Source organism: Pantoea sp. 1.19, assembly GCF_001922585.1.
GTDB lineage: Bacteria > Pseudomonadota > Gammaproteobacteria > Enterobacterales > Enterobacteriaceae > 1-19.
On the sequence record NZ_MRBS01000009.1, the window covers coordinates 113,195 to 155,952 of the forward strand.

The 42,758-nt window shown below is 58.6% G+C and carries 39 protein-coding genes; 10 read left to right on the forward strand and 29 right to left on the reverse strand.

Annotation, left to right across the window (positions count from 1 at the left end; genetic code table 11):
* The first annotated feature begins 163 nt into the window (after nt 1-163).
* Together BS626_RS15780 and BS626_RS15785 are read left to right on the forward strand one after the other, a co-directional pair.
* A complete protein-coding gene (locus BS626_RS15780; protein ID WP_075183341.1) occupies nt 164-754 on the forward strand; it encodes a malonic semialdehyde reductase in 591 nt (196 codons plus the stop codon).
* A gap of 145 nt (nt 755-899) precedes the next feature.
* Complete coding sequence (locus BS626_RS15785) at nt 900-1,637, forward strand: 4'-phosphopantetheinyl transferase superfamily protein (RefSeq protein ID WP_075183342.1); 738 nt, start codon at nt 900-902, stop codon at nt 1,635-1,637.
* A gap of 43 nt (nt 1,638-1,680) precedes the next feature.
* Here BS626_RS15785 and BS626_RS15790 read toward each other — a convergent pair whose 3' ends face one another.
* The 26 genes from BS626_RS15790 to ravA form a co-directional block, all read right to left on the reverse strand.
* Nucleotides 1,681-1,929, reverse strand: a complete 249-nt coding sequence (locus BS626_RS15790) for a DUF1471 domain-containing protein (RefSeq protein ID WP_075183343.1) — start codon at nt 1,927-1,929, stop codon at nt 1,681-1,683.
* A gap of 142 nt (nt 1,930-2,071) precedes the next feature.
* Nucleotides 2,072-3,385, reverse strand: coding sequence for an NCS2 family permease (locus BS626_RS15795; RefSeq protein ID WP_075183344.1), 1,314 nt, complete (start codon nt 3,383-3,385; stop codon nt 2,072-2,074).
* Nucleotides 3,386-3,582: 197 nt separating this feature from the next.
* Nucleotides 3,583-4,818, reverse strand: coding sequence for an MFS transporter (locus BS626_RS15800; protein WP_075183345.1), 1,236 nt, complete (start codon nt 4,816-4,818; stop codon nt 3,583-3,585).
* A gap of 118 nt (nt 4,819-4,936) precedes the next feature.
* Nucleotides 4,937-5,671, reverse strand: coding sequence for a phosphate signaling complex protein PhoU (gene phoU / locus BS626_RS15805; RefSeq protein ID WP_075183346.1), 735 nt, complete (start codon nt 5,669-5,671; stop codon nt 4,937-4,939).
* Nucleotides 5,672-5,687: 16 nt separating this feature from the next.
* The gene (gene pstB, locus BS626_RS15810) at nt 5,688-6,455 is read right to left on the reverse strand and encodes a phosphate ABC transporter ATP-binding protein PstB (protein WP_075183347.1); all 768 of its coding nucleotides are present in this window, start codon (nt 6,453-6,455) and stop codon (nt 5,688-5,690) included.
* 51 nt (nt 6,456-6,506) lie between these two features.
* Nucleotides 6,507-7,394 (reverse strand): phosphate ABC transporter permease PstA, encoded by an 888-nt coding sequence (gene pstA, locus BS626_RS15815; RefSeq protein ID WP_075183348.1) that lies wholly within the window; start codon nt 7,392-7,394, stop codon nt 6,507-6,509.
* Nucleotides 7,391-8,353 (reverse strand): phosphate ABC transporter permease PstC, encoded by a 963-nt coding sequence (pstC, locus tag BS626_RS15820; RefSeq protein ID WP_075183349.1) that lies wholly within the window; start codon nt 8,351-8,353, stop codon nt 7,391-7,393. The genes pstA and pstC overlap by 4 nt, the downstream gene beginning before the upstream one ends.
* A gap of 73 nt (nt 8,354-8,426) precedes the next feature.
* The gene (pstS, locus tag BS626_RS15825; protein WP_075183350.1) at nt 8,427-9,464 is read right to left on the reverse strand and encodes a phosphate ABC transporter substrate-binding protein PstS; all 1,038 of its coding nucleotides are present in this window, start codon (nt 9,462-9,464) and stop codon (nt 8,427-8,429) included.
* 204 nt (nt 9,465-9,668) lie between these two features.
* Nucleotides 9,669-11,501: a glutamine--fructose-6-phosphate transaminase (isomerizing) gene (gene glmS, locus BS626_RS15830; protein ID WP_075183351.1), complete on the reverse strand. Its 1,833-nt coding sequence runs from the start codon at nt 11,499-11,501 to the stop codon at nt 9,669-9,671.
* Between the two features lie 141 nt (nt 11,502-11,642).
* Nucleotides 11,643-13,013 carry a bifunctional UDP-N-acetylglucosamine diphosphorylase/glucosamine-1-phosphate N-acetyltransferase GlmU gene (gene glmU, locus BS626_RS15835; RefSeq protein WP_075183352.1) on the reverse strand — a complete coding sequence of 457 codons (1,371 nt, stop codon included), beginning with the start codon at nt 13,011-13,013 and terminating at the stop codon, nt 11,643-11,645.
* A 175-nt stretch (nt 13,014-13,188) separates the two neighbouring features.
* Entirely contained in the window at nt 13,189-13,608 is a 420-nt protein-coding gene (locus BS626_RS15840; RefSeq protein WP_075183353.1) for a F0F1 ATP synthase subunit epsilon, read from the reverse strand.
* Nucleotides 13,609-13,686: 78 nt separating this feature from the next.
* Nucleotides 13,687-15,084: a F0F1 ATP synthase subunit beta gene (gene atpD, locus BS626_RS15845; RefSeq protein WP_075183354.1), complete on the reverse strand. Its 1,398-nt coding sequence runs from the start codon at nt 15,082-15,084 to the stop codon at nt 13,687-13,689.
* 72 nt (nt 15,085-15,156) lie between these two features.
* On the reverse strand, nt 15,157-16,023 hold the full coding sequence (atpG, locus tag BS626_RS15850; RefSeq protein ID WP_075183355.1) for a F0F1 ATP synthase subunit gamma: 867 nt from the start codon (nt 16,021-16,023) through the stop codon (nt 15,157-15,159).
* A gap of 54 nt (nt 16,024-16,077) precedes the next feature.
* Entirely contained in the window at nt 16,078-17,619 is a 1,542-nt protein-coding gene (atpA, locus tag BS626_RS15855; protein WP_075183356.1) for a F0F1 ATP synthase subunit alpha, read from the reverse strand.
* Nucleotides 17,620-17,633: 14 nt separating this feature from the next.
* Nucleotides 17,634-18,167, reverse strand: a complete 534-nt coding sequence (atpH, locus tag BS626_RS15860; RefSeq protein WP_075183357.1) for a F0F1 ATP synthase subunit delta — start codon at nt 18,165-18,167, stop codon at nt 17,634-17,636.
* A 14-nt stretch (nt 18,168-18,181) separates the two neighbouring features.
* A complete protein-coding gene (gene atpF, locus BS626_RS15865; RefSeq protein WP_075183358.1) occupies nt 18,182-18,652 on the reverse strand; it encodes a F0F1 ATP synthase subunit B in 471 nt (156 codons plus the stop codon).
* A 104-nt stretch (nt 18,653-18,756) separates the two neighbouring features.
* Nucleotides 18,757-18,996 (reverse strand): F0F1 ATP synthase subunit C, encoded by a 240-nt coding sequence (atpE, locus tag BS626_RS15870; protein ID WP_003849523.1) that lies wholly within the window; start codon nt 18,994-18,996, stop codon nt 18,757-18,759.
* Between the two features lie 49 nt (nt 18,997-19,045).
* Nucleotides 19,046-19,864, reverse strand: a complete 819-nt coding sequence (gene atpB / locus BS626_RS15875; RefSeq protein WP_075183359.1) for a F0F1 ATP synthase subunit A — start codon at nt 19,862-19,864, stop codon at nt 19,046-19,048.
* An 8-nt stretch (nt 19,865-19,872) separates the two neighbouring features.
* Nucleotides 19,873-20,253: a F0F1 ATP synthase subunit I gene (gene atpI / locus BS626_RS15880; RefSeq protein WP_075183360.1), complete on the reverse strand. Its 381-nt coding sequence runs from the start codon at nt 20,251-20,253 to the stop codon at nt 19,873-19,875.
* Nucleotides 20,254-20,892: 639 nt separating this feature from the next.
* On the reverse strand, nt 20,893-21,519 hold the full coding sequence (gene rsmG, locus BS626_RS15885) for a 16S rRNA (guanine(527)-N(7))-methyltransferase RsmG (RefSeq protein ID WP_075183385.1): 627 nt from the start codon (nt 21,517-21,519) through the stop codon (nt 20,893-20,895).
* Between the two features lie 40 nt (nt 21,520-21,559).
* Complete coding sequence (gene mnmG, locus BS626_RS15890; RefSeq protein WP_075183361.1) at nt 21,560-23,449, reverse strand: tRNA uridine-5-carboxymethylaminomethyl(34) synthesis enzyme MnmG; 1,890 nt, start codon at nt 23,447-23,449, stop codon at nt 21,560-21,562.
* Nucleotides 23,450-23,868: 419 nt separating this feature from the next.
* A complete protein-coding gene (mioC, locus tag BS626_RS15895) occupies nt 23,869-24,309 on the reverse strand; it encodes an FMN-binding protein MioC (RefSeq protein ID WP_075183362.1) in 441 nt (146 codons plus the stop codon).
* 148 nt (nt 24,310-24,457) lie between these two features.
* Nucleotides 24,458-24,919 (reverse strand): transcriptional regulator AsnC, encoded by a 462-nt coding sequence (asnC, locus tag BS626_RS15900; protein WP_075183363.1) that lies wholly within the window; start codon nt 24,917-24,919, stop codon nt 24,458-24,460.
* A 112-nt stretch (nt 24,920-25,031) separates the two neighbouring features.
* A complete protein-coding gene (gene ovoA, locus BS626_RS15905) occupies nt 25,032-27,164 on the reverse strand; it encodes a 5-histidylcysteine sulfoxide synthase (protein WP_075183364.1) in 2,133 nt (710 codons plus the stop codon).
* An 84-nt stretch (nt 27,165-27,248) separates the two neighbouring features.
* Nucleotides 27,249-28,712 carry an ATPase RavA stimulator ViaA gene (gene viaA, locus BS626_RS15910; protein ID WP_075183365.1) on the reverse strand — a complete coding sequence of 488 codons (1,464 nt, stop codon included), beginning with the start codon at nt 28,710-28,712 and terminating at the stop codon, nt 27,249-27,251.
* Entirely contained in the window at nt 28,709-30,202 is a 1,494-nt protein-coding gene (gene ravA, locus BS626_RS15915) for an ATPase RavA (protein WP_075183366.1), read from the reverse strand. The genes viaA and ravA overlap by 4 nt, the downstream gene beginning before the upstream one ends.
* 224 nt (nt 30,203-30,426) lie before the next feature.
* Here ravA and kup point away from each other — a divergent pair, with 224 nt between their 5' ends.
* Nucleotides 30,427-32,298 carry a low affinity potassium transporter Kup gene (gene kup, locus BS626_RS15920; protein ID WP_075183367.1) on the forward strand — a complete coding sequence of 624 codons (1,872 nt, stop codon included), beginning with the start codon at nt 30,427-30,429 and terminating at the stop codon, nt 32,296-32,298.
* 32 nt (nt 32,299-32,330) lie between these two features.
* Here kup and qseC read toward each other — a convergent pair whose 3' ends face one another.
* Together qseC and BS626_RS15930 are read right to left on the reverse strand one after the other, a co-directional pair.
* A complete protein-coding gene (gene qseC, locus BS626_RS15925) occupies nt 32,331-33,680 on the reverse strand; it encodes a quorum sensing histidine kinase QseC (protein WP_170870478.1) in 1,350 nt (449 codons plus the stop codon).
* The gene (locus BS626_RS15930; RefSeq protein WP_075183369.1) at nt 33,677-34,339 is read right to left on the reverse strand and encodes a response regulator; all 663 of its coding nucleotides are present in this window, start codon (nt 34,337-34,339) and stop codon (nt 33,677-33,679) included. Before BS626_RS15930 ends, qseC begins: the two co-directional genes overlap by 4 nt.
* A gap of 189 nt (nt 34,340-34,528) precedes the next feature.
* Here BS626_RS15930 and BS626_RS15935 point away from each other — a divergent pair, with 189 nt between their 5' ends.
* From BS626_RS15935 to rbsR, 7 genes are all read left to right on the forward strand, one after another.
* Complete coding sequence (locus BS626_RS15935) at nt 34,529-34,921, forward strand: YgiW/YdeI family stress tolerance OB fold protein (RefSeq protein ID WP_075183386.1); 393 nt, start codon at nt 34,529-34,531, stop codon at nt 34,919-34,921.
* 155 nt (nt 34,922-35,076) lie between these two features.
* Nucleotides 35,077-35,496: a D-ribose pyranase gene (gene rbsD / locus BS626_RS15940; RefSeq protein WP_075183370.1), complete on the forward strand. Its 420-nt coding sequence runs from the start codon at nt 35,077-35,079 to the stop codon at nt 35,494-35,496.
* Between the two features lie 7 nt (nt 35,497-35,503).
* Complete coding sequence (gene rbsA, locus BS626_RS15945) at nt 35,504-37,015, forward strand: ribose ABC transporter ATP-binding protein RbsA (RefSeq protein WP_075183387.1); 1,512 nt, start codon at nt 35,504-35,506, stop codon at nt 37,013-37,015.
* Nucleotides 37,012-37,986, forward strand: a complete 975-nt coding sequence (gene rbsC / locus BS626_RS15950) for a ribose ABC transporter permease (RefSeq protein WP_075183371.1) — start codon at nt 37,012-37,014, stop codon at nt 37,984-37,986. The genes rbsA and rbsC overlap by 4 nt, the downstream gene beginning before the upstream one ends.
* 17 nt (nt 37,987-38,003) lie before the next feature.
* Nucleotides 38,004-38,879: a ribose ABC transporter substrate-binding protein RbsB gene (gene rbsB, locus BS626_RS15955; RefSeq protein WP_075183372.1), complete on the forward strand. Its 876-nt coding sequence runs from the start codon at nt 38,004-38,006 to the stop codon at nt 38,877-38,879.
* Nucleotides 38,880-38,924: 45 nt separating this feature from the next.
* Nucleotides 38,925-39,854, forward strand: a complete 930-nt coding sequence (gene rbsK / locus BS626_RS15960) for a ribokinase (protein ID WP_075183373.1) — start codon at nt 38,925-38,927, stop codon at nt 39,852-39,854.
* Between the two features lie 3 nt (nt 39,855-39,857).
* Nucleotides 39,858-40,865: a ribose operon transcriptional repressor RbsR gene (gene rbsR, locus BS626_RS15965; protein ID WP_371328508.1), complete on the forward strand. Its 1,008-nt coding sequence runs from the start codon at nt 39,858-39,860 to the stop codon at nt 40,863-40,865.
* Here rbsR and mdtD read toward each other — a convergent pair.
* Complete coding sequence (mdtD, locus tag BS626_RS15970) at nt 40,856-42,265, reverse strand: multidrug transporter subunit MdtD (protein ID WP_075183375.1); 1,410 nt, start codon at nt 42,263-42,265, stop codon at nt 40,856-40,858. The genes rbsR and mdtD overlap by 10 nt on opposite strands.
* Nucleotides 42,266-42,758 lie beyond the last annotated feature (493 nt).

Here is a 42,758-nt window from a genome sequence, read left to right on the forward strand (position 1 = left end):
GTCAGCGTCAAAAGAAATTCCTATGATCGGACAGTGACCCGCCGCGCCGGGCGCGGCGGCCGTTTACCGGCCAGCGCGCTGGGATAAGGGGTTCTGACGCGCGAGATTTCGTGTTAAACACAGAGGGTACGCCGGCGCATCGCCGGCTCTTTGCCTGGAGAAGATCATGTCCGCCGTTGATTCTGCTGCACTGCACACCCTGTTCCATGACGCCCGCACGCACAGCTACTGGCAGGATAAACCTGTCGACGAGGCGCTGCTGCGTCAGCTGTATGCGCTGATCGCACTGGGGCCGACTTCAGCTAACTGCTCGCCTGGCCGGCTGCTGTTTATCACCAGTCCTGAAGCGAAAACAGCGCTGAAACCGGCGCTCTCCGCCGGAAATGTCGATAAGACCATGAGCGCACCGGTGACGGCCGTGGTAGCCTGGGATCCGGCATTTTATACCCAGCTGCCGGCGCTGTTTCCGCACGCTGACGCGAAAAGCTGGTTTACCAGCAGCCCGGAACTGGCGCAGGAAACCGCATTCCGTAACAGTAGTCTGCAGGCCGGATACCTGATCATGGCCGCCCGCTCCCTGGGGCTGGATGCCGGGCCAATGTCGGGTTTTGATTCACAGAAGATCAATGAAACGTTCTTCGCCGACAGCGGCTGGCGAGTCAATGTACTGATAAATCTGGGCTACGGTCTGCACGAGAAGCTGCACCCGCGTCTGCCGCGCCTGACGTGGGACCAGGCCTGCCAGCTGCGCTAGCGTCCCGGAAATAATGGCCGACCGAGGGCGAAAACCTGAGCCTGGTCTGAAAATGACCAGGCTATACCTTAGAGCAGATGCAATCAGGCAGGAAAATTCTTACACTTACCGTGATGTTCCACAGACCATTATCACGGAGCGACAAATGGCAAGTCATTTTGCACGGTGGATCCCCCCTTCTCCGCACGCGTTTACCGGACGGTTGCCGCCTCAGCTGATCGTTGGCAGCGAAGGTTTACCTGAACGTCGTCGCGGTCGCTTTCTGGCCGCCCGGGCGCTGCTGGCCGAGCTGATGCTGCACGTATATGGCATGCCGGAACTGCCGCCGCTCACCGTCAGCGCCACCGGTCGCCCGGCGTTCAGCGATCCGGCTCTGCCGGATTTTAGTATTGCCTATGCAGGTAACGTGGTAGGCGTCTTGCTGGCCGACGAGGGCGGTCGCGCCGGGCTGGATATGGAGATCGTCCGGGCACACAGCCGGCAGACGCTGGAACAGCATTATCAACACTTCACCTCCGCCGAACTGGCGTGGATCAACGCCCAAAGCGATCCGGCCGAGGCCGCGACGCAAATCTGGACCCTGCGCCAAAGCATTCTTAAACTGACCGGTGAACAGGAGTACGAGCGCCATCTGCAGCTGCATCCGGCCTCCGGGCGCCTGCGCGCTGCGGGACAACCGCCGATTCAGGTCGTCTCTGATGCCGAGACGCTGCTGGTCTGGTCCTGTGCATTTTCACCGGAAAATGACCGGCTGCGCCTGTGGGAGTATCAGGGCGGGCGACGCTGGGCGGAAATCCGCATGATTGCGCGGCATCCTCAGGAGATAAGTCCCCGCGCGCTGCGCCTGACCAGTCAGCCGCTGGAGAAAAGCCTGCACTACTAGAGGGAAGGCGCCGGGACGCCAGGGTCCCGACGCAACGGCCCGCCTATTTATACAGCGTCGCCGAGCCCCACGCCCGGTTGTCCAGCGTCGAAGCAGTGATTTTCCAGCTGGATGCCCCTTTCGCCATCGCCCGCTCGGCGAGCTTCATCGCCACCTCATCTGGCGTAGAACCCGACGCAGACACGGTGCCGATGCGCTCACCGCGCATCAGGGTATCTTGCTGCGTCGCGGCGCCGGCCATGCCCACTGCCAGCGACGCCAGCAGCACACCAAACATCATTACCTTTTTCATGATCGTACTCCATCAGGAAGAGAGTCTGAACCCGCCTGCGCGGCGGGCTCGCCGTTGATGGAGTAAGTATAAGGAGCGACCGGTGACGAAAGCCTCACGCAAGCTTAACATTTTCGTGATCCTCGCTGGCCGCCCCGGGCGATCAGTGGCCGTCAACAAACACAATCTTGAGCACAAACAGCAGGGCCACGACGACTAAGCACGGGCTGATTTCCCGCCAGCGGCCGGTGCCCAGCTTCATCACGCAGTAGGAGATAAAGCCCAGGGCGATCCCCTCGGTGATGGAGAAGCTGAACGGCATCATGGCAGCGGTAACGAATGCCGGCACCGCTTCGGTAAGATCATCCCACTTGACGCGCGACAGGCTGGACGTCATCAGCACGCCCACGTAGATCAGGGCGCCGGCCGCCGCGTAGGTCGGCACGATGCCCGCCAGCGGTGACAGAAACATCACCAACAGGAACAGCAGGCCGGTAACTACCGCCATCAGGCCGGTGCGGCCACCGACGGAGACTCCGGAGGAGCTTTCAATGTAGGCGGTGACGGAAGAGGTGCCGATAAAGGAACCGGCCACCGAGCTCACGCTGTCCACATACAGTGCCTGTTTCATCCGCGGAAATTTACCGTTCTCATCGGCCAGTCCGGCCTTGTCAGTCACGCCAATCAGCGTGCCGGAGGAGTCAAACAAGTTAACCAGCATAAAAGAGAAAATAATCCCGGCCATGCCGATATTCAGCGCGCCGGCTAAGTCCACCTGGCCCACTACGCTACCGATCCCGGTCGGCATCGAGAATACGCCGTTAAACGTCACGTCGCCCAGCGCCATGCCAATCAGCGTGGTCACCACAATCGACACCAGCACCGCAATGTGGATATTACGCGAAGCGAGGATGGCGATAATAAAAAAGCCCAGCGCACCCAACAGCACGCTGTGTGAGGTCAGATCGCCAACCATCACCAGGGTGTCTTTATTCGCAACGATGATACCGGCATTTTTAAGGCCGATCAGCGCAATCAGCAGGCCAATTCCGGCGGAGATCCCGACCCGCAGGCTGAGCGGAATATTGGCAATCATCCAGTAGCGAACGCGGAACAGGGTCAACAGCAGCAGCCCCACCGCCCCCCAAAAGATCGCGCCCATGCCGACCTGCCAGGAGACGCCCATCGCGCCCACGACCACAAAGGCGAAAAAGGCATTCAGCCCCATCGCTGGCGCCAGCGCCACCGGCAGGTTGGCCACCAGCCCCATTAAAATACTGCCGAAGGCAGCAATCAGACAGGTGGTGACAAACACCGCCCGGGTATCCATGCCGGCGACGCCGAGGATCTGCGGGTTAACAAAGACGATATACACCATGGTCAGGAAGGTCGTAATTCCGGCGATCACTTCGGTACGCACCGTCGTACCGTGCTCCTGCAATTTGAACACGCGCTGCAATAAACCCGGATGAGTCATGAAAGGGCCCTGAGAGAAGAAAAAGTCAGCGGTTATCCTACCGCAAAAAACGTTATTTTGACGCGGCGCAGCGAGAAATTTTCACCGCGTTGGCTTTGCCGATTGCCGTGCGATAGCCGCGAGTCAGGGCAGTTTGACGGCACGGCTTCGCCAGGGTACCCGCGCCAAAACGACGCGGGTCAGCAGGCGCCGGCGGCTTAGCCGATCGCCCCCAGCGTATCCTCTCCTCCCTGCTGTTTCGGAAGCAGAAACAGGGTGGCGAGAATATCCAACAGGTAAATAAGCGCCAGCAGGGTGATGGCGGCCACGAATGACCACTGGGCCACCAGCAGGCCAATCACCAGCGGGCCGAAGCCGCCGACGCCGCGCCCCAGGTTAAACAGCACATTCTGCGCGGTGGCGCGCGCCGCGACCGGAAAGGTGTCGGAAATGAGCGCGCCGTAGCCGCCAATCATGCCGTTGACAAACATGCCCATGATGGCGCCGGTAAACAGCATCCACGTCGGATCGCGCAGCTGAGCGTACAGCACCACCATGACCACGGCGCCAAACTGATACAGCAGAAAAATTTTCCAGCGTGCGAAGCGATCCGCCAGCGCGCCAAACAGCCAGATGCCGATGGTCATACCGACCACGGTGACCGCCGTCCACAGCCCCGATTTGGTCAGCGAGAAACCAAACTGGCTGGAGAGGTAGCTCGGCATCCAAATCATCAGGCCGTAGTAACCAAAGTTTTGTACCGAACAGAGAATAAAAATACCCAGGCTGGCCCGGGCGGTTGCGCGGTCTTTCACCAGCAGCCCCAGCCGGGCGCGGAAGGAGAGCGGTGACGCCTCGCTGGCCTGGCGGGTAAAGGCCTCCGGCTCGCCCATGCTGCGGCGAATCACAAACGAGACCAGCGCCGGCAGCAGCCCCACCAGGAACATGCCGCGCCAGCCAATGACCTCCAGCAGCGGCGGGGTGATAAACGCCGCCAGCAGCACGCCAAGCTGCCAGCCCATACCGACCCACGCCGAGGCGCGATTACGCTTGTGCGGCGGCCAGGCTTCGGCAATCAGCGCCATGCCGATACCAAACTCACCGCCCAGCCCCATTCCGGCCAGCGTCCGGTAAGCCAGCAGATCCCAGTAGCCCTGCGCCACCGCACACAGACCGGTGAACAGCGAGAACATCAGAATGGTAAAGGTCAGTACGCGGATACGTCCGAGCCGATCGCTGAGGTGGCCAAACAGGATGCCGCCAATGACCGCACCTATCAGCGTCCAGGTGACCAGCGAACCGGCTTCAGAGGCGCTGAGCGACAGTGAAACGGCGATCGCCGGCAGCATAAAACCGAGGATCAGCAGGTCGAAGCCGTCCATCGCATAGCCGCTGACGGCGGCCAGCATCGCTTTACCGGGCGTGGCGCCCGGGGCTGACGTGGGGTGAGTCATGATTCTTTTCCCTGAAAATAGTAAGTGCGGCGATTATAAGTTCGCCTGCCGCGGGATACCAGGGAAAGGGGGAGAGAGAAACAGGCGGGGCGGCGCCCGCCGGAGGCAAATAACCGCGCTACGCCGGATTGTTAGTCCCGTCGTCGCCGGCCAGCAGCTGATCGAGCTTATCGCCGCCGACGTGGCGGAAATCCTGACCTTTAACAAAATAGAAGATAATTTCGCAGATGTTTTGGCAGCGATCGCCGATGCGCTCAATCGCCCGCGCGCAGAACAGCGCGGTGAGCACGCTGGGAATGGTGCGCGGATCTTCCATCATGTAGGTCATCAGCTGGCGAACGATACCTTCGTACTCCTGATCGACTTTTTTATCTTCGCGATAGATCTCAATCGCCTCGTCGAGATCCATGCGCGCGAAGGCGTCCAGCACGTCGTGCAGCATCTGTACCGTGTGGCGGCCAAGCGACTCAAGGCTGACCAGCAGCGGCTGCTGCTGCTGAGTAAACTTTTCCAGCGCGGTGCGGCTGATTTTCTCGGCCACGTCGCCGATACGCTCCAGTTCGGAGATGGTTTTGATGATCGCCATCACCAGCCGCAGATCGCTGGCGGTGGGCTGGCGCTTGGCGATAATGCGCACGCACGCCTCGTCGATCTCCACCTCTTTCATGTTGATCTGCTGGTCGTCATCAATGACCCGCTGGGCCAACACCGCATCCTGATTGTGCATGGCGGTGATGGCGTCGCTGAGCTGCTTTTCTACCATGCCGCCCATGGTCATCACCTGGGTGCGGATGTGCTCCAGCTCGGCATTAAACTGACCGGAGATGTGCTTATTCAGATTCAGATTGTCCATGAGGTTCTCCCGTCAATCAGCCGTAGCGGCCGGTGATATAGTCTTCGGTCTGCTTCTGTGCAGGTTTGGTAAACAGCGTATCGGTATCGGTAAATTCAATCAGCTCCCCCAGATACATAAAGGCGGTGTGGTCAGAACAGCGCGCCGCCTGCTGCATATTGTGCGTGACAATCACCACCGTGTAATCCTGCTTCAGCTCGGAGATCAGCTCTTCAATGCGCATGGTGGAGATCGGATCCAGCGCCGAGCAGGGCTCATCCAGCAGCAGGACCTCCGGGCGGATAGCGATACCGCGGGCAATACACAGGCGCTGCTGCTGGCCACCGGAGAGGCTGTATCCGCTTTGGTGCAGCTTATCTTTGGTTTCATTCCACAGCGCCGCCTTACTCAGCGCCCACTGCACGCGCTCATCCATATCGGCCCGCGACAGCTTTTCAAACAGCCGCACGCCAAAAGCAATATTGTCGTAAATGGACATCGGAAACGGCGTCGGCTTCTGAAAGACCATGCCCACGCGGGCGCGCAGCAGGGCGATATCCTGACTGGCGGTAAGAATATTGTCCCCATCCAGCAGGATCTCACCTTCGGCGCGCTGCTCCGGATAGAGCGAGTACATTTTGTTGAAGGTACGCAGCAGGGTCGATTTACCGCAGCCGGACGGGCCGATAAAGGCGGTGACCTGGTTTTTCGCAATCTCCAGATTGATGTTTTTCAGCGCGTGGAATTTCCCGTAGTAGAAGTTCAGATCGCGAACCTGCAGTATTCCGGGGGTCTGAGTAGCCATACGTTGTCTCTTCTCTGCTAGCCGGCGCCGCGTCACCGCCGCGCCGATAAATTAGTGTTTGCTCTTGGTGAAAATCACCCGCGCCAGGATATTCAGCATCAGCACGCACAGGGTAATGATCAGTACGCCGGCCCAGGCCAGGCTTTGCCACTCGCTGAACGGGCTCATGGCGAATTTAAAGATGGTTACCGGCAGGTTGGCGATCGGCTGCATCATGTCGGTGCTCCAGAACTGGTTCGACAGCGCGGTGAACAGCAGCGGTGCGGTTTCGCCGGCGATGCGCGCCACCGCCAGCAGCACGCCGGTGATGATCCCGGAGACCGAGGCTTTCAGCGTGATGGCGGAGATCATCTTCCACTTCGGCGTGCCCAGCGCGTAGCTGGCTTCGCGCAGGCTGTCGGGTACCAGCTTCAACATATTCTCGGTGGTGCGGATAACGATCGGAATCTGCAGTAGCGCCAGCGCTATCACCCCGGCCCAGCCGGAGAAGTGCTGCATTTTCGCCACCACCAGCGTGTAAACAAACAGCCCAACCACAATCGACGGGGCCGACAGCAGAATATCGTTGATAAAGCGGATCACCTCGGCAAGCCAGGACTTCCGGCCGTACTCCGCCAGGTAAATTCCGGCCATGATCCCCAACGGCGTGCCGATAACCGTCGCCCACAGGATCAGCAGACCGCTGCCGACCATCGCGTTAGCCAGACCGCCCCCCGCGGTATTCGGCGGCGGGGTCATTTCGGTAAACAGCGACAGCGACATGCCGTCAATGCCCTTGGTGAAGGTGGTCAGCAAGATCCATACCAGCCAGAACAGGCCGAAGGCCATGGTCAGCATCGACAGCGTCAACGCAATGCGGTTGCGGGTGCGGCGGCGCGCCTGCCGTTTACGTCGCGAGGCGTTCAGCGCCTGACGGGCCTGCTGTTCCAGCGTGGTCATGAGCGCGCTCCTTCATTCTTCGCCAGGCGGAGGATCAGCAGCTTCGAAATCGCCAGGACGATAAAGGTGATAACAAACAGAATCAGCCCCAGCTCCATCAGCGCGGCGGTATGCAGGCCGGACTCTGCTTCGGCAAATTCGTTGGCCAGCGCCGAAGTAATACTGTTACCCGGCATATACAGCGATACGCTGTCGAGCTGGTAGGTGTTACCGATGATAAAGGTCACCGCCATGGTCTCCCCCAGCGCGCGCCCCAGGCCGAGCATGATGCCGCCGATTACTCCGTTTTTGGTGTAGGGCAGTACGATACGCCAGATCACCTCCCAGGTGGTGCAGCCAATGCCGTAGGCGGACTCCTTCATCATCACCGGTGTCTGCTCAAACACATCGCGCATCACCGAGGCAATGTAGGGGATTATCATGATTGCCAGGATTACCCCGGCGGCCAGAATCCCGATACCGAAGGCCGGTCCGGCGAACAACGCACCCACAATGGGAATACCGGAAAGTACATCGCCCACCGGGGTCTGAAAATATTCGGCAAACAGCGGGGCAAAAATAAACAGCCCCCACATGCCGTACACGATGCTGGGGATCGCCGCCAGCAGCTCAATGGCAGTGCCCAGCGGGCGACGTAGCCAGCCGGGAGCCAGTTCGGTAAGAAATAGCGCAATACCAAAGCTGACCGGTACCGCAATGATCAGTGCGATAAGCGAGGTCACCAGCGTGCCGTAGATCGGCACCAGTGCCCCGAACTCTTCGTTCGGTGCATCCCAGGTTTTGGTCCACAGGAAACGCAGGCCGAATTTGTCGATACTCGGCCAGGCGGAAATGATCAGGGAAACGATAATGCCGGCCATCAGCAACAGCACCGTCAGCGCCGCCAGTTTGACCAGCGCGCTGAACAGGATATCACCATACTTACCCGGGGCTTTAAACGTCGGCTTACTTGCAGCCATAACAGTCTCGATAGTCAGGGGGGGTCAACCCGTTGCTGCCCGTCCGTCAGTCAAAACGGGCAGCAGGGAACGCTTAGTACAGGGCGTTACCGGCACTGTCTTTAATGTTGGTTTTCCACGCGGCGCGGATCTGCTCGGTCACTTCCGCCGGCAGGGTCGCGTAGTCCAGCGCGTTAGCCTCTTTGGCACCGTCTTTATACGCCCAGTCGAAGAATGTCAGCACGGCCTTCGCCTGCTCCGGCTTTGCCTGCTGCTTGTGCATCAGGATGAAGGTAGTTGAGGTGATCGGCCACACATTGTCGCCCTTCTGGTTGGTCAGGTCCTGAGCAAAGGTTTTGCTCCAGTCGGCGCCTTTTGCCGCGTTGCTGAACGAGGTTTCGGTTGGCGAAACCGCTTTACCGTCGGCATCCACCAGTCTGGTATAGGCGAGATTATTTTGCTTGGCGTAGGCGTACTCTACGTAGCCAATCGACCCCGGCAGGCGCTGCACAAAAGCCGCTACGCCGTCATTGCCCTTTCCACCGAGGCCCGTCGGCCAGTTGACGGTGTTGCCTTTACCCACTTTGCTGGCCCAGTCGGCGTTCACCTTTGTCAGATAGCTGGTGAAGACAAAGGAGGTACCGGAACCGTCAGCGCGGCGCACCACGTTGATATTGGTCTCCGGCAGGGTCACGCCCGGGTTGAGTTTAGTAATCGCCGGATCGTTCCACTTTTTCACGTTGCCGAGATAGATATCCCCCAGCGTTTTACCGTCCAGCACCAGCTGGTTTGATTTGATGCCCGGAATATTGACGGCCAGTACTACGCCGCCAATCACCGTCGGAAACTGGAACAGGCCGCCTTTCGCCAAATCCTCTTCCTTCAGCGGCGCATCTGACGCCCCGAAGTCGACCGTTTTGGCGTTGATCTGCTTGACGCCGCCCGAAGAACCGATGCCCTGATAGTTCACCTGATTACCGGTGGCTTTTTGGTAGGTATCGGCCCACTTGTTGTAGATCGGTGCCGGGAAGGTCGCACCCGCGCCGGTCAGGTTTGCCGCGAAGACAGACACAGCGCTAAATGAAACGGCTGCGGCAATAAGTCGCGCTACGGTGCTTTGCTTCAGTGTCATGTTCCCTCCGGGGGAGTTAAGCGTCAGTGTGGTTCAGGTGATTATTTGAGTATTGCTGCTGGAGGGAAAATAGGACAGTTTGGTGACAGTTAAATGTCCACCATATGACAGTTTTATGACAGCGGATCGTATGGCGGAGGGCGGGAATAAAAAACCCGGCCGCGCAAAGGCGGGCCGGGCGGGTCAAACCGAAGGAGAGCGAGGTTACTCGACCGTCACCGACTTCGCCAGGTTACGCGGCTGGTCAACGTCGGTGCCCTTGATCAGCGCGACGTGATAGGAGAGCATCTGCAGCGGCACGGTGTAGAAGATCGGCGCAATCACCTCTTCCACGTGCGGCAGCGGAATGATGCGCATCCCGTCGCTGTCGCTGAAGCCGGCATCGCGATCGGCAAACACATACAGCAAACCGCCGCGCGCGCGCACCTCTTCAATGTTCGACTTCAGCTTCTCCAGCAGTTCGTTGTTTGGCGCCACCACGATCACCGGCATATCGGCGTCAATCAGCGCCAGCGGACCGTGCTTCAGCTCACCGGCGGCATAGGCTTCGGCGTGAATGTAGGAGATCTCTTTCAGCTTCAACGCCCCTTCCATCGCAATCGGGTACTGATCGCCGCGACCGAGGAACAGCGCATGGTGCTTGTCAGAGAAGTCCTCCGCCAGCGTTTCAATCAGCTTGTCCTGCGACAGCATGGCTTCGATGCGGCTGGGCAGCGCCTGCAGAGCGTGCACAATATCGCGCTCCTGCTGCGCCGGCATGCCGTTGAGGCGGCCGATTTTCGCCACCAGCATCAGCAGAACGGTCAGCTGCGTGGTGAAGGCTTTGGTGGACGCCACGCCGATTTCGGTGCCGGCTTTGGTCATCAGCGCCAGATCGGATTCACGTACCAGCGATGAGCCAGCCACGTTACAGATAGCCAGTGAGCCAAGGTAGCCCAGCTCTTTCGACAGGCGCAGCGCGGCCAGCGTATCGGCGGTTTCACCCGACTGTGACAGCGTGATCAGCAGGCTGTTACGGCGCACGGCAGATTTGCGATAGCGGAATTCCGACGCGATTTCAACGTCGCACGGCACGTTGGCCAGCGCCTCAAACCAGTAGCGTGAGACCATCCCGGAGTTGTAGGAGGTGCCGCAGGCCACGATTTGGATATGTTCCACTTTCGCCAGCAGGGCATCGGCGTCCGGGCCCAGCTCGGAGAGATCGACTTCACCGTGGCTGAAACGCCCGCTGAGGGTGTTTTTCAGCGCATTTGGCTGTTCAAAAATCTCTTTCTGCATGTAGTGGCGGTAGAGGCCTTTATCACCGGCGTCATATTGCACGCTGGACTCAATCTCCTGACGCTGCACCGCGGCACCGCGGCGATCGAAAATGCTCAGATCGCGACGGGTCACTTCGGCGATATCGCCCTCTTCCAGATAGACAAAGCGCCGGGTAACCGGCAGCAGCGCCAGCTGGTCGGAGGCAATAAAGTTTTCCCCAACGCCGCGGCCAATCACCAGCGGGCTGCCGGAGCGGGCGGCCACCAGCGTGGAGGGATCGCGGCTGTCCATGATAACCATACCGTAGGCACCGCGCAGCTGCGGAATAACGCGCTGGGCGATTTCACGCAGGCTACCGCCGTGCTGCTGCTGCTCGCGATGCACCAGGTGCGCCACCACTTCAGTGTCGGTTTCTGAATTAAAACGGTAACCTTGTTCAGTTAACTGCGCCCGCAGCGGCTCGTGGTTTTCAATGATGCCGTTGTGCACGATGATGATGTGCCCGGAGACGTGCGGGTGCGCATTGGCCTCGGAGGGTTCACCGTGGGTCGCCCAGCGGGTGTGCGCGATGCCGGTGCCACCGTGCACCGGCGTCTGCGCGGCGGCATCCGCCAGCATCTGTACTTTGCCAAGGCGACGCAGACGCGTGACCTCACCTTCCTGATTGACCACCGCCAGACCGGCAGAGTCATAACCGCGATACTCGAGACGCTTTAAGCCTTCCAACAGGATTTCAGCAATATCACGCTGCGCCACGGCGCCAACAATTCCACACATAGGTTAGATTCCTGACTTCACGGGGAGAATCCCCTTTCGTTGTCTTAGTACCCGATCGTGCCCCGAGCCTTGTAGAGAGAAGGGGCGCCCCGGCCGATCAGGGCCGGGGTTATAGCGAGCCTCTCATTCGCGGAGGCCTTGTTATGTCTTTTTTACCGGCCGTTGCCAGTTGGTTTTAAGCTGCTGATCTTTGCGGTTGTAGACCAGGCCGGCGGCGGACACGTCCGTCATCACCGTGGTGCCGGCGGCAATAGTACTGCCCCGGGCGATGCGCACCGGGGCCACCAACTGGGTGTCCGATCCGACAAACACGTCATCTTCTATCACGGTGGTAAATTTATTCGCGCCGTCGTAGTTACAGGTAATGGTACCCGCACCAATATTCACGCCGGCACCGATCTCGGCGTCGCCGAGGTAGCTGAGGTGACCGGCCTTCGAGCCTTTGCCCAGCGAAGCTTTTTTCATTTCCACGAAGTTGCCGACGTGAGCGCCCTGTGCCAGCACGCTGCCGGGGCGCAGGCGGGCAAACGGCCCGACGGTGACCTCCGCGTCCAGCGTGGCGTCTTCAATCACGCTGTAGGGGCTGATCACGCTGTCATCGGCGATGGTGGCATTGCGGATCACGCAGCCGGCGCCGATTTTCACCCGGTTACCGAGCGTCACCTGACCCTCTATTACCACGTTGACATCGATCTCCACGTCGCGCCCGTGCGTCAGGCTACCGCGCAGATCGAAGCGTGCCGGATCGCGCAGCATCACCCCGGCCAGCAGCAGCTTTTCCGCCTGCTCCTGCTGATATACCCGCTCAAGGGTCGCCAGCTGCAGGCGGTTGTTCACCCCTTCGGTTTCGCTGGCGCGCTGCGGTTGCACCGCCTCAATACGGTGACCTTCCCGATGTGCCAGCGCGATAATGTCGGTGATGTAGTATTCGCCCTGCGCATTGTTATTGGTTAACTGCGCCAGCCAGCGCTTCAGGTCGCCACCGTTGGCAATCAGGATGCCGGTGTTGATCTCCTGCACCGCCAGCTGCGTCGGCGTTGCGTCCTTCTGCTCAACGATCCCGGTGATCACCCCGCCGTCGCGCAGGATACGGCCATAGCCGGTAGGGTTGTCCAGCGTGACCGTCAGCAGACCAATACCGCCCTGAGGTTTCGCTTCGCGCAGGCGCTGCAGCGTGTCCGCCGCAATCAGCGGCACGTCGCCGTACAGCATCAGAATGTCTTCATCATCGGCAAAGTGCGGCGCCGCCTGCTGCATTGCATGGCCGGTACCGAGCTGCTCGGCCTGTAATACCCAGTTGAGGCTGTCGTCGTTCAACGTCTTTTGCAGCCGTTCACCGCCGTGACCGTAAACCAGATTCACCCGGCGCGCGCCAAGGTGTTTGGCCGTATCAATGACGTGCTGAACCATGGGTTTACCGGCAAGGGTGTGCAGAACTTTGGGGAGATCGGAATACATACGGGTGCCCTTGCCGGCGGCAAGGATCACCACGCTCATCGCGCTGTTTGACATAACACTCCAGGCCCTAAATTTATCAAAAGAAAGTAAAGCGTTTACCGGGTTACATTACCACATATTTCTCGGCTCAAAATTAGCCGCCCTCTGCGGTGGCCGCGGGTCGGCCCGGCGCAGGCATAAAAAAACCGGTCGGGTAAATACCGGACCGGTTTATTCAGGACATCAAGCCTTACATCGCTTTTTTGGTCAACTCGATTACGCGCAGTTTGGCAATCGCTTTGGCCAGTTCGGCAGACGCCTGGGCGTAATCGACATCGCCGTGGGAGCCGCTCATGTGCTCTTCAGCTTTGCGTTTCGCTTCCAGCGCGCGCGCTTCATCAAGGTCAGCACCGCGGATCGCCGTGTCAGCCAGCACGGTAACCGTACCCGGCTGCACTTCCAGCACGCCGCCGGAGAGGTAGATAACCTCTTCTTCACCGTGCTGCTTAACGATGCGAATCATACCCGGCTTAATGGCAGTCAGCAGCGGGGCGTGGCCCGGGCGAATGCCCAGTTCACCTTCGCTACCGGACACCTGAATCGTCTGTACCAGACCGGAGAACAGTTGATGTTCTGCGCTGACAACGTCCAGATGAAAGGTCATAGCCATAACACACCTCCAGGAGAACTATCCCTGCCGGGCTAAGCGGAAAAGCCCGGCTTTTCCGACTCTGCCGGCAGAAGATAATTACAGTTTCTTCGCTTTTTCTACGGCTTCGTCGATGGTACCGACCATGTAGAACGCCTGCTCCGGCAGGTGGTCGAATTCACCGTCCATGATGCCTTTAAAGCCACGGATGGTGTCTTTCAGCGACACGTATTTGCCCGGAGAACCGGTGAAGACTTCTGCTACGAAGAACGGCTGAGACAGGAAGCGCTGAATCTTACGCGCACGTGCCACCAGCAGTTTGTCGTCTTCAGACAGCTCGTCCATACCGAGGATGGCGATGATGTCTTTCAGCTCCTGATAACGCTGCAGCAGAGACTGCACGCCGCGCGCGGTATCGTAGTGCTCCTGGCCAACCACCAGCGGGTCCAGCTGACGGCTGGTGGAATCCAGCGGGTCAACGGCCGGGTAGATACCCAGGGACGCGATCTGACGGCTCAGAGTAACAGTGGAGTCCAGGTGGGCGAAGGTGGTCGCCGGAGACGGGTCAGTCAGGTCATCCGCCGGCACGTATACGGCCTGGACGGAGGTGATTGAACCGGTCTTGGTGGAGGTGATACGCTCCTGCAGGACACCCATTTCTTCTGCCAGGGTCGGCTGGTAGCCTACCGCAGACGGCATACGACCCAGCAGCGCGGAGACTTCGGTACCGGCCAGGGTGTAACGGTAGATGTTGTCAACGAACAGCAGCACGTCACGACCTTCGTCACGGAATTTCTCCGCCATGGTCAAACCGGTCAGCGCCACGCGCAGACGGTTACCCGGCGGCTCGTTCATCTGACCATACACCAGGGCCACTTTGTCCAGTACGTTGGATTCGGTCATTTCGTGGTAGAAGTCGTTACCCTCACGAGTACGCTCACCCACGCCGGCAAACACGGAGTAACCGGAGTGCTCGATCGCGATGTTACGGATCAGCTCCATCATGTTGACGGTTTTACCCACGCCCGCACCACCGAACAGACCCACTTTACCGCCCTTCGCGAACGGACAGATCAGGTCGATAACTTTGATGCCGGTTTCCAGCAGTTCCTGCGAGTTGGACAGCTCTTCATAAGAAGGTGCCGCACGGTGAATAGAGGCAACCTCCACCGCGCTACCGTCTTCCTGCGTCAGCTCGCCTTTCATGTCGATAGGCTCGCCCAGCACGTTCATGATACGGCCCAGCGTAGCTTTACCAACCGGTACTTTAATCGGCTCAGCCAGGTCGGTCACGACCAGGCCACGCTTCAGACCGTCAGACGAACCCATGGCAATGGTACGCACCACGCCGCCGCCCAGCTGCTGCTGAACTTCCAGCACCAGACGAGCCTCACCATTTTTAACCTCAAGGGCGTTGTACACTTGCGGTACTGCGTCCTGAGGGAATTCGACGTCAACTACGGCGCCGATGATCTGGACAATCTTTCCAGTTGCCATCTTGAATCCTCTACCTAATTCGATAGTACCCCGCTAGCCTGGCGCTGACGCCAGGGCCGGGTATACACCTGGTTAAACCGCGGAGGCCCCCGAGACGATCTCGGTAAGTTCCTGGGTGATGCTGGCCTGACGAGCTTTGTTGTAAACCAACTGCAGCTCTTTGATCAGGTTGCCGCCGTTATCGGTCGCCGCTTTCATCGCCACCATACGTGCGGCCTGTTCGCTGGCCAGGTTCTCCACCACGCCCTGATAGACCTGCGATTCGACGTAACGACGCAGCAGGGTATCCAGCAGCGCTTTCGGATCGGGTTCGTACAGGTAATCCCAGGTTTTCTTCTGCATCTCTTCTTCACCCTCTGCTGGCGGTAACGGCAGCAGCTGGTTGATGCTCGGAGTCTGAGACATGGTGTTATTGAACTTGTTGTTGACCACATACAGCTTGTCGATGCGGCCCTCATCATAGGCCTGCAACATCACTTTCACCGGACCAATCAGATCGGACAGGGACGGCTTATCGCCCATGCCGGTGACTTGGGCCACGACGTTGCCACCCACAGCACCAAAGAAGGAGACCCCTTTAGAACCGATAATCGCCAGATCGCTCTGCACGCCCTTATCAGCCCAGGCCTTCATCTCCGCCAGCAATTTTTTGAACAGGTTAATGTTCAAACCACCACAAAGCCCGCGGTCGGTAGAAACGACCAAATAGCCGACGCGCTTCACGTCGCGCTCTTCCAGGTAAGGGTGCTTGTATTCCAGATTACCCAGCGCAATGTGACCAATCACTTTGCGCATGGTGTCTGCATACGGACGGCTGGCCGCCATGCGTTCCTGCGTTTTACGCATTTTGGAGGCGGCGACCATTTCCATCGCTTTGGTGATCTTCTGCGTGTTTTTCACGCTGCCGATCTTGTTACGTATCTCTTTTGCGCCGGCCATTAGCTTCTCCTCAAAAGCCTTGCGGCCTGCCTTATTCAGGCAAGCCGCCAGACATTACCAGGACTGGGTTGCTTTAAACGTCTCGAGGAGCGCTTTCAGCTTCTCTTCGATGTCGCTGTTGTAGTTACCAGCCTGGTTGATTTCAGCCATCAGCTCGGCGTGATCGCGGTCTGCGAACGCCAGCAGTGCCGTTTCGAAGCTACCGATTTTCGCCAGTTCGACGTCGTTCAGGTAGCCACGCTCGGCCGCAAACAGCACCAGACCCTGCTGCGCAACGGACATCGGCGCATACTGTTTCTGCTTCAGCAGCTCGGTCACTTTCTGACCGTGGCTCAGCTGTTTACGGGTCGCGTCGTCCAGATCGGAAGCGAACTGAGAGAACGCTGCCAGCTCACGATACTGTGCCAGCGCGGTACGAATACCACCGGACAGTTTCTTGATGATCTTGGTCTGTGCAGCCCCACCCACGCGAGATACGGAGATCCCCGGGTTAACCGCCGGACGGATACCGGAGTTAAACAGGTTCGACTCCAGGAAGATCTGACCATCAGTGATAGAAATCACGTTGGTCGGTACGAATGCAGACACGTCACCGGCCTGGGTTTCGATGATCGGCAGCGCGGTCAATGAACCGGTCTGGCCTTTCACCGCACCCTTGGTGAAGTTCTCAACGTACTCGGCGTTCACGCGGGAAGCGCGCTCCAGCAGGCGAGAGTGGAGATAGAACACATCGCCCGGGAAGGCTTCACGGCCCGGCGGACGGCGCAGCAGCAGGGAGATCTGACGGTAAGCAACGGCCTGCTTGGACAGGTCATCGTACACAATCAGCGCATCTTCGCCGCGGTCGCGGAAGTATTCGCCCATCGCACAGCCGGCATACGGTGCCAGGTACTGCAATGCGGCCGATTCGGACGCAGACGCCACCACCACGATGGTGTTGGCCAGTGCGCCGTGCTCTTCCAGCTTGCGAACAACGTTGGAAATGGTGGACGCTTTCTGACCGATGGCCACGTACACACATTTGATACCGGAGTCGCGCTGGTTGATGATCGCATCGATCGCCATCGCGGTTTTACCGGTCTGACGGTCACCGATGATCAGCTCACGCTGGCCACGGCCGATTGGAATCATGGCGTCGACGGATTTGTAACCCGTCTGTACCGGCTGATCAACGGACTGACGATCGATAACGCCCGGTGCAATCACTTCGATCGGTGAGAAACCGTCGTTGTCGATGGCGCCTTTACCGTCAATCGGTTCACCCAGGGTGTTAACCACGCGGCCCAGCAGGCCACGACCGACCGGAACTTCCAGGATACGGCCAGTACATTTCACTTTCATGCCTTCCGCGAGGTCGGCATACGGGCCCATCACAACGGCACCTACGGAGTCGCGCTCCAGGTTCAGTGCGATTGCAAAACGGTTGCCCGGCAGCGCGATCATCTCACCCTGCATCACATCGGCCAGGCCGTGTACGCGGATGATACCGTCGCTGACAGATACGATTGTACCTTCGTTGTGAGCCTCGCTCACGACATTGAACTGAGCAATGCGCTGCTTGATCAGTTCGCTGATTTCGGTGGAATTCAGTTGCATATGCTCCAGTCCCCTTAAGACTGCAAGACGTCTGCCAGACGCTCAAGGCGGCCGCGTACGCTGCCGTCAATGACCATATCACCCGCACGGATGATGACGCCTGCCATTACAGACTTATCAATTTTGCAATTCAGCTTAACTTTGCGTGACAGACGTTTTTCCATCGCGGCGCTGATTTTATTCAGCTGTTCGTCACTCAGTGCACTGGCGGAAATCACATCCACGTCAGCGGTCGCGTCATACGCGTCGCGTAACTGGATGAACTGCGACAATACATCGGGAAGCGCGATCAAACGTCCGTTCTCAGCCATCACCCGAATCAGGTTTTGGCCGGCGTCATCGAGTTGATCACCACAAATGGCAAGAAACGATGTCGACAGCGCTTCCGGTGCCATAGCACCGGACAGCAGCGCTGTCATCTGTTCGTTACGTGCGACTTCTGCGGCAAATGCCAGCATCTGCTGCCAGCGATCGAGACTCTGATGCTCAACAGCAAAGTCAAAAGCTGCTTTGGCGTAGGGGCGAGCTACAGTGATATATTCAGACATCAGCCCCTCCCTCCTTACAGTTCAGCGACCAGTTTATCAACGATGTCGCTATTAGCAGCTTCATCCACGGAACGTTCGATAATCTTCTCGGCGCCGGCCAGGGCCAGCATCGCGACCTGCTTACGCAGCTCTTCACGCGCGCGCTTACGCTCGGCGTCAATCTCAGCCTGAGCCTGAGCAACAATTTTGTTGCGCTCAGCTTCCGCTTCGGCTTTCGCTTCGTCCAGAATCTGGGCACGACGTTTGTTCGCCTGCTCAATGATGACCTGTGCGTCATCTTTGGCTTTTTTCAGCTGGTCGGTCGCAGAAGCCTGCGCGAGATCCAGATCTTTTTTCGCACGCTCGGCAGAAGCGAGGCCATCAGCAATCTCTTTCTGACGCTTCTCAATGGCAGCCATAATCGGCGGCCATACATACTTCATGCAGAACGCGACAAACAGGATGAACGCGATAGCCTGGCCGAGGATTGTTGCATTAATGTTCACAGCACAATGCCTCTTGTTAAGTTAACATTATCTGCCGAAACCCGGGGCCGCGGCAGACAGGGGTTCATGTTGGAGCGCGTGATGCGCCCCGCCATGAACAGGTGTTAGGCAACCGCAAACATCACGTACAGGCCCAGACCCACAGCGATCATCGGGATTGCATCCACCAGACCCATTACAACAAAGAACTGCGTACGCAGCAGAGGGATCAGATCCGGCTGGCGCGCAGCGCCTTCCAGGAATTTACCTCCGAGGATGCCGATACCGATCGCAGCACCGATTGCCGCCAGGCCCATCATCACAGCGGCAGCCATGTACAGCAGATCCATATTCAGGTTTTCCATGACAGTCTCCAGTTTGTTTCAGTTAAAACGCAGTAGTGTTGAGAAAAAATCAATGCTCTTCGGATGCCATCGACAGATAGACAATCGTCAAGACCATGAAAATGAAAGCCTGCAGCGAAATGATCAGGATGTGGAAAATGGCCCAAGGCACATTCAGAACCCACTGTGACCACCACGGCAACAGGCCGGCAATCAGGATAAAGATCAATTCACCCGCATACATGTTTCCGAACAGACGCAGACCCAGAGAAACCGGCTTGGAGAGCAGGCTCACCCCTTCGAGGATCAGGTTGATTGGAATAAAGATCGGATGATTGAAAGGTTGCAGGGTCAGCTCTTTAGTAAAGCCGCCGATGCCTTTCATTTTGATGCTGTAGAACAGAATCAAAATAAATACGCCAAGCGCCATGGACAGCGTTACGTTCACGTCGGCAGACGGAACCACGCGCAGTGCCGGCAGACCAAACACGTGCTCGCCGATAAACGGCAGCAGGTCAATTGGCAGCAGATCCATGAAGTTCATCAGGAATACCCAAACGAAAATCGTCAGGGCCAGAGGGGCGATAACTTTGCTTCTACCGTGGTACATGTCGCGCACGTTGTTATCAACGAAGCCAACCACCAGCTCGATAGCCGCCTGCAGTTTACCGGGAACGCCGCTGGTGACCGATTTGGCCACTTTGCGGAACAGCCAGAGAAAAATCAGGCCCAGAACCACAGAAAAAAACATGGAATCAAGGTTAATCGTCCAGAACGTCGCCGGGGCGTCGTGTGCGTTAACCAGCTCGAAACTACGCAGGTCCAGCTGAAGATGCTTCAGGTGGTGGCCTATGTATTCCTGCGGCGATGCGTATTCTCCTGCAGCCATGATGCCTCTTACCCTTTATTGTTAATTACAGCCGGTGCCAGTATCTGAACCACTAACACCGATAACCAGCCCAGCCCAACCGGCATAAACACCGCATTGAACGGCCCCAGCGCCACGATCAGCAGTGCAATGGTCACCAACACCTTCAGCGCTTCGCCGAGAGCAAAACTCCAGGCAACGCGGCCTTTTGCTGGTGTTTGTGCCTGATGGCGCCAGGCAAAAATCATAAACAACACGTTGGGCAGCCAGGCTGCCAACCCACCTAATAAAGCTGAAGTGCCCCACGATGTGTCCCTGAGGGCAAAGAGCGCACTGACGACCACCAGCGTGGCCAGTTGAAGCAGCAGGACCCGACGGGCCATGCTTACGCTGTATAGGGACACTGACATGGCGCTCTGTTCTCCTGCCCCAGTGGGGATGTCGCGTGTCGGATAACTGGATTTGCTGCCTGACCCGGTCAGGCAGCGAAAAACGTGCAAATTATACGGGGCGCACCTACGATTTCAATCGATAAGTCACCTAAAGGTGAACAATTATTAAAATTTCTTTCTGAGGGGCTATTTTCTCAAGTTAAGAAATTGGATTGCGCCGCACAAATCGACGATAAATTTTGACTGTTCCGCTTATAAAGCGTGCTGGCGATCACAGTTTATGGATGAATTGTATTCAACTCACGACGGATTAATCTGAATCAAAGCCGAAAAAATAAATAAAAAATCTTATAAATCAAAAGAATAAAGAAAAACAGTCTCTTTTTTACCGATTATCTTCGATAAAAACCTCATATTGACATCATCCGGACATTTTTATCCGGATAAATGCTGTCACGCGACGCTGAGGATAATCACCCTGTTTTTTCTGACGGCCGCCTGACAGGAAAAAGGCGTACGGTTAACGTGATAAGCGTGAAAACAAAATGTGAAATTAAGGTTAAATGTAACAGAACCGGTCGGATCGTTCGTGCACTCGCAGACGGAGGCGGCAGACCGCATCATGATGTGGTCTCTGCCCCCCCGACTCCGGGACGATCAGTGCGCCGCGTCGCGGCGTAAAATCACCAGATGACGTTCGCCGTCCAGTCCCGGCACCTGCAGCGGGTGAGACTGTTCCAGCGCAAAACCAGCCGGCAGCGCGGTCAACTCTTCGGTTGGCAGTACGCCTTTCAGCGCATAGAAGCGCCCTTGCCCACCGGGTAAATGGTGGCACCAGCTGAGCATGTCGCTCAGCGAGGCAAAAGCCCGGCTGATCACGCCGTCAAAGGGCGGTACTGCAGGAAACGCCTCTACGCGACTTTGTACCGGGGTGATGTTCGCCAGGCCCAGCTCGTGTTGTACCTGGCGCAAAAAACGTACCCGCTTACCCAGGCTGTCCAACAGCGTAAAGTGCGCCTGCGGCATGACAATCGCCAGCGGGATCCCCGGCAGGCCGGGGCCGGTTCCCACATCAATAAAGCGCTCACCTTGTAAGTAAGGACTTACAACAATACTGTCGAGGATGTGACGAACCAGCATCTGTTCCGGATCGCGCACCGATGTCAGGTTATAGGCTTTGTTCCATTTATGCAGCAGGGCCACGTAGTCCACCAGCTGCTGTTTCTGCTGATCGGACAGGGAAAGTGGCGTGCCGCTGAGCAGCCGTGAGAGTGTGTTAATCATTAAAGTTTCCCAACAGGCCGGCATTTGCCGGCCTCTGTGATCAGGCGCTTTTACGCAGCAGCCCTTGTTTTTTCAAGTAAATCAGAAGAATGGAAATAGCCGCCGGGGTAATCCCCGAAATGCGGGAAGCCTGACCAATGGAGGTGGGCTTATGGTCGTTCAGCTTGGCGATCACCTCATTGGACAGACCGTTAACTTGCCGATAGTCCAGTTCGGCAGGCAGCAGCGTATGCTCATTGCGCAGCTGACGGTTAATCTCTTCCTGCTGACGGGCGATATAGCCCTCATACTTCACCTGAATCTCCACCTGCTCAGCGGTCTGCGCATCGCTCAACGCCGGAGCGAAACGGCTCAGCGTCGTCAACCGGGCATAGGTCATCTCCGGACGGCGCAGCAGATCCTCGCCGTTGGCCTCTTTAGTCAGCGCGGCGCTCAGCACCGTATTGATCTCAGCGACCTGTTCAGTCTTAGGGTGTACCCAGATATCGCGCAGGCGCTGGCGCTCCTGTTCAATCTGCTCCAGCTTCTGGTTGTAGCGCGCCCAGCGGGCATCATCCACCAGCCCCAGCTCGCGACCGTTTTCGGTCAGGCGCAGATCAGCGTTGTCTTCGCGCAGCATCAGACGGTACTCCGCCCGCGAGGTAAACATGCGGTACGGCTCTTTGGTTCCCAGCGTACAGAGATCGTCGACCAGCACGCCCAGATAGGCCTGATCGCGACGCGGCGCCCAGCCCTCTTTATCGGCGGCGTAGCGCCCGGCGTTGAGTCCGGCCAGCAGTCCCTGCGCGGCGGCCTCTTCATAGCCGGTGGTGCCGTTAATCTGTCCGGCAAAGAACAGGCCCTGAATAAATTTACTCTCCAGCGTCGGTTTCAGATCGCGCGGGTCGAAGAAATCATATTCAATCGCATAGCCTGGGCGAACGATCTGCGCGTTTTCGAGGCCCTTCATGGAGCGGACGATGCCCATCTGTACGTCGAACGGCAGGCTGGTCGAGATGCCGTTAGGATAAATTTCATTACTGGTCAGGCCTTCCGGCTCAAGGAAGATCTGGTGTGCGTTACGATCGGCAAAGCGCATGACTTTGTCTTCAATCGACGGGCAATAACGCGGGCCGATTCCTTCAATCACGCCGGCATACATCGGGCTGCGATCGAGATTCTGGCGGATCACCTCATGGGTCTGCTCGTTGGTGTAGGTGATATAGCAGGGTACCTGCTGCGGATGCTGAGACACATCGCCCATAAACGAAAAGACCGGCAGCGGCGTGTCACCGTGCTGTGGTGCCAGCACGCTAAAGTCGATGGTGCGCGCATCCAGTCGCGGTGGCGTCCCGGTCTTCAGACGACTCACGCGCAGCGGCAATGCCCGCAGGCGACGCGCCAGCGGGATCGACGGCGGATCGCCCGCCCGTCCACCGCTGTAGTTATCCAGCCCGATATGGATCTTACCGTCCAGGAAGGTACCCACGGTGAGCACCACCGATTTGGCGCGGAACTTCAGTCCCATCTGGGTTACCGCACCCACCACGCGATCGTTTTCAACAATCAGATCGTCCACCGCCTGTTGGAAGATCTTCAGGTTCGGCTGATTCTCCAGCGCGGTACGTACCGCCTGACGATACAGCACGCGGTCAGCCTGAGCGCGGGTGGCCCGTACGGCCGGCCCTTTGCTGGCGTTTAGTATCCTAAACTGAATGCCGGCGCGATCGATCGCGCTGGCCATCAATCCGCCGAGGGCATCCACTTCCTTCACCAGATGGCCTTTGCCAATGCCACCGATCGCCGGGTTGCAAGACATCTGCCCCAGCGTGTCGATGTTATGCGTCAGCAACAGGGTGTGTTGACCCATTCGGGCAGCAGCCATGGCGGCTTCTGTTCCCGCATGACCGCCACCGATCACGATGACGTCAAAAGGATCCGGATAAAACATGGGACTGCACCTCGCGGTTGGAGCGAAAAAAGAACGTTCTGTTCGGGGCGGGAATTCTACTCAACTTTAGACCAGGACGAAAGCACCGGGATCGTCGGGTTATAAAAAGAAGATCTTTTTTATTTAAAGATCTCTTTATTAGATCTTCTATTAGGATCGTCCGATCCGGTGGATAAGTGTTAATACCTGATAAGGATCAATCATCTGCAGAGGATCAAAGCCTGTGAACGATCGGTGATCCGGATCCGGATAAGCTGAGCACAACCATCATGGTTATACACAGCTCACGCCGTGTACAGCGGTTGTTCTTTGGATAACTACCGCTTTTCACCAGCTGATACCCGATTTTATCCACAGTTAACCGCGCGCATTTTGTGCGATTTTGAAGAAAAAAGTGATCTCCGGGGCGGATCGGACGATCAGATCAGCACTTTCCAGCCAGCGATCCACTCACCGGCCGGATCTTCCGGAATCTCATGCTGCAGGACATCGATCTCCAGCCGATCGCCGATTCGCTGCGCGCCACAGCGCTGCAGTAGCGCATCAAACTGGCGGATCGCACCGCAAAACAGGTCATATTCATGGTTGCCAAGACCGACAGCACCGTAGCGCACAGCGGACAAATCGGGCAGCTGTGAGGCAATGGCCTCGTACAGCGGCTGCAGATTGTCGGGCAGTTCTCCCGCGCCGTGCGTGGAGGTGACCACCAGCCAGATGCCCGAGAGCGGCAGCGCATCGAGTTCAGGATCGTGCAGTAAGGCGGTGGTTAGCCCATCCTGCTGCAGCAACGTTTCAAGGTGTTCAGCAACATATTCTGCGCTGCCGAGGGTACTGCCGCTAATGAGGGTGATCGCTGCCATAAATCTGTCCTGAGTGAAAACGCTGCCTATTGTAAGCTGTGATCAAGCCAGGATCTACCTGTGAATAAGTAAGGGTATTTATACGGGATCCGCTGAGTCATCCGGGGATCGGGGTGTGGACAGCCTTGTCCACCGTCCGCGGAGAAAATCAGGGTTTAATGGTGCGCATGATGGGGTTTTGCAATGAGATCAGGGTTTCCGTGGACTGAATCTCATCGATGGTCTGAATCTTATTGATCAGCACCTGCTGCAGGGCATCAATCGATTTGCACATGACCTTGATAAAGATGCTGTAGTGGCCGGTGGTGTACCACGCCTCGACCACCTCCTCCAGCGCGTCGAGCTTGCTCAGGGCGGCCGGATAGTCGCGAGCGCTTTTGAGAATAATGCCGATAAAGCAGCAAACGTCATAGCCGAGGCGGCGCGGATCGATGGCGACCTGGGTTCCCTTAATGATGCCGCCCTGCTTCATCTTTTCCACCCGGACGTGGATCGTGCCGGGGCTGACGGCGAACTGTTTCGCCAGCTCGGCGTAGGGGGTGCGGGCATTACTTAACAGGGCATTCAGAATGCCGCGGTCAAGATCGTCGATGTGAAGCGTATCAGACATTCTGCGTCCTGATTAACGAATAGGCAGTGAATAGCGGTTAATCTGACGGGATCGTTAATAAAAGGCAACCAAAAGTGAACGGGCGCGGCATCCGCCGCGCCCGGAGACGGTGCTAGCGTTTACGCCACAGGGTGACCTGCGCGAGGGTATGCTGATATTTACGTGCGGTTTCGCGGATAACGAACGGCACATCCTGCGGTTCAGCCAGCGGAGTAAACGCCTCCGCCAGCAGACGGTGCAGCGCTTGTAGTGTGGTCAGCGCCTCACCGTTTTCCCGTTTGCCCCCCAGCCAGTTCTCCTTCGGCGTGTAGTCTTCCAGCCAGGTATAAGGCGAGGAGAGCAGCAGTACGCCGCCGGGATTAATCATCCGGCCAACGTCTTCAAGAAAGCGCTGCGGCTGACGCAGGCGATCGATCAGGTTGGCCGCGATCACCAGATCGTAGCGCCCGGCCTGCGGCTTCAGGTTACAGGCGTCACCCTGCACAAACTGAATACGCTGCGCCAGCGCGCTATCCAGGCCGAAGTCTTTCAGTCGCACCTGATGATACTCAACCAGATCGCCCTCTTCGGCGGTGACGTAGCGAAAATCCTCACCGCGCGTCAGCTGTAGCGCCACATCAATAAAGCGCGCCGAATAATCCATGCCCACCACCTGTTCAAAGTGACGGGCGAGCTCAAAGCTGGCGCGGCCGGTCGCGCAGCCGATATCCAGCGCGCGTCCGCGCCGTTCGCTGACCGTCAGCGCGATCTCCACCAGCTTGCAGGCGTAGTTGTCGACGTTGAAGTAGCGCGGCCCGTACTGGAAGTCGAGGTACTGCGACACCATGCTGTCGGTCTCATACGGGTTTTGCGACATGGTTTCCTGATGCCGGGAGACCACATAGCGAAAGCCCGCGTGCTGGAAGAAATGACGGCGGAAGGCGTAGCGCGACGATTTTAGCGCTTCATTACCGGTGGATATCCAGCTGCCGCCTTTGATCAAAGCATGCTTGCCATCGAAGGTTGGCGTAGAGAAATCGTCATACAGCGGGTGCACTTTGAAGCCTTCAAAACCATTAATCGGCGTGGTTGTCCACTGCCAGACGTTGCCGACGATATCGTAAAAATCTCCCTGGCGGAAAGCGTCGACCGGGCAGGAGGAGGCCCAGTATGCCAGATTGATGTTGCCCGGCGCGTCGGTCCACTCCGGCTGATCGCCGGGCACTTGTTCGCGCAGCCGCACCCACTCAGCCTCGCACGGTAGCTGAATACGCTCGCCGGTTTGGGCCGCTTTCCAGCGGCAGAACGCTGCGGCTTCCAGCTGATTGACCTCCGCCGGCCAGTCCCACGGCATCGGCACTTCCTCGGTCATCAGACGCAGGCGCAGTGCATCCGGCTGCGTCGGTGAACCGACCCAAAAAGTGGGCTGGGTCGCCTCGGTGTAGCTGCGCCAGCGCCAGCCTTCATCGTCCCACCAGGCGGATTGCTGATAGCCACCGTCGGCAACAAAGGTCAGATATTCGGCGTTGCTGACCAGCATCTGGCTGGCTTTAAAGGGCTGCAGCTCGGTGCGCAGCGTACCGTACTCATTATCCCAGCCGTAAGTATCGTCGGTTTTTCCCTGCAGCACGCTGCCACCGGCGACGTCGACCAGCGTATTGGCCGGCACGCGGTGACGATCGCGACGCGCCTGCGGGCAGGCCGGCCAGTGCGGCTGCGGGCTAACCCATGCCAGCGGCAGCTGGCGGATCAGTACGCTGGAGGTCTCCAGATGAATGCGCTCGTGCTCAATGCCCATCAGGATAACCCACGCCGGGCTGTGCCAGTCGATGGGCAATGCGATCGGCATCTGCTCAATTATCTCGCTGACGATCTGCCGCACCTGGCCGCGATAGTCGCGCACGGCGTCGATCGCGGGCCAGTCATAGTGAGCATCGTTCAGATCGTCCCAGCTCATCTCGTCAACGCCAATCGCCAGCATCGCTTCAAGCTTTTCATTCAGCCGCGTATCAATCATCCCGGCGGCCATTAGCTTGTTGATAAAAAAGGTGGCGGTATGGCCGTAATAGAAGATCAGCGGGTGACGCAGCGGAATGGCTTTGCTGTACCAGGCGCGATCGTCGCTCAGGCAGTCAAACAGGCGTTCATACAGATCAAAGGTGCGGTGGAAGTAGGTTAACAGCTCCTGCCTTTTCTCTTCAGGCGTGCCGCGGCTCAGCAGCAGCGTGCGGGTCGGGGCCGGTAACCGGGTAGAGGAGGATTGCATTACTGTCACGTCAAGCTCCGGGTGTTGTAAAGACGCTATCGTCGAATGGATCAACTATAGCAAACGCCTCCGGAGCAGAGAGACTTAGCGTGCCCAGCGCCGCTTCAGTCGACTTTTCAGGCTGGTATCAAACTGCCAGATATGGTCAAAAATGCGCATAATGGCCGGCTTACCGTGTCGGGACATCGCGACGGCGTGAAAGCGCTGCTGCCGATCGCGCTGCAGCTGCTGAATGCGACCGATCAGCGAATCCGGCAGACGCTGAGCAATAAAGTCAGAGAGGATCACCGCGTCGGCCTCCTGCCAGGTCGGCCCGGTCATCCGATCGCAGACCTGACTGAGGCAGGCCGCCAGATCGGTACCGCCGCGAAACTGCTGGCCGAGAAAGCGGATAGCATCCTGCAGACCGCTGGCCGCCGTGAGCTCATAGCCGATCACCTCATGCGCAAACAGCATCACGTAGCAGCGGCGTTTTTCCGCCAGCGCAACGCGCAGCAGCGCCAGGCAAAAAGCTTTGGCACAGCGCTCGTTAAAACCACCCATTGAGCCGGAGGTATCAACGCAGGCAATAAAAGGACCGCGCGGCGCATCGTCATGATGCTGGTGGGTCACCGGGCGCATCACGGTTTTTTCCCGCCACGCATCCCCCTGCAGGCGATAGGTCATCAGGCGCTTTTCCACCAGCCGGCGGTAGAACTCCAGCTCGAGCTCGGTGATACCGAGCGTCGCCAGCTCCGGGGGCAACAGCCGCAGAATATCATCGCTCTGATGCAGCCCGCTGACCTGCTCCGGCACGCTGTCAGGCGCCCGCACCCGCTGGTGAAACGGCTCTTCCGGTGCCGTTTCGCTCAGGATCGCCTTCGCCTCCCGGCTGCGCCCCAGCGCCTCCGCCAGCGCCAGCAGCTGCGGCTGGTCGGCGAGAAAGTCGCCGTACTGGACGATCAGCTGATGGTCACCCTGTGCGATGTGGCCGGCGGTCATGTCCCACAGACGCCCTGCCGCGGCCTCGCTGTCACCGGCCAGCGTGCTGGCCAGCTGGCCGCTCATCGCCAGCCGCTGCTGCAGTTCGGCCAGCAGCTTTTCGCGTTCCTCTTCCAGTAGCTGCTGATTGAGGGTCAGGGTTTGCAGCGTCAGACTGAGGCGCCAGCGCTGCAGAAACAGCGTCTGAAAGGCCGGCGTGTAGCCGGCGGATCGGTCGGCGTCACTCATCAGACGCGCTGCCTCTTCGCTAAACGGTGAATCGAGGGTGGTCAGCCGGAGTACCCATGCGGGCAGCCCGGCGCTGAATGCAGCCAGCGGGGCGCGCTGCGCCTGCTGAAAGGCCTGAAACTCTTCGGCCAGCGCCGGCGGAACCGGCGTATCCGTCAGGCTGGCCAGCATCTCTGCTTTCCAGCGCGGAACATCGCGCGTTAAGCGCTTTTTTAGCGCCGGAAATTTTTCAAAAAATACTGCCAATTGCGGGGAGGCCAGCAGCGCTACGATCAGCTCTTCGATCAGTTCGTTCTCGCTGATGGCCAGCACCAGACTGAGGGTATCGAGGGTGATCACTGGCGCGCCTGCCTGAGCTGGGCGGCGACGTCCTGCAGGCTGGCCTCGATGCGCCCCAGCCAGTCGTCGCTGATAAACAGACAGCGCTGATTCTGACTGAACAGGGTGCGCTGCGCGTGCAGCTGCTGCTCGACGTCGTCCAGCGCCAGAGCGATCTCCTGCGGCATCGCTTCGGTTTGCTGCCCGGGCAGGCTCAGGCGGCTGCTCTGCAGACTGACGTCGCGCAGGGTGAGGCAGCCATCGTTGTCGACCTGCATATCCAGCGTTTGGGCAAAACCGATTCCGTTCAGCTTGCCGCGCAGCTCCCCCCCTTTTTGCAGCCAGCTCTCCAGCGCATCGCGGGCGATAACCACGTGAGTGGCGGTAATATCGTGCAGTGGCAGCGCTTTTTGCAGCATCAGCGTCAGCTGCGGAGCCGCCAGCGACGCCGGCAGAGTAAAGTGCGGTTTGCGGCTGAACATGCCGCTTTGCTTATCCAGTCGGATGGCCTGCTGGCGATGCTGCTGCTGAGTAAGGGCCAGGCGGCGCGCGGCGATCTGCTGGAGTTTGAGCCGCAGCGGCTGCTGCTGCCACGCTTGCTGAGTGAGCAGGGCATCGATCATCTCCGACAGCAGCTGCAGCGAACTGAGATCGTGCCAGAGGCAATCTTTTAGCAGGATCAGGTCGAGCGGGGCGATGGCGTCGCGCCCGCTGAAAAACGCACAGGCCTGCAGCAGATGCAGCGCTTTTTTCCAGCGGCGATCCGAGATGTAGGGGGCATCCGCGTGGGCCTCCAGCTGCTGGCGCAGCTGATAGATTAGCTCGAATACGTTATCCGGCAGGGTGACTTTAACGATATCCTGCTGCCATTGCTGATACTCTTCATCGCTGATACAGAGGGTGTCGGCAACCGGATTGGCATGCTCATCCTGCTGGTGGGTCAGCAGACTGCGAAAGTTCTGCTTTTCATGGACGTTATCCAGCCACAGGCGAATCAGCATCCGGTCGTAGAGCGCCTCGAGGCCGCTGTCGGCTTCGGGCAGCTCGTTGGAAGCAGTGACCAGCAGGCGCATCGGAATGGGCTGCTCCTCTTCGCCGTTGCGAAAGCGACGCTCGTTTATCGCGGTGAGCAGCGTATTGAGAATCGCCGGACCGGCCTTCCAGATTTCGTCGAGAAAGACAATTTCGGCGTCGGGAAGATAGCCTTTGGTCAGGCGCTGATAGCGTCCTTCATCTTTTAGCGCCTGAATCGAGAGCGGACCGAACACCTCTTCCGGGGTGGAGAAGCGGGTCATCAGGTATTCGAAGGCGCGCGCGTGTCGAAAGGCATATTTAAGCCGGCGGGCAATCAGGCTTTTGGCAATGCCGGGCGGACCCAGCAGGAAGACGCTTTCGCCGCTGAGGGCCGCTAACAGACAGAGGCGAATCGCATGATGGCGTTCGTATAGCCCTTTTTCCAGCGCGTTGCTGAGGCGTGAAATTCTTTCTGCCAGTGCTGGGGAGTAAGCCATAATCTGAATGTCATCCTGTATCGTAGTGGCATCTGTCAGCCTATGATGCGCGAAAGAGTAAACCGTCGTCAGCATTTTTCTCACGGAAGAGTGATAGCAGGATTTAATTATTTCCACCTATTTCATCAGGCTATGCATCGGTGAACGATTGTGCATACTGTCCGCCGTTGGCAAGGTGGTTTACTGAGCGCAATGGGGCGTTCAGTCACGAAAAAGAACAGGTTATGAGCGCAAATCATAAGCAATCTCTGCCGGCGGTAACGCTGGCGGCTATTGGCGTCGTCTATGGCGATATTGGCACCAGCCCGCTGTATACCCTGCGCGAATGTCTTTCCGGACAGTTCGGTTTTGGGGTGGAAAAGGACGCTGTCTTCGGGTTTTTATCACTCATTTTTTGGTTACTGGTGATCATCGTATCGCTGAAGTACATCAGCTACGTGATGCGCGCAGACAATGCCGGTGAAGGAGGGATCCTGACGCTGATGTCGCTGGCGGGGCGCAATACCTCCTCGCGCTGGACCGCGGTGCTGGTGATCATGGGGCTGGTGGGCGGCAGCTTCTTTTATGGTGAGGTGGTGATCACGCCGGCCATTTCGGTGATGTCGGCCATTGAGGGGCTGGAGATCGCTGCACCGTCGCTGGATCCCTACATTGTGCCGCTCTCCATTGCGGTGCTGACGCTGCTGTTTATCATACAAAAACACGGTACCGGAATCGTTGGCAAGCTGTTTGCGCCGGTGATGCTGGTGTGGTTTCTGGTGCTGGCGGTGCTCGGCGCGCGCGGTATAGCGGACAATCCTGAGGTGCTGCAGGCGCTGAATCCCACGTGGGCTATCCACTTTTTTATCGAGTATAAAACCGTATCCTTTTTTGCCCTCGGCGCGGTGGTGCTGGCGATGACCGGCGTCGAGGCGCTGTATGCCGATATGGGCCACTTTGGTAAGTTTCCTATCCGTCTGGCCTGGTTTTGCGTGGTCCTGCCGTCGCTGGCGCTGAACTATTTTGGCCAGGGCGCGCTGCTGCTGGCGCAGCCGGAGGCGATCAAAAATCCGTTCTTCCTGCTGGCGCCGGACTGGGCGCTGATCCCGCTGCTTATCCTTGCTACGCTGGCGACGGTGATTGCATCGCAGGCGGTCATTTCCGGCGTTTTCTCGCTGACCCGCCAGGCGGTGCGGCTCGGCTATTTGCCGCCGATGCGCATCATTCACACATCAGAAATGGAAGCCGGACAAATTTATATTCCGGTAATAAACTGGCTGCTCTACTTTGCGGTAGTGATCGTGATAGTCAGCTTTGAGCACTCCAGCAACCTGGCGGCGGCGTACGGCATTGCGGTGACCGGTACGATGGTGCTGACCTCCATGCTTTGTTGCACCGTGGCGGTCAAAAACTGGCACTGGAACCCGCTGCTGGTCGGGCTGATCCTCATCGGCCTGCTCTGTATTGATATTCCGCTATTCTCCGCTAACCTGGTGAAACTATTCTCCGGCGGCTGGCTGCCGCTGACGCTGGGGCTGGTGATGTTTGTGGTGATGACCACCTGGAAGAGTGAGCGCTTCCGCCTGCTGCGGCGCATGCATGAACACGGCAATTCGCTGGAGGCGATGATCGCCTCGCTGGAAAAATCGCCGCCGGTGCGGGTGTCGGGCACGGCGGTCTACCTGTCGCGGGCGCTGAACGTGATCCCCTTTGCGATGATGCATAACCTGAAGCACAACAAGGTGCTGCATGAGCGGGTGGTGCTGCTGACGCTGCGCAACGAAGACGCGCCATATGTGCATAACGTGCGCCGGGTCAGTATTGAACAGCTGTCGCCGACCTTCTGGCGGGTCGTGGCCAGCTATGGCTGGCGGGAAACGCCTAACGTAGAAGAGATTTTCCACCGCTGCGGCCTGGAAGGGCTGAACTGTCGGATGATGGAGACGTCATTCTTTATGTCGCATGAATCACTCTCGCTGGGAGAAAAGCGCCCGTGGTATCTGCGCCTGCGCGGCAAGCTGTTTTTGGCGCTCCAGCGTAACGCCCTGCGCGCGCCAGACCAGTTTGAGATCCCGCCCAATCGGGTGATCGAGCTGGGCACCCAGATTGAAATTTAATCCCGTCAGGCTCTCTTTTCGGAGAGCCTTTTTTATCCCCGAACGGTGACGCAGAAGCCGCCGCCGGCGCGGTTACTGAAGCTTACCCGCATGCCGTGCAGAGCGGCAATCTGCATCACGATGGAGAGACCCAGCCCGCTGCCGGTTTTTTGCTGGCCCGGTGGCCGCCAGAAGCGTTCGCCAAGACGCGTCAGCGCGGCGGGATCGACCCCGGGTCCGTCGTCGCAAATTTGCCAGCCCTGCGGCTGCAGGCTGACCGTAATGGTGCCGCCGGGCCGGCCATAGCGAATGGCGTTATCCAGCAGATTACGCAGCAGCAGGCCCAGCAGCAGCGGATAGCCCTGGCGCATCACTGGCCGATCGGGTGCCTGCAGCGTCAGGCTGACGTCGGCCGCCTGCGCCACCGAATAGTGATCTGCCAACTGCTGCCGGGTCAGCGCCAGCAGATCAATGTGCTGCCGTTCGCTATTGGGCTGGGTATCGTCAAGTCGCGCCAGAGTGAGCAGCTGATCGACCAGCCGGGTGGCGCGATCGATACCGGTATGAAGCTGGGTCAGCGCGTGCTGTCGCAGGGCGGGATTCTCATCGGCCAGCTGCAGGACCTCACTCTGCACTTTCAGCGCCGCCAGCGGGCTGCGCAGTTCGTGGGCCGCATCGGAGGTGAAGCGCCGTTCGCGCTGCAGCAGATCGTCGGTGCGGGCGAACAGCTGATTGAGCGCGTCAACCGTGGGGCGGATTTCGGTGGGCAGCGCGGCGGTGGCGAGGGGCGCACCGTCGTCGGGGGCGCGCTGCCGCAGGGTGCGGGTCAGGCGCTTAAGCGGGGCCAGCTGGTGGGTTACCAGCCAGAACAGCAGCGCGAGCATGAGCGGCGTCGCATACAGCCACGGCTGCAGATTGCTGATCACGATGTCGCGGGTCATATCGTCACGCGCTTCCCACTCCTGGCCGACGGCCACTACATAGCGGCGGTTCGCGCTGGTTAGCCAGACGAAGCGCCAGGGATCGTCATCGTCTGCTAACTGGCCATCGCGAAAGCCCTCGCGCTGGTCGTCGAAGCGAAAACGGCGGCCGTTATCACCGTCGTTCAGGACCATCCTGCCGTCGCGAGTAAAAATGGCAAAGGCCAGTACATCATCATCCTGCTCACCGCGATGGTGGTGCAGCAGATGTTTACTTTTCGGCAGCGTCAGGGGCGTCCCGGACAGGGCGCTGTCTGGCAGTGTGGTCAGCCGCTTGGCAAACAGCATCTGCTGCGTATCAAAGAGCGCGTTGATTTTTTCCCGGGTTTGGTACCAGGCGCCCACGGCGGCGAGTGTCCAGCACATCAGGGTGAGTAGAGTGAATCCCAGCAGCAGGCGACTGCGTAGACTGAGCATTCTCACGGTGCGGCGCCCAGCGTGTAGCCGACGCCGTGCACTGTGCGAATAGCTTCGCTGCCCAGCTTTTTACGCAGGTGATGGATATGTACTTCGATGGCGTTACTGGAGACGTCATTGTCCCAGCTGTAGAGTTTCTCTTCCAGCTGAGCGCGGGTCATCACCCGGCCGCGATGGCGCAGCAGCAGCTCCAGCAGCATCATTTCCCGTCCGGTCAGCGCCAGCGGTTTGCCGTGCAGCGTGGCCTGATGCGCCGCCGGATCTATGCTCAGTCCCCCGTGGGTGATGAGCGGCTGCAGCTGCCCGTGGCGACGCCGGATGAGTGCCTGCAGGCGGGCGGCCACTTCCGCCAGTGCGAAGGGCTTGCACAGGTAGTCGTCCGCCCCCTGTTGCAAACCTGCGACCCGCTGCGCCAGCGCGTCGCGGGCGGTGAGGATCAGTACCGGCTCATCGCGGCCGGCCGTGCGCCACTGGTGTAAAATCGCCAGCCCGTCAAGACCAGGCAGCGTCAGGTCCAGCAGTACGGCATCATACCCGGCAGCCGTCAGAGCCTGATGTCCCAGCTCGCCGTCGGTGAACCAGTCGACGACAAAACCCAGCTGAGTCAGTCCCATTTTCAGGCCGTCACCAATTTGCGGATCATCTTCAATGACTAAAATACGCATTTGCGGCTCCTTACCTCGTCTGCGAGGTTATACGCAACCCGACGCGCGCTTGTACAGCGACCCTCGCCACTTTTGGCCTCTTTTCACCAAAAATTTATTTTTTTTCGCGCCGTCCGCCATGCTTAAGATCGTGTTAAGCACGCTGTGCTTAACTGTATGCGAACCCACAACAAGGATCAGAGGTGAATGATGAAAAAGTCTGCTGCAGTACTGGCGATGATCGCGCTGGTTTCTACCCCTGTTTTTGCCGCACAGACGGGCGGATTTGTCGACGCTAACGGCAAACCTCAGGCGACTCAGGGCGGTTTTAGCGGCCCGGCCGCATCGCGCGCCACCGTCGCCCAGGCCAAAGAGATGAAGGATGACAGCTGGGTGACGCTGGAAGGGAATATCGTTCAGCGCGTCGGCGATGAAGATTACACCTTCCGCGATGCCACCGGAGAGATGCGCGTGGAGATCGACCACAAGCGCTGGAACGGGCAGAACGTTTCGCCCACCGATAAAGTTCGCCTGACCGGCGAGCTGGACAAAGACTTCAACGCCGTCGAGCTGGACGTGAAAGAAGTACAAAAGCTGCAGTAACTCTCCCGCCATCCCCGGAGGCCGTCGCCTTCGGGGTTATCACGCCACGGCGAAACGTTTCGATGGCGATCACAGATCCACGCTTTTCCCGTTGTCTGACCGGCTGCTCTCTTTTTACACTCCCGATAGCGAAACGTTTCGCTCCGGAGTGAATGATGAAAAAAGGTACCCTACTTAATGCCACTGTCTCCGCCGCGATCGCGCGTCTGGGCCATACCGATACCCTGACGATTGCCGATGCCGGCCTGCCCATTCCAGCCTCCGCGCAGCGGATTGATCTGGCGCTAACTCAGGGCGTTCCCGCTTTTATCCAGGTGGTGCAGGCGATCGCCGCCGAGATGCAGGTGGAGCACGCGACGCTGGCCGCAGAGATTCAGCAGCACAATTCGCCGTGTCATCAGGCGCTGTTAGCCCTGCTGACGACGCTGGAGCAGCAGCAGGGAAACCGTATCGGTGTGACCTACGTCAGCCACGACGAGCTGAAGCAGCGCAGCGCGCAGAGCCAGGCGGTGGTGCGCAGCGGCGAGTGTTCGCCCTATGCCAACGTGATACTTCACGCCGGCGTAACCTTTTGAGGTGGCCATGCAACCGTTACTGCAGCTGAGCGGCATTGATAAAGCCTTCCCCGGCGTAAAAGCGCTCTCCGGCGCGGCGCTGTCCGTGTATCCCGGGCGGGTCATGGCGCTGGTGGGTGAGAATGGCGCCGGTAAATCCACCATGATGAAGGTGTTGACCGGTATATATACCCGCGATGCCGGTTCGCTGATGTGGCGGGGGCAGGAAACGACATTTTCCGGGCCGAAGGCGTCGCAGGAAGCCGGAATCGGCATTATTCATCAGGAGCTGAATCTGATCCCGCAGCTGACCATCGCCGAAAATATCTTTCTTGGCCGCGAGTACGTCACCCGCTTTGGCCGCATCGAATGGAAAACGATGTTTGCCGCCGCTGATGCGCTGCTGGCGCGGCTGAATCTGCGCTTTAACAGTCACAAGCGGGTAGGCGATTTGTCGATTGGCGATCAGCAGATGGTGGAGATTGCGAAGGTGCTGAGCTTTCAGTCCCGGGTAATCATTATGGATGAGCCAACCGATGCACTCACCGACACCGAAACCGCCGCGCTGTTTCGCGTGATCAACGAGCTGAAGGCCGAGGGCTGCGGCATCGTATACATCTCCCACCGGATGAAAGAGATTTTTGAGATTTGCGATGACGTCACCGTGTTTCGCGACGGCCAGTTTATCGCCGAGCGTCCGGTTGCCTCCCTGACCGAAGCGTCACTGATTGAGATGATGGTGGGGCGCAAGCTGGAGGATCAGTATCCACGGCTGGATAAAACACCGGGCGGCGTCCGTCTGCAGGTGCGACACCTCAGCGGCCCCGGAGTACAGGAAGTCAGCTTCGATCTGCGCCAGGGGGAAATCCTCGGCGTGGCCGGTCTGATGGGCGCCGGACGTACCGAGCTGATGAAAGTACTCTACGGCGCGCTGCCGCGCAGCGCCGGACGGGTAACGCTGGAGGGGCGCGAGGTGAATATCCGCACGCCACAGGCGGGACTGGCGAATGGCATCGTTTATATCTCGGAAGATCGCAAGCGGGATGGTCTGGTATTGGGCATGTCGGTGAAAGAGAACATGTCGCTGACCGCGCTGCGCTACTTCAGCTATCCCGGCGGACAGCTGAAACAGGCTGAAGAGCAGCTGGCGGTAGGCGATTTTATTCGCCTGTTTAACGTGAAGACCCCCTCCATGGCGCAGCCGATTGGCCTGCTTTCCGGCGGTAATCAGCAAAAAGTGGCGATTGCGCGCGGGCTGATGACCCGGCCAAAGGTGCTGATCCTGGATGAGCCTACCCGCGGCGTAGACGTGGGGGCCAAGAAAGAGATTTATCAGTTAATTAATCAGTTTAAAGAGGAAGGGCTGAGCATCATTCTGGTCTCTTCCGAACTGCCCGAAGTGCTTGGCATGAGTGACCGCGTGCTGGTCATGCATGAGGGGCGCCTCAGCGGCGAATTTTCCATTGAACAGGCCAGCCAGGAAGCCATTATGGCGGCGGCGGTCGGTAAGCAACCTCAGCTGGAGCAGGCATTATCATGAGCACTCATCCCCTTACCGCCCAACGCCGCTGGTTCAGTAAAGCCTGGTTGATGGAACAAAAATCCCTGATCGCGCTGCTGGTGCTGATTGCTATCGTCTCAAGCCTCAGCCCGAATTTTTTTACCCTTAATAACCTGTTCAATATCCTGCAGCAGACCTCGGTTAACGCCATTATGGCCGTGGGGATGACGCTGGTGATCCTGACTTCCGGCATCGATTTGTCGGTGGGTTCGCTGTTGGCGCTAACCGGTGCGGTAGCGGCCTCGCTGGTCGGACTGGATATTAACGCCCTGGTGGCGGTGGCAGCTGCGCTGGCGTTGGGCGCGATGATTGGGGGGATAACCGGGATCATCGTGGCGCGCGGTAAGGTGCAGGCATTTATCGCCACGCTGGTGATGATGCTGCTGCTGCGCGGCGTGACCATGGTTTACACCAATGGCAGCCCGGTCAATACCGGCTTTAGCGACAATGCCGATCTGTTTGGCTGGTTTGGAATAGGTCGCCCGCTCGGCATTCCTACGCCTATCTGGCTAATGGCCGGCGTATTCCTGCTGGCCTGGTATATGCTGCATCACACCCGTCTCGGGCGCTATATCTATGCGCTGGGCGGCAACGAAGCGGCCACCCGCCTCTCGGGGATCAACGTCAACCGCGTCAAAATTATCGTATACAGCCTGTGTGGATTGCTGGCGGCGCTGGCGGGGACTATTGAAGTCGCCCGTCTCTCATCGGCTCAGCCCACAGCGGGTACCGGCTATGAGCTGGACGCGATTGCGGCAGTGGTGCTTGGCGGCACCAGCCTGGCGGGCGGTAAAGGGCGTATTGTGGGTACGCTGATTGGCGCGCTGATCCTCGGCTTCCTGAACAACGGCCTGAATTTGATGGGCGTCTCTTCCTACTACCAGATGATCGTGAAAGCAGTGGTGATTCTGCTGGCGGTGCTGGTGGATAACAAAAGCAATCATGCCTAACCCTACAGGACTACACCATGAAAAAACTGACTGCACTGGCTCTGTTGCTCTCCTCTGCGCTGAGCGCCAACGCCCTGGCGAAAGAGAACATCGCGCTGGTGGTTTCTACTCTTAACAATCCGTTCTTTGTGGCATTAAAAGAGGGCGCTCAGAAAGAGGCTGATAAGCTGGGTTACAATCTGCTGGTGCTGGACTCGCAAAATAACCCGGCGAAAGAGCTGGCCAACGTACAGGATTTGACCGTGCGCGGCGCGAAGCTGGTACTGATTAATCCGACGGATTCCGATGCGGTGGGCAACGCGGTAAAACTGGCAAACCAGGCGAACATCCCGGTCATCACCCTCGATCGCGTCGCGTCGGCCGGTAAGGTGGTTAGCCATGTGGCGTCAGATAACCGCTTTGGCGGCAAAATAGCCGGTGATTTTATTGCGAAAAAAGCTGGCGAAGGGGCGAAAGTGATTGAGCTCGAGGGGATTGCCGGTACTTCCGCTGCGCGTGAGCGCGGAGAGGGTTTTCAGCAGGCGGTAGCGGCGCATAAACTCACCGTGCTTGCCAGTCAGCCAGCCGACTTTGACCGGACGAAAGGGCTGAATGTTATGCAGAACCTGCTGACCGCACATCCGGACGTGCAGGCGGTTTTCGCCCAGAATGATGAAATGGCGCTGGGCGCGCTGCGGGCGCTGCAAACTGCCGGTAAAAGTGATGTGATCGTGGTGGGCTTTGACGGCACTGACGATGGTATTAAAGCAGTACAGGGCGGTAAGCTGGCGGCAACCGTGGCGCAGCTGCCCGGGCAGATCGGCGTTATCGGTGTGCAAACTGCTGATAAAGTGCTGAAGGGTGAGAAAGTGCAGGCGATCAATCCGGTCGATCTGAAGCTGATAACCCAATAACGACATTAACCCGGCGCCCCGCAGGGGCGCCCGCGAGGATGTAGCATGGCGACACACGGAAAACTGGCGGTGCTGGGCAGCATCAATGCCGACCATATCCTCAATCTGCCCGCGTTCCCGCGGCCGGGAGAAACGCTGCAGGGAGACCATTATCAGGTCGCTTTTGGCGGCAAAGGCGCTAACCAGGCCGTGGCGGCTGGTCGCGCGGGGGCGCAGCTTTCTTTTATTGCCTGCGTCGGCGACGATGCCATTGGCGAGCGTATTCGCCAGCAGTTGGTGCAGGATAAGATTGATACTGCGCCAGTGAGCGTGATCGCCGGCGAAGCGACCGGCGTGGCGCTGATCTTCGTGAACGCCGAAGGGGAGAACGTCATTGGCATCTATCCCGGCGCCAACGCGGCCCTGACGCCCGAGCGGGTGCGCGCGCAGCAAGCGACAATCGCGGATGCCGATGCGCTGCTGATGCAGTTAGAGACGCCGCTGGAGAGCGTGATGGCGGCGGCGAAAATAGCGCGCGCGCACGGTACGCAGGTGATCGTCAATCCGGCCCCGGCCTGCGCACTGCCGGACTCGCTGCTGGCGATGATTGATGTGATCACACCGAACGAAACTGAGGCGGAAGCCCTGACCGGGGTGCGCGTCGACAGCGATGAAAAAGCGGCCGAGGCGGCGCAGATACTGCATCATAAGGGTATCGGGCGGGTGCTGATCACCCTGGGTAGCCGCGGCGTATGGTTCAGCGAGCAGGGACGGGGAGAGCGGATAGCCGGCTTTCGCGTGAAGGCAGTAGATACCATCGCGGCGGGCGACACGTTTAACGGCGCGCTGCTTGTCGCACTGCTGGAACAGCAGCCGCTGCCCGCGGCCATCCGCTTTGCCCACGCGGCGGCGGCGATCGCGGTTACCCGGCGCGGTGCCCAGCCGTCAGTGCCGTGGCGGGAGGAGATTGACCGTTTTCTGGCTGCGCAGGAGTAAACCGTGGCAACAATGAAAGACGTTGCCCGCCTGGCTGGGGTGTCGACCTCTACCGTCTCGCACGTGATTAACCAGGATCGCTTCGTGAGCGACGCAATCACGCAAAAGGTGCGGCAGGCAATCGGCGAGCTCAACTATGCGCCGTCGGCGCTGGCGCGCAGCCTGAAGCTGAATCAAACCCGCACCATTGGTATGCTGCTGACCGCCAGCAGCAACCCCTTCTATTCCGAAGTGGTGCGCGGCGTAGAGCGCAGCTGCTATGAGCGCGGCTACAGTTTGGTGCTGTGCAACACGGAAGGCGATGAAGATCGCCTCAATCGCAGCCTGGAAACCCTGATGCAGAAGCGGGTCGACGGATTACTGATTCTGTGTACTGAGAGTCATATTCCCTCGGCGGCAATCCTGGGTCGCTATCCCAGCGTTCCCTCGGTCATGATGGACTGGGCGCCCTTTGAGGGCAACAGCGATGTGATTCAGGATAATTCGCTGCTGGGCGGTGAGCTGGCGACACAGCATCTGATCGCACGCGGCTACCGCCGCATTGCCTGTATCGCCGGCCCACAGGATAAATCGCCCGCTCGCCTGCGGCTGGACGGTTTTAAGCTGGCCATGCAGCGCGCCGGAATAGCGCCGCTGCCCGGGCACATTGTCTACGGCGATTTTGAATTCGCCGGCGGGTTTAATGCCATGAACAGCCTGCTGGCGCTGCCGCAGATTCCGCAGGCGGTATTCACCAGCAATGATGCGATGGCGGTGGGAGTCTATCACGCGCTGTGGCAGGCTGGCCTGCGGATCCCCGATGATGTGGCCGTGGTGGGCTATGACGATCTTGAATTGTCTCGTTACCTGACCCCGCCGCTGACGACCATTCATCAGCCAAAGCTCGAACTGGGGGAGTTAGCCATTGATACCCTCATTCACCGCATGGCCGACCCCGGCCTCAGCCAGCAAACGCTGATCCTGACGCCGGAGCTAATGGAGCGCGCCTCGGTAGGCGATGTTCAGGCCTGATCTTTGGCCGGACGCTTTTCACGATTCGCAATCAGATTGCGGCCATCGTGACGGCGCAGTAGCGTAAATACCAGTCCGGATATCACGGTCACCACCCCCATGGTCAGGAAGGTATAATGAAAGTGGTCAAGGGTATCGCCCGGTGTGTTCTGGTAATAGCGCAGCACTGCGGCACTGATGGCTACGCCAAAGCTGATCGCCAGTTGCTGCGTTACCGCCAGCATGCTGTTACCGCCGCTGGCGTGCTCATCGGTCAGATCGGCAAGCGTGATGGTATTCATGGCTGTAAACTGGGTCGACATGGCCATTCCCAGTAAAAATAGCGGGATAAGCATGGCCGCTATGTTGGCCGTAGGCGACTGCAGAGAAAAACTCGCAATCAGCACGCCAATAATCAGGGTAATCCCCACCAGCGTCGAGCGGTAACCCAGCCAGCGCAGCACCTGGGTGACGGTCGACTTGGCGAGCAGGGAGCCAATCGCGGTGGGGGCCATCATGCAGCCGGCGATGATCGCCGAATACCCGTAACCGACCTGCAGCATCAGCGGCATTAAAAAAGGCACGCAGCCGGTACCGAGTCGGGAGGCAACGTTACCGGCAATGCCAATGGAGAAGGTGCGGGTCTTAAACATCGGCAGGGCAATCAGCGGTGACGGATGGCGCCGCGCGTGGAGAATATAGAAGAACACCAGCACGATGCCGCTGAGCATGACGCCCACCGCCAGCAGGCTGTTCACAATCTGCTCGCCCAACAGCTCCAGTCCGCTCGACAGTAAAACCAGACCAAGGCCAAATAACAGAAAGCCAGACAGATCAAAGCCGCGGGGGGGCGTGGTGAAATCCGGCATATAGCGGCGGGCGTAGAAAATTCCCGCCAGGCCAATAGGAATATTTATCAGGAAGATCCAGTGCCAGCTGGCCCAGGTCACCAGCGCACCGCCGAGCAGGGGACCGAGTATCGGGCCGACCAGGCCTGGCATAGTGACAAAGTTCAGTACCGGTAGCAGCTCGCTACGCGGATAGGCCCGCAACAGCGCCAGTCGCGCGACCGGCATCATCATCGCGCCGCCGACGCCCTGGATGACGCGGGAGGTCACTAATACGCTAAGCGTCGGCGACAGTGCACAGGCCAGCGAGCCAGAGGTAAACAGAGTGACGGCCAGAATGAACACCCGGCGGGTACCGAAGCGGTCGGCCAGCCAGCCGCTTACCGGAATCAGCATCGCGACGGTCAGGGTGTAGCTGATGATGGCCGACTGCATTGCAAGAGGTGAACGATTCAGGCTGCGCGCAATATCAGGAAGAGCCGTATTCAGAATAGTGGCATCCAGTGCCTGCATAAAAAACGCCATCGCGGCGATCCAGGGGAGTCCGGCCATGCTCCGGGCGGAATGCGTCATGAAATGTCCTTAAAAACGGATGAGCGTTAGCGCCCGTTTGGATGACTAAGCGATAAGCATAACACCTGCCTGAGCGTGGTGAATCAGGAAAATGGTGAGAAGTTGCTGAGTATTACGTCAGGAAACGTCGCTAAATCGCACTGTTGTGTGATTTTTGTTCGATTGGAAGGTTTTTTCCAGGAAATACTTGTCACCCGTCAGAAACTCCCTATAATGCGCCTCCACTGACACGGCACAACGGCCTCGCGGCGGGTGCGGTGCAGAGGCCCGGGATTCACCGGCGCCGCCGGAGAAAAACTTCTGAAAAAGAGGTTGACTCTGAAGGAGGAAAGCGTAATATACGCCACCTCGAGTTAGCAAGCGAAAGCGCCTAACTCACTGCTCTTTAACAATTTATCAGACAATCTGTGTGGGCACTCACAGGACAGATATCAAAAGCCTCCGGGCTCAAAAATATCAAGTCTCAAGAGTGAACACGTAATTCATTACGAAG

What these genes read in the sequence shown, in the direction of transcription:
- rbsA (WP_075183387.1), top strand. Translation starts at nt 35,504, where the DNA reads ATGCAACCGTTACTGCAGCTGAGCGGCATTGATAAAGCCTTCCCCGGC.
- BS626_RS15930 (WP_075183369.1), bottom strand. Translation starts at nt 34,339, where the DNA reads ATGCGTATTTTAGTCATTGAAGATGATCCGCAAATTGGTGACGGCCTG.
- glmS (WP_075183351.1), bottom strand. Translation starts at nt 11,501, where the DNA reads ATGTGTGGAATTGTTGGCGCCGTGGCGCAGCGTGATATTGCTGAAATC.
- rbsD (WP_075183370.1), top strand. Translation starts at nt 35,077, where the DNA reads ATGAAAAAAGGTACCCTACTTAATGCCACTGTCTCCGCCGCGATCGCG.
- rsmG (WP_075183385.1), bottom strand. Translation starts at nt 21,519, where the DNA reads ATGATTAACACACTCTCACGGCTGCTCAGCGGCACGCCACTTTCCCTG.
- BS626_RS15935 (WP_075183386.1), top strand. Translation starts at nt 34,529, where the DNA reads ATGAAAAAGTCTGCTGCAGTACTGGCGATGATCGCGCTGGTTTCTACC.
- BS626_RS15785 (WP_075183342.1), top strand. Translation starts at nt 900, where the DNA reads ATGGCAAGTCATTTTGCACGGTGGATCCCCCCTTCTCCGCACGCGTTT.
- BS626_RS15840 (WP_075183353.1), bottom strand. Translation starts at nt 13,608, where the DNA reads ATGGCTATGACCTTTCATCTGGACGTTGTCAGCGCAGAACATCAACTG.
- ravA (WP_075183366.1), bottom strand. Translation starts at nt 30,202, where the DNA reads ATGGCTTACTCCCCAGCACTGGCAGAAAGAATTTCACGCCTCAGCAAC.
- asnC (WP_075183363.1), bottom strand. Translation starts at nt 24,919, where the DNA reads ATGTCTGATACGCTTCACATCGACGATCTTGACCGCGGCATTCTGAAT.
- atpB (WP_075183359.1), bottom strand. Translation starts at nt 19,864, where the DNA reads ATGGCTGCAGGAGAATACGCATCGCCGCAGGAATACATAGGCCACCAC.
- mnmG (WP_075183361.1), bottom strand. Translation starts at nt 23,449, where the DNA reads ATGTTTTATCCGGATCCTTTTGACGTCATCGTGATCGGTGGCGGTCAT.
- mioC (WP_075183362.1), bottom strand. Translation starts at nt 24,309, where the DNA reads ATGGCAGCGATCACCCTCATTAGCGGCAGTACCCTCGGCAGCGCAGAA.
- atpE (WP_003849523.1), bottom strand. Translation starts at nt 18,996, where the DNA reads ATGGAAAACCTGAATATGGATCTGCTGTACATGGCTGCCGCTGTGATG.
- atpH (WP_075183357.1), bottom strand. Translation starts at nt 18,167, where the DNA reads ATGTCTGAATATATCACTGTAGCTCGCCCCTACGCCAAAGCAGCTTTT.
- pstB (WP_075183347.1), bottom strand. Translation starts at nt 6,455, where the DNA reads ATGGCTACTCAGACCCCCGGAATACTGCAGGTTCGCGATCTGAACTTC.
- kup (WP_075183367.1), top strand. Translation starts at nt 30,427, where the DNA reads ATGAGCGCAAATCATAAGCAATCTCTGCCGGCGGTAACGCTGGCGGCT.
- ovoA (WP_075183364.1), bottom strand. Translation starts at nt 27,164, where the DNA reads ATGCAATCCTCCTCTACCCGGTTACCGGCCCCGACCCGCACGCTGCTG.
- atpI (WP_075183360.1), bottom strand. Translation starts at nt 20,253, where the DNA reads ATGTCAGTGTCCCTATACAGCGTAAGCATGGCCCGTCGGGTCCTGCTG.
- pstA (WP_075183348.1), bottom strand. Translation starts at nt 7,394, where the DNA reads ATGACCACGCTGGAACAGCAGGCCCGTCAGGCGCTGAACGCCTCGCGA.
- atpG (WP_075183355.1), bottom strand. Translation starts at nt 16,023, where the DNA reads ATGGCCGGCGCAAAAGAGATACGTAACAAGATCGGCAGCGTGAAAAAC.
- rbsB (WP_075183372.1), top strand. Translation starts at nt 38,004, where the DNA reads ATGAAAAAACTGACTGCACTGGCTCTGTTGCTCTCCTCTGCGCTGAGC.
- BS626_RS15795 (WP_075183344.1), bottom strand. Translation starts at nt 3,385, where the DNA reads ATGACTCATCCGGGTTTATTGCAGCGCGTGTTCAAATTGCAGGAGCAC.
- glmU (WP_075183352.1), bottom strand. Translation starts at nt 13,013, where the DNA reads ATGTCAAACAGCGCGATGAGCGTGGTGATCCTTGCCGCCGGCAAGGGC.
- pstS (WP_075183350.1), bottom strand. Translation starts at nt 9,464, where the DNA reads ATGACACTGAAGCAAAGCACCGTAGCGCGACTTATTGCCGCAGCCGTT.
- atpD (WP_075183354.1), bottom strand. Translation starts at nt 15,084, where the DNA reads ATGGCAACTGGAAAGATTGTCCAGATCATCGGCGCCGTAGTTGACGTC.
- phoU (WP_075183346.1), bottom strand. Translation starts at nt 5,671, where the DNA reads ATGGACAATCTGAATCTGAATAAGCACATCTCCGGTCAGTTTAATGCC.
- rbsK (WP_075183373.1), top strand. Translation starts at nt 38,925, where the DNA reads ATGGCGACACACGGAAAACTGGCGGTGCTGGGCAGCATCAATGCCGAC.
- rbsC (WP_075183371.1), top strand. Translation starts at nt 37,012, where the DNA reads ATGAGCACTCATCCCCTTACCGCCCAACGCCGCTGGTTCAGTAAAGCC.
- mdtD (WP_075183375.1), bottom strand. Translation starts at nt 42,265, where the DNA reads ATGACGCATTCCGCCCGGAGCATGGCCGGACTCCCCTGGATCGCCGCG.
- BS626_RS15790 (WP_075183343.1), bottom strand. Translation starts at nt 1,929, where the DNA reads ATGAAAAAGGTAATGATGTTTGGTGTGCTGCTGGCGTCGCTGGCAGTG.
- atpA (WP_075183356.1), bottom strand. Translation starts at nt 17,619, where the DNA reads ATGCAACTGAATTCCACCGAAATCAGCGAACTGATCAAGCAGCGCATT.
- BS626_RS15800 (WP_075183345.1), bottom strand. Translation starts at nt 4,818, where the DNA reads ATGACTCACCCCACGTCAGCCCCGGGCGCCACGCCCGGTAAAGCGATG.
- pstC (WP_075183349.1), bottom strand. Translation starts at nt 8,353, where the DNA reads ATGGCTGCAAGTAAGCCGACGTTTAAAGCCCCGGGTAAGTATGGTGAT.